The organism is Streptomyces sp. NPDC111516, assembly GCF_055635345.1.
On sequence record NZ_JBVKBV010000015.1, the window covers coordinates 111226 to 166663 of the forward strand.

The following is a 55438-nucleotide window of genomic DNA, read 5'->3' on the forward strand; positions in this document are numbered from 1 at the left end:
GTATCGCGACGTCGTAGACATACCGCCCTGCACCATGGCCCTCACCTGGTTCTCCAAGAACCACAACCGGCCTGACATCACCCTGATACGAAACATCACTAGGACCATCCTCCAGCGCCACGCATCCACAGATGCCGCGACCGTGCAGGATCCAAGGCCCGATCGTCACGACTCAGCCCTGATCCACCGGCTTGATTCCGAAGTGGTCGTTTCGGGGGTTTCGGATCGTTGAGGTCGGTGGACGAGGTGGATGGCGTGGGGTGTCCGCTGGTCTGCCCAGCTTTTCCACATGTCCACAGGTGTCGGGCCCTCGCGGGCGGTCGGATGGGGTGCCAGGCCGTCTGTGGCGGGGCGTCGAGCCATCAGCGATCATTCTGCCAACGGCCAAGACGGTTTCGAACGCGCCGGCGGCCACAGCCGTCATCCACAACGCGCATGCGCCACGAACCGGCGCGGGCGGCACCCGCACAGCCGCGGACGCGGCGCCCAAGTCAGAGGAAGGGCTGGCGGGCGGGTCCTGCTGCGCAGTGCGCCACATCGTGGTCTCGATTCGTAACTGGGAGGAGCGGTCGTTCTGCATTCCCGATACTCCAGGCACGGCACGGCTGCGGCCCGCCTGCTGGCCGGTGGATCCCTCCGGGGGTTGTCCCCACCACGCCGCTCAGCGGCCGCCCGCCGAACTTCTCCGGGCACCCGGACCCGGCCGTCACAAGATCAGCGCCAGAGCCCGTATTTCCCCGGGGCTGAGTTCACCTAATTCCCCAGCCCCGGGCGCCGATGGCGGCTACTTGACTGACGGCTTGGCGGGCTTGTCGGTGGGGTTCTTGGGGCGCTTGTTCGGACGGTAGCTGGGGCCGTTCATGATGACCTGGTGGCTGGTGTTGATGAGCCGGTCGAGGAGGGACTCGGCGACGACGGGGTTGGGGAAGAGGGGATACCAGTCGCTGGGCGCCCGGTTGCTCGTGATGATCAAGGACCGCCCCTGCCGCTCGCTGACCAGTTCGTAGAGGTCGTCGGCGTGGGCCGCGGAGAGCTGGCGCATGGCGAAGTCGTCGAGGATGAGCACGTCGGGGCCGTACCAGTTCGCGGATCCGTTTCTCCCAGGTGCGGTCCGCGTGGCCGCCGGCGAGTTCGGCGAGGATCCGGCTGGTCTTGGCGAAGCGGACGTGGGCGCCCTGCCGGACGGCGAGGTGTCCCAGCGCCTGGGCGATATGCGTCTTGCCCACCCCGACCGGGCCGAACAAAATTACGGACTCGCCCGCATGCAGCCAGCGCAGGGCGCCCAGGTCCCGGATCTGGGGTCCATCGGGCCACGTCGAGCGGCGGGCAGCCAGTGGCGACGAGGCGGTCGAGCAGGCCCCACCGGGCGAGCCGGGCGATGGAGGGCTGGTGCACGTAGTGGGTGGACATGGTGTCGCTGGGGAAGGTCGCCCGGTCGAGCAGGAGAACCCGGTGGCCGGCCCGCGCAAGCAGCATGGCCGAGGTCGCTCCGGCGACCCGGGCACCGACGACTATCGCGTCGTACATGGTGGTCTCTGCCTCCTCGGCATGGTGGCGGAGCAGGTCCGCCTTACGGTGGGTTGGGAGTCCCGCATCACCCGGCGTCGGTGCCGAGGACGGTGGCGACTGGCCGCCGGGGGCTCGTGCCCGCGGCACGCCCCGGACGACCGATGCGGAACGTGACGAGTGCCTGTCTGCCGGGGTCGCCGACCAGTTCCTCCAGCGCCTTGCCGAAGCGCGGCGGAAGGCCCAGTTCGCGTTCCCGGTCGGCGCGGACGGTCATCATGTTGAGGTGGCCGACGGCCAGCCCTCTGGCGGTGGCGAACAGGTGGACGCGCTGGAGCAGCCGCCCGCCACGCATCCGTTGCGCCCTGTCGTCCGCGTCGGCCACGGTGATGATTCCGAAGGCGGCGGCCGTGGCCACGTGCACGTTGCGTGTGTTGCGCAGCCAGAACCGGTCGGCCGTGCGCCGCGAGGGCGCGGGCAGCCGCTTGCCCCACGTGCTCATCAGGGGCGGCATGCCCTGGGTGTCCACGGTCATCCCGTCACGGCTGCGCTCGATCTCACGGTCGGTGCCCCGATACCAGCGGTGGCCGGCGAGCGACTGACCCTCGTCGGCGATGACGGCCTCGGTGGCCTCGACGAGGAGCCGCGCGACCCGGTCCCGTTCCCCCTCGTCGGCGAACCAGAGCAAGGCGGGGCCGCCGGGGTCGTGACCGGCGAGCGCGGCGATCTCGTCGAGCAGTGGCCGGGGCAGCGACTGACGCAGGAACGGGCCACGGTTGGTGCGACGGTGCGGTATGGCGTCGTACAGCTCGGACGGGACTCATTCGCCGGAGGTGAGCCGCATGACCGCCGCGTGCTCGGGCCGGGCCGGGTCGGGCATCAGGCACAGCTCGGGCTCGTGTCCGCGGACCCGGGCAGCGAGCACCATGTTCTCCAGGGCGCAGCCGAGTCCCACGTAGAGTTCGCGGTCGAACGGGTCGAGTGCGCCCTGCCGGCGGTTGAGGTCGGCGTACACGTCGATCCGGGTGGAGTGGTCGCCGACGGTGAACCGCCACGGCTGGACGTTGCGGGCGTTGGCCGCCAGGATGCCCGCCGCGATCACTCCGTCCGCGCCGTCCCGGCTCTCCCAGGCACGCCAGGCGTCGAAAGCTGCTCCCCGCGGCGGCGGTGCCGCGTACGCGGTCATCGCGGTCACGGGGTCGAGCGGTTCGGTTCCCATGGCTGGCTACCCTCGGGGCTGGGCGCGCGCGGGAGGGAGTGCCCTTTGGAGGGTGTATGCGAGGTGCCCGAACGACCACGGCGTCGGCGGCTGGTCGGACACCGGACGGTGGCCGGATCCTCGGCCCATGACGGAGACGACGACGGCTTCCACCACGCGGAGCCCGGAAGAGCATCTGATCACTTTCTTCGACCCGGCGAACCGCCCAGACCCGTACCCCGTGCTGCACCTGATGCGTGAGGCGTCGCCCTTCTACGCGATGGACGGCGCGCTGCTGGTGCTGGGCCGGCACAAGGACGTGGAAACCGTGCTGCGCTCCCCGTTGGCCAGCGCCGACCGCGGCAAGTCCAGGATTCTCAGTACGGATGCGGTCGAGTCGCGCAAGGATGTCATGACCTTTCTCGACCCTCCCGACCACACCCGGCTGCGGGGCCTGGTCACCCAGGCGTTCACGCCGCGCATGGTTCAGAGCCTGGAGGGCCGGATCAGGGAGATCGTCGACGACCTGGTGGACCAGGTGGCCAGGTCCGGCTCGCCCGTCGACATCCCGAGCGTGTTCTCCTATCCCGTCCCGGTGCGGGTGATCTGCGAGATGCTCGGGGTCCCGGCGGAGGACCACAAGATCTTCGGCACCTGGTCCACGGTGCTGGGGCGGGCGCTCGACCCGCTGATGGCGGCGAACCGGACGCCGGAGATCGACAAGGAGGACACCGAGACCCGGGCCGCCTTCTACCAGTATTTCCGCGACCTGATCGCGTCCGGCGGCGCCCGTGGCGAGGGTCTGCTGGCTCGTCTGGCACAGGCGGAGGAGGAGGGTGACCGGCTCTCCGAGAAGGAGCTGCTCGCCACGCTGGCGCTGCTGGTGATGGCCGGGCACGAGACCACCGCCAACCTGATCTCGCACGGCATTCTCACGCTGCTGCGCCATCCCGACCAGCTGGCTCTGCTGCGAGAGGAACCCTCCCTCGCGTTCCCGGCGGTGGAGGAGATCCTCCGGTTCGAGCCGTCGGTACAGATCCTGCACCGCATGGCGAAGGAACCCATCCAGCTGGACGACTTCGAGATTCCGGCGGGCATGGATGTGCTGCTGCTGGCGGCGGCCGCCAACCGCGACCCCGAGGTCTTCGACGACCCCGACCGCTTCGACATCACCCGCGCCTCCGGCCGACGGCTGGACCACCTGTCGTTCTCCAGCGGAGTGCACCGCTGCCTGGGCGCGAACCTGGGCAAGCTGGAGGCGGCCCTCGCGCTGCAGGCGTTCTTCTCCCGGGTGGAGAACCCGCAAGTGGTGACGGAGTCCCTGGAGTACCGCCCGCACGTGATTCTCCGGGGTCCGGAAAAGATGCGGGTGTCGTTCTCGGGGGTCCGGTAAGGCCTGACGTCCCGGTGTCTGTGGAAGCGGCCCGGGGCGCGGGGGCCGGGCAGGCGCTCGGTGAAACTCCGCGAGCAGAACCCCTCGCGTCAGCCGCCGCGGCGGCTGACGTCAGTGGACGTGCCCGCGCAGTTCCACCGAGTGTGCCTTGGCGGTCTGTGTTCCCTCGTTCAGCGACTCCACCAGTCGGCTGAAGCCGGGGCACTCCGTGAAGTCGTGCGCGCGGCAGCTCATCGCGTGCTCGATCAGCGTGCGCGACGCCTCGATCTCCCGGATGCGCCGCTCCAGGTCCTCGTAGTGGGCGCTCAGCAGGGCCTGACGGGCGTCTGCGTTCCCTGCGTCGAGGACGTCGCGAAGCTGTTCGAGGCTGAAGCCCGCGGCCTTGCCCCGAACGATCATCGCGACTCGGGCGATATGGCGCTTGGTGTAGCGGCGCCTGCCGTTCACCCGCTCGGCGGGGGACAGCAGCCCGCTGGACTCCCAGTGCCTCAGCACATGGGGGCGCAGATCGAACCGTTCGGCGAGTTCACCAATGGTCATTGTCGGCTCCGCACCACTTGACTTCATGTTGACATTAACTTGCAGAGTTGGGTCCAGGTCAAGCCGATCAGACACGTCACACGACACAACGGGAGCGGGCACAGGACATGGACATGGACATGGACATGAAGGACGTCATCATTATCGGCGGAGGCCCTGCCGGGATGTCGGCGGCATTGACCCTGGGCCGGACTCATCACAGGGTGCTGCTGGCCGACAGTGATGACGGACGCAACGCGCCGGCCGAGGCGATGCACAACTTCCTGACTCACGAGGGCACTTCGCCCGCTGCCCTGCGTGAACTCGGCCGGGAGAACCTGGCCGCCTACCCGCACGTGGAAGTGCGCTCCGTGGCGGTGGACGCCGTGCGCCGACTGACCGATGAGCACTTCGAGGCGACCTTGGCCGACGGCACCGTGGTGGAGTCGCGTCGGCTGCTGCTCGCCACCGGGCTGCGGGACGAGATGCCCCCCGTGCCCGGCGCCGCCGAGCTGTGGGGCAAATCGGCCTTTCACTGCCCGTACTGCCATGGATACGAGGTCACGGGCAAGAACATCGCGGTGCTCGGCACCGGCCCCGAGCGGGTCAGGCTCGCCCTCCAACTGAGCCGCTTCGCCGCCGACATAGTGCTGTGCACGGGCGGCGAGCCGCTGGAGCCGATGCTCCAGAACGTACTGGAGACCAATGACGTCACGGTCCGGCCGGAGCCGGTGACCGCGCTGGTCGGTGAGACGGGCCAACTGCGCCACATCGCCTTCGAGGGCGGTGGAACGCTAGGGCGGGACGCCGTCTTCATCAAGACCGTGCTGCACCAGCGTGCCCCCTTCGCCCAGCTCCTGGGCTGCGCCATGTTCCCCGACGCCAGCGTCGAGGTGAACGAGTTCGCGCAGACGAGCGTGCCCGGCGTCTACGCCGCCGGCGACATGGCGCGCCGCGCCACGGTGCCCGCGCCCATGGCCGCGGTGATAGCGGCAGCCGCCAGCGGCACGGTGGCCGGGGCGATCATCGACCAGGACCTGCTCAGCGCCGAGTTCAAGCTACCCAACCCGTTCGCGTCCGGGAGGGCGTGAGAGCACATGACCGAGAGCATTCCCGCTGAGCCCGAAGAGTCCACCCGCGACACCTCCGGCCAGGAACAGACCAACCGCAGCAACGTACCGCTCGCCTCGATCGCCCTGGTCCTCGGCATGCTGCTGAACGTGCTCGACCAGACCGTCGTGGTCATCGCGCTGCCGGAGATCACCGCTGACATCGGCGGTGCCGGGAGCTTCAGCTGGGTTGTCACCGCGTACGTGCTGGCGGCCACGGCGACCGGCGCCTTCTACGGACGGATCAGCGACCGCTACGGACGGCGTGCGGTGTTCATCGCCGCCGTCGTGCTGTTCACTGTCGCCTCGCTGCTGTGCGGCATGGCGCAGTCGATGCCGCAACTGATCGCCGCCCGCGTGGTTCAGGGAATCGGCGCCGGCGCGCTGTTCGTGATCCCCACCATCGCCCTGTCGGAGCTGTACCCGCAGCATCTGCGCGGTAAGGTCCAGGGGCTCACAGGCGCGGTGTTCGCGCTCGCCAGCGTCGGCGGGCCGCTGGTCGGCGGCGCCATCACCGACGGGCCCGGCTGGCGCTGGATCTTCTACATCAACGTACCCATCGGCGTGCTGTCCGTCGCGCTCTGCGCCATCGCGCTGCGGCTGCCGCGGGCCGGCGCCACAGACCGTGTCGACTACCCCGGAGCGGTCCTGGTGGTCGCCGCCGTGGTCAGTCTCCTGCTGGTCACCGAGTGGGGCGGTCGCGAGTACGACTGGGGCTCCGCTCAGATCATCGGGCTCGCTGTGGCATGCGTCGCGCTGTTCGCGGCGTTCGTCCAGTGGGAGAAGCGCGCCGCCGATCCGCTGCTGCCGATGCGGCTGTTCGCCAATCCCGCGCTGCGTCTGATCCTGCCCGCCACGGCCGTCCTGGGCACGCTGCTGTACGGGTCGGTGGTGTTCATGCCGACCTTCCTGCAGACCGCGTACGACTGGAGCGCCACCCGCGCCGGGCTCGCTCTGACCCCGTACTTCATCCCGTTCATCGTCGTATCGGCGATCGCGGGCGGCAAGGCCGGCAAGAGCGGGCGGTTCAAGCCGTACCTGCTGGCCGGCGCGGTGGTGCTGATCGGGGCGTTCGTACTGCTGGCCACCATCGACCCGAACCGGGACTACTTCTACGCAGCGGGGGCCATGGTGGTCCTCGGCGCCGGATTCGGGCTGCTGATGCAGAACCTCGTGGTGGTGTCGCAGAACGCGGCGGCACCGCGCGACCTCGCGGCGACCACGGCGGCCAACCTCTCCATGCGGGGACTCGGCATGGCCTTGGGTGTGGCGCTCTTCGGCAACCTGCTGGCACGCGAGGTCGGCGACGGCCCGGTCTCCCCGGCCGCCACCGCCGAAGCGATCCCGGACGTGTTCGTCTGGGGCGTGCCGCTGGCCATGCTGCTGCTCCTGCTGCTGGTCCTGGTGCCCCGCGTCAGGCCGGGCCCCGCCCAGGAGAAGACGGACACCGAGGCCAAGCCCTCCGCGGCCTGATCCCCTTTCGGAAAACCGACCGTTACCCACAGGTGAGGAGAGGCCGCACGACAGCCTCTCCTCACCGCCACCACGCACCGGAGACAATCGACATGCGCCGTCCGCTGAACACGGCACTCCGCGGCCTCATGCGCCTCGCTCCCGTTCACCGCCACGCCCACCGGGAACCCGGCGGGATGGGCATGAGCAGCGTCTGGTACGACCGGCTCTCCGGGCGGCTACTCGGCGGGCTGTACCGCCGGGCCGCCTCGGAAACCTCGTCCGTGCCCGCCGGCGGCGCCATCCTCGACATCGGCACCGGCCCGGGGCACCTCCTGCTCGCCGCCGCCCGCAGGCGCCCGGACCTGGCACTGCACGGGCTCGACATCGCTCCCTCGATAGTGCGCCGAGCCCGGCACCATGCGGCTGCCCAGGGGCTGGAAGACCGCGTCACCGTGCACCTCGGCGACGCGGCGCACCTGCCGCTGGAAGACGGCACGATGGACCTGGTCGTCACGACTCTCAGCCTGCACCACTGGGACGATGTCCCCGGCGCCATCAGTGAAGTGGCCCGGGTGCTGCGGCCCGGGGGCCGGTTCGTGGTCTACGACTTCCGCTCGGTGACGGCCACCCTGCCGACCGGAGCCGTGGCCACGGCCCCCCAGTTCGCCGGCGCCGCGGTGGAACACGATCTGGTCCGGGCCTTCGCCTGGATCCCCTTCCCACCGTTCGCCCGGCTCGCCGTCCGCCTGTCGGCGGACTGACCGCTCAACCCGCCCCCGACGGCCAGGCCGATGGAGCCTGGCCGCACTTCTCTCCTCGGAGGTTGACTCCCAGCATGACCACTCAGGAGAACTACGGCCCCACCAGCTACGGCGAGGAACTCGCCGACATCTACGACAACTGGATCGTCCGTCTCCAGGAGGACACCGAGCCCACCGTGCGTTTCCTCGCCGACCTCGCGGAGCACGTCGCGAAGGACACCGGGGAGCGGCGCGTACTCGAACTCGGCGTCGGCACCGGACGCGTGGCGCTGCCGCTGGCCGCCCGTGGCGTGGACGTCACCGGAATCGACGCCTCCGAGGAGATGCTGGCCGGACTTCGCGGCAAGCCCGGCAGCGACACGGTGTCGCTGGTGCACGGCGACTTCGTGACACCGGACGTGCAGGGCCCCTTCGGCTTGGTCTACGTCGTTTTCAACACCCTCTACAGCCTGGCCACCCAGGAGGAACAGACACGCTGCCTCGCCAGTGCGGCGGCGCTGCTCCCGGACGGCGGCGCTTTCGTCTTCCAGGGCTTCGTGCCCGACACCGCGCGCTTCGAGATGGCGCGGCAGAGCGGGCAGCAGATGGAGGTGGCGCGCAGCGGCGTCACGAGCCTCAACCTGGGCATCGCCCGCCACGACCCGGTCCGTCAGCACATGTACCCGCACTACAGCCTCAAGGACTCGGACACCGAGCGGGAGCACACCGTACGGTTCCGCTACGTGTGGCCGAGCGAGCTGGACCTGATGGCCCGGCTGGCCGGGCTCACCCTGGAGCACCGGTACGCGGACTGGGAGGGCGGCGCCTTCACCGCCGGGAGCCAGGCCCATGTGTCGGTGTACCGCAAGACGGGCCCCGTCCAGCCATGACGGAACGTCAGGGCCCGTCCGCGCGAGTGGCGGTGATCGGCGCCGGATTCGCCGGCCTGACCGCCGCTCGCGCTGGACACCTGGCAGCGCCGGGTGGACGACGGCTCCGCGGGCACCGTGTGGGCCGGCTTCTGCACCAGTTGGTTCAAGACCGGGGACGGGGTGCTCACCGACAACTGGCCCTACCGCAGAAAGCACCGGTGACCTGCACTACGTACCCGATCAGCTCGCCCGAACGGAACTAGGAGGAGGAAGGGCTCCGCCCTACCGTGCTACGCATGACAACATCCGAGACAGGCAATGGACTTGAAGCAGCCAAGGCGGTCGCCGCCGATGACGCCGCACATGTCTTCCGCGGCTGGGTGCAGCAGGGCACGCACATGGCTCTGCCGGTGGCCGGAGCGGAGGGATCGTGGTTCTGGGACTACGCCGGCAACCGCTATCTCGACTTCTCCTCCCAGCTCGTGTACGCCAACCTCGGGCATCAGCATCCGCGGCTGGTGTCCGCGATCAAGGCCCAGGCCGACCGGCTGTGCACCATCGCCCCGCACTTCACCGAGGAACGGCGCGCCACCGCCGCCCGCAAGATCGCGGAGCTGGCTCCCGAGGGCCTGAACCGGGTTCTGTTCACCAGCGGCGGCGCCGAGGCCGTGGAGCACGCCGTGCGGCTCGCGCGGCTGCACACGGGACGGTTCAAGATGCTGGCCGCCCACCACTCGTTCCACGGCGCCACCTCGACGGCCATCCAGCTCACTGGTGATCCCCGCCAGTGGCGCAACGACACCGGTACGGCGGGAGTGGTCCGGTTCTTCCCGCCGTACCTGTACCGCTCGGCGTTCTACTCCGAGAACGAGGCGCAGGAGTGCGCACGGGCGCTGGAGCACCTGGAGCAGGTGATCGTCCTGGAGGGCGCGCGGACCATCGCCGCCATCGTGCTGGAGCCGGTCGGCGGCACCAGCAGTGGCGTGCTCGTCCCGCCGGACGGCTACCTGGCCGGGGTGCGGGAGTTGTGCGACCGGTACGGGATCATGCTGATCCTGGACGAGATCATGGTCGGCTTCGGCCGCACCGGCGCCTGGTTCGCCTCCGACCACGAGGAGGACGCCCGGGAGGGTCTGGCCAGGATCGACGAGGCGCTGACTGTCGCGGACGCGCGCGTGGCGTGACGGCGGGGACACCACTTCCCAGGCCCGTTCCTCCGTCTCCCGTGCGGGCGGGAGACGGAGGAACGGGTCAGCGGCTCAGTAGAAGGGCGTGAGCGGCTCTCCGACGACGGCCGCCAGGCAGCAGTACAGGATCAGTGCCAGCAGGACCAGGACGCACAGCAGCAAGCGGCGCAGGTGACAGCAGCGCAGAAATCTGGCGAACCGCTTCGCGCCGTGTTCCAACTGCTCGACGCGGGCGGCCAGCGCGGTGTCACCGCCCATTCCTGCGCCGATGCCCGGTCGAGCGGAATCGGGCAGACACTTCACCAGGGCGCTCGCGACGACGCTGGGCGCGGCGAAGGCCAGGGCGGCCTGGTCCGCCGACAGTTCCTGACGCGTCTTCACATGGTGCGCGACGACGCGCGGGCCCGGCACGAACCACAGAGTCGAGGCGACCGTCTCCACGACGAGCCGCCCCAGCGGATGCCGGCGCCGGGCGTGGTGCAGCTCATGTCCGAGCACCGCGGCCAGTTCGTCGTCGGTCGTTCGCTGCGTCAGGCCGGTGCTGATGGCGACCACGGGCCGCAGCAGACCATGCGTGACGGCAATGGGTTTGTCCGCGTCGAGCTGGACAAGCCTGACATCGTTATCACCCACACCACCGACAGACTGGGCGATCGCCAACAGCCGTTCGCAGGGCGGAAGGGCATGCCCGTCGATCCACCGGGCGGCCCGCCAGGTGGCCAGGAGCCCACGCACCCCCACCGTTACGGCCACCGTCAGGGTCACCAGCGCGACCACGACTCCGGCGCCGAGGACGATGGCATTGAGCGTTTCCGCGACCCCCCGTCCCGGCCGACCTCCGGTTGCTGCCGCCAGAGCCGCAATAACATGTAGACCAGCACATCGAACGAGACCAGCCCGGTCAGGGCACACACGGCCATCACCGCCCGAGCGGTGAGGGTCCGTGGTATGCCGTTACGAAGCCGCACCAACTCGAAACACTCCCCATAACCGATACATCACGTCTGCTGTCAGTTCGGAAGCGCGTAGTACGACCACGCCTCCCTGCGCCCCTTCGACGCAACTCGCGGACATCATGAAACCCGGAGATGCACGCCGTACTCTGTCCACGCTCCGAGCACGCATCAACGGCACCACCGCTCTGCTCGAAGACGGCCGCCCCCTCGATCCGACACCGCTGGACCGGTACGAAGTCCTGGCCACCACCCGGAAACCCCAACGCCATCTCACCTGCATGGATGAAGTATTCGGCAAGGGCAGGGACTGGAGGGCGACCTCCTCGTCAAGGCCGCCGTGGACAGAACACCCAGGGCGTCTTCACGATGGTCATGGCCGCGCTCGTCGACTACAGCGACAGCTCCCCAGCAACCTCGCCCGAGGCGATCGGGCTGCAACAACGACCTGAGACGCTGGTCCCTTTGCCTCCGAATGGGAGACCGTGCTGGGGACGGTCGCGAGAGGTTCGGCGTAGGCCACGCAGTCGGTCATCATGCCGTCACTCGCAGACTCCGTCAACATCCTTCAATACTGCCGGCGCACCGTCGAACTAGCCGGCTGCCAAAGAGAAACACCTCAGTTCAAGACGCTGAACTTGACAGAGAAGATGACGGACTCAAGGGCCTGGCCCGTTGCCTGGCCGGGGCAGGACACCAGGAGAACGGCCGAGGCAATGTCAGCTGGTTCACGACCCCGCCCCGGCCTGCCTGGGCCACGCCCGCGGCCCGACGGCTGCTGCTCGACGCGGTCGCCGAGGCGATCGACACCACAGACCCGCTGCCAGGCCTGGACACGTCGGTGCACGTCCTCATCGACGAGATCCGCGAGGTCGCCCGCGCGGCTGCCGCCGACGCCGAACTCACCGCCGCCTGCGGCACGCAGGCTGGTAGGTCGAGGGCGATCTGGACGATCTCCAGCCGGGCCGGGGTCTGTGCGTGGGGGGAAGGTTTCGCAGACCGGTGTCGCGGACGCCTCGGATGCGGTCCTCGCAGCGGGCCCACTGGCGGTTACGCAGTTTCCAGGGCGGCGACCCGGCCGCCCTCCGGCCGGTTCCCGAGCGGTGGAGACCGGCCTCTTGACCTCGGTGGTCCCAAGCCACTAATTTGCGATCGGCGTCTATTCACAGCTACCGGAAGGAGGCGATCCTCAGATGTACACCAGCTCTGACCTCGGTCGCCTCGCCCAGTGCACAGTCTGGGTCCCCGGTCGGATCGCGCACGGCTGCTGATCGCGCCGTTCTGATGTGCCCGTTCGTGGCACATCACAGTCTTCCTGTCACCACCTGTCGGCGCGTCGCTGTTGCGTGCCCTGCTGCGCCCACTTCTCGCACCTGGCGCACCTGAACACGGAAAGCTGCCTGAAAATTGGCGAACTTGATGAACCGACCGATCACGCACCGAATTGAAGGCCTGTCATGGTAGCGGCGCAAATCACGATCAACGGGAAAGAGACACTGATTTCGCCGGCCACGCCGCACACTACGTCGCTGGACTTCCTGCGCGAGCGTGGCCTCACCGGAACCAAGGAGGGCTGCGCCGAGGGTGAGTGCGGCGCCTGTTCGGTCCTGGTGGCCCGCCCCGGGGTGGACAAGCCCACCGACTGGGTGGCGGTCAACGCCTGCCTGATCCCCGCCGTGGCGCTCGACGGCCAGGAGATCATCACCTCCGAGGGCCTCGCCACCGCTAACGAAGCCGGCACACCGGTCACCCTGCACCCGGTGCAGGAGGAGATGGCGGTCCGCGGCGGCTCTCAGTGTGGCTACTGCACCCCGGGATTCGTCTGCAGCATGGCCGCCGAGTACTACCGGCCCAACCGGTGCGCGCACGCGGAGCCGGACAGCGGTACGGACGCGGCCGACAGCGCCGACGCCGAGCATGGCCCCAACGGTTTCGACCTGCACGCACTGAGCGGAAACCTGTGCCGGTGCACCGGCTACCGCCCGATTCGCGATGCGGCGTTCGCCGTCGGCATGCCCACAGACGAGGACCTACTGGCGCAGCGTCGTGAGCAGTCCCCGCCCGCATCGGTCGCCACCGAGTACGTCCAGGGCGACAGCGCGTTCCTGCGGAAGAACACCCTGGCCGAGACACTGGAGTTGCTGCGCGAGCGGCCCGACGCGGTGTTGGTCGCCGGATCCACCGACTGGGGCGTCGAGGTGAACATCCGGTCCCGCCGGGCGAACTGCGTGGTAGGCATCGACCGGCTGCCTGAGCTGCGGGAGCTGCGGGTCGAGTCCGACCACATCGAGCTCGGTGCGGCGCTGACGCTCACCGAGATCGAGCGCCGTCTCGACGGCGGCATCCCGTTGCTGGCGGAGCTGATCCCGCAGTTCGCGTCCCGGCTCATCCGCAACGGCGCGACCCTCGGCGGCAACCTCGGTACCGGCTCCCCCATCGGTGACAGCCCACCGGTGCTGCTCGCACTGGATGCGTCGCTGATCCTCGCAGGCGGCGACGGCGAGCGCGAGGTCCCGCTGGCCGAGTACTTCACCGGCTACCGGCAGAGCGTGCGGCGTCCCGGCGAGCTGATCCGCTCGGTACGCATCCCGCTGCCGCTGTCGCCGGTCACGGCCTTCCACAAGATCGCCAAGCGCCGCTTCGACGACATCTCCAGCGTGGCGGTCGCCTTCGCGCTCGACATCGAGGGCGGGATCGTCCGCAAGGCACGGATCGGCCTGGGCGGCGTGGCCGCCACCCCGATCCGTTCCCTCGCCACCGAAGCGGCCCTGGAGGGCAAGCCGTGGTCGACGGAGACCGTCGAGGCCGCGGCCCGCGTGCTGCGGGGAGAGGGAACGCCGATGAGCGATCACCGCGCCAGCTCCCTGTACCGCTCCGCAATGCTGGGTCAGAGCCTGCTGAAGCTGTATACGCAAACCACTGAGGCGGTGTCGCCATGAGTCATTTGTCCCAACGCCCCGAGAGGCCCGTTGTCGGCGTCTCGATGCCGCACGAGAGTGCCACTCAGCACGTCACTGGCACCGCGCTCTACACCGATGACCTGGTCTACCGTGCCAAGAACCTGCTGCACGCCTATCCGGTCCAGGTCATGAAGGCCCACGGCAGGATCACCGCGCTGCGCACCGAGCCCGCGCTCGCCGTGCCCGGTGTGGTCCGTGTGCTGACCGGCGCCGACGTGCCCGGTGTCAACGACGCCGGCATGAAGCACGACGAGCCGGTCTTCCCCGACGAGGTCATGTTCTACGGCCATGCTGTCGCCTGGGTGCTCGGCGAGACCTTGGAGGCGGCCCGGCTGGGTGCGGAGGCCGTCGAGGTGAACCTCGACGAGCTGCCCTCCGTGGTCACGCTGCAGGACGCGATCGCGGTCGAGAGTTTCCACGGCGCCCGGCCCCTGATGGTGACCGGAGACGTCGACGCGGGCTTCGCCGACTCCGCGCACGTGTTCACCGGTGAGTTCCAGTTCTCCGACCAGGAGCACTTCTACCTGGAGACGCACGCGGCACTGGCCCACATCGACGAGGCCGAGCAGGTGTTCGTCCAGAGCAGCACCCAGCACCCTTCGGAGACCCAGGAAATCGTCGCGCATGTGCTCGGTCTGCACAGCCACGAGGTCACTGTGCAGTGTCTGCGGATGGGCGGTGGCTTCGGCGGCAAGGAGATGCAGCCGCACGGGTTCGCGGCCGTCGCCGCGCTCGGCGCCAAGCTGACCGGCCGACCGGTCCGGGTGCGGCTCAACCGGACGCAGGACATGACCATGTCGGGCAAGCGCCACGGGTTCCACGCCCAGTGGAAGATCGGCTTCGACGCCGACGGCCGGATCCGGGCACTGGACGCCACACTGACCGGGGACGGCGGCTGGAGCCTCGACCTCTCCGAGCCGGTGGTGGCCCGTGCGCTTTGCCACATCGACAACACCTACTGGCTGCCCAACGCCCGCATCGCCGGTCGCATCGCCAAGACCAATAAGGTCTCCAACACCGCCTTCCGCGGCTTCGGCGGACCGCAGGGCATGTTGGTCATCGAGGACATCATGGGCCGGTGCGCGCCGCTGCTCGGCCTGGATCCGATGGAGCTGCGGGAGCGCAACTTCTACCAGCAGGGCCAGGCGACCCCGTACGGGCAGCCGATCGTCCAGCACGAGCGGATCCCCGCCGTCTGGCGCAAGACCCTGGAGAACGGCGGTGTCGCCGATCGCAAGCGCGAGATCGCCTCCTTCAACGCCGCGCACCCGAACACCAAGCGGGCCCTTGCGGTCACCGGCGTCAAGTTCGGCATATCGTTCAACCTCACCGCCTTCAACCAGGGCGGCGCGCTGGTTCTGATCTACAAGGACGGCTCCGTCCTGATCAACCACGGCGGCACCGAGATGGGCCAGGGGCTGCACACCAAGATGCTGCAGGTGGCCGCGACCACCCTGGGCATCCCGCTGCACAAGGTCCGGCTGGCCCCGACGCGGACCGACAAGGTGCCCAACACCTCCGCCACCGCTGCCAGTGCCGGAGCGGACCTCAACGGCGCCGCGGTGAAGAACGCCTGCGAGCAGCTGCGCGAGCGGCTGCTGCAGGTGGCTGCCTCGCAGCTGGGGTCGAACGGCTCGGACGTACGCATCGTCGACGGAGTCGCACGCACCCTGGGCAGCGACAAGGAGCTGGCCTGGGACGACCTGGTGCGCACCGCGTACCTCCAGCGGGTCCAGCTATCAGCCGCCGGTTTCTACCGGACCGAGGGATTGCATTGGGACGCCAAGTCGTTCAAGGGCTCGCCGTTCAAGTACTTCTCCCACGGCGCCGCCGCGGCAGAGGTCGAGGTGGATGGCTTCACCGGGGCGTACCGCATCCGGCGGGTCGACATCGTGCAGGACGTCGGCGACAGCCTGTCCCCGATGATCGACATCGGCCAGGTCGAGGGCGGTTTCGTGCAGGGAGCGGGCTGGCTGACGCTCGAGGACATGCGCTGGGACGCCACCGACGGCCCGAACCGCGGCCGACTGCTGACTCAGGCCGCGAGCACCTACAAGCTGCCGAGCTTCTCGGAGATGCCCGAGGTGTTCAACGTCACCCTCCTGGAGAACGCCACCGAAGAGGGCGCGGTCTACGGCTCCAAGGCGGTGGGTGAGCCTCCGCTGATGCTGGCGTTCTCGGTGCGAGAGGCGCTGCGTCAGGCAGCCGCCGCGTTCGGGCCGGGTGGAGTCAGCGTCGAGCTGGCCTCGCCCGCGACACCAGAAGCGGTGTTCTGGGCGATAGAGCAGGCCCGCCGGGGCGCTGCCTCCCAGGACGACCCCGCCCGCGATGAGTTCGCCGCGACCGGCCACGCCGGAAACGGCCAGCCGCGCACCGACGCAGCAGTACTGAGCGGTGCCTGACATGACATGGGTCACCGCGGTCGCGCGGTTGCGGGCGCGCCGGGAGTCCGGCGTGCTGGTGACCGTCGCGATCGTGCGCGGCCACGCCCCGCGTGAAGCCGGTGCGAAGCTGGTGGTGGGGTACAGCGAGACCTGGGGTTCCATCGGCGGCGGCAACATCGAGGCCGTCACGATCGATCGCGCCCGGGAGATGATCGTCGCGACCAAGCCCGAGCCAGAGCTGATGGATTTCGCCCTGAACGACAAAGTGAGCAACCAACACGGCGTCCAGTGCTGTGGAGGCACGGTCTCGGTGCTCCTCGAGCCCCTGCCGGTGGTACGGGCGGTCGCGGTCTTCGGCATGGGACACGTCGGGCTGGAACTGGCGCGCATCCTGGCACGTCAGGACCTCGACCTCCATCTGGTCGACACCCGCGCCGAAATGCTCACCAAGGAGCGGCTCGACGTGCTGGCGGACTCGGTGGCGCAGGTGCATGTGCACCACACACCGCTGCTGCCCGAGGATGTGCTGGAAGAGCTGCCGCCCGGCACCCACGTCCTGATCATGACCCATGATCACGCCGAGGACGCCGCACTGTGCGACGCCGCCCTGCGCACCACCCACCTCGGCTCCATCGGGCTGATCGGGTCGGCGGCGAAGTGGGTACGGTTCCGCAAGCGCCTCCGGACCGAGGGCGGCCACGACGACGCCACCATCGATCGGATCAAGACCCCGATCGGACTGGCCGGCATCACTGGGAAGGCCCCCGCGACGATCGCCGTGAGCGTCGCCGCCGACCTGCTGCTCACCTTCGAGGCCGACGGGAACTGATTCCCCCGGATTGCCAGGGGTGTCCCGTACTCGTGCGAACGCACACATGCGGGGCACCCCTTCGGCATGACCGGGCTCGGTTCCCGGACGCCCCTCCGGCTCGGCCGGTCCCGGTCCCCTTCGGATCGCCGCGGTGGAGAGCCGGCGGTCCTGGACACCCGTGGGCCACCAAAAGCCCCAGGCCACGGAAAGTGGGTCCTGGGGCTTTACAGAGTGGGTCAGTGGTCTGTTTGGTTCGGTTCGGCCGGCGACCGGGTTGTCAGTAGTCGATGCGGTCGGGCTTGGCCAGCCACGCGTCGAAGGGCGCCCTACGCTTCGACATGTCCACCCGCTTGATCGCCATCGGCCACAGCTCCGCGGGCTGTTTCTCGAACAGGTCGTAGAACTTGCGATCGTCGAAACCGGCCACCGCGGCATCGTCCGGGTCTGCGGCGAAGATGATCTGGTCGACTCGCGCCCACAGCGCGGAGGAGAGACACATCGGGCACGGCTCGCACGAGGTGACCAGGACACAGCCCTCGAGGGAGAAGGTGCCTAGCTTCTGGCAGGCGGAACGGATCGCGCTCACCTCGCCGTGCGCGGTCGGGTCCAGGCGCGAAGTGACGTTGTTGCCGATCGCAATAATTTCCTCACCCCTGCCTCGGTGTTTCGCCGTGAATTCCAGGAGTGGTGACGGCGCGTCACAAATTGCAAAAGGTGCCCCTTGACCTGCGATGATCCGGCTTGTTGAAAGCTTGGATCATGAGCGGGTGGGGGCACCTTTCACGTGCAGGGTAGCGAGTGGACACGCGGCCTGGCGATGTCGGGGGACGGAAAGGGGCAGGTCGGTCATGTGGGAGGGGTGCACCTGCGGCTGCTCGCGGAGCGGACGGGGCTGACCGGGGCGCTGTCGGCGGCGCTCGCGCGGCCGGGGTTCGCACCGGTCCACGACCGGGGCCAGGTCATGGTCGACCTCGCGATGGCGATCACGCTGGGCGCCACCTGCATCCGCGACATCCACCTGCTGGAGCATCAGCGGCCGGTGTTCGGCCCCGTCGCCTCCCATTCCACGGCCTGGCGGACGCTGAGCGAGATCGGTGACCCGGGCCTGGCCCGGGTCGAAAAGGCCCGCGCGGAGGTGCGCCGCCATGTGTACGGGCTGCTGCGGGACCGTCCCGAGGGGTTTCCCGAGGTGACCGTCGAGGGGGTGCCGCTGTCCGGCTGGACGGTGATCGACAGCGACGGGACGCTGATCGCGGCGCCGTCGGATAAGGAAGGGACCCATGGCACCTACAAGGGTTCCTGGGGCACCACGTGTTCGTCGCGACTCTGGACAACACCGGCGAGGAACTCGCTACTACCTTGCATCCGGGCAACGTCAGCGCGAACGACGCGGACGTGAACATCGACATCCTGACCCGTGCGGTGGCCCAACCCCCCTGGTGGCGACGGCAGAAGATCCTCTTCCGGGTGGACAGGGCGGGGTTCTCGCACAAGCTGATCGAGTGGATCGCCTCCGCGGGCGGCCGGACCAGCCCGACCTTCCGCTGGGAGTACTCGGCGGGCTGGGCCTTCACCGCACGCGAGCAGGCGGCGATCGAGCTGGTCGATGAGCGGGGACTGTGGCAACCGGCCGGCGGCGGAGTGGACGGCGGCGTGCGCGAGGGCGCGTTCGTCGTCGACATCACCGCTCTGCTCGGTGAGCTGACCGGTTGGCCTCCGCACCGCCGGGTGATCGCCCGCAAGGAACTCCTGCATCCCCGCTACGTCAAGGACGCCAGCGCCTACGAGCTGAAGCACGAGGCGCGCTACCAGACCTTCGCGACCAACAGCCGGCGCGGCCAGATCGCCCACCTGGACGCCCGGCACCGCAAGCACGCAAGGGTCGAGCCCAGGATCCGCGACCAGAAAGCGTCCGGAATGGGCCTGTTGCCCTCCCGCGAAATGAGGGTGAACACCGCCTGGCTCATGGCGACGAACCTGGCCGCTGATCTCCGCGCCTGGTTCCAACTCCTCGCCCTGGACGGCGAGCTCGCCAAAGCCACCCCGAAGACCCTGCGCTACCGCATCCTCCACGTCCCCGCCCGCCTCGTGCGCGGCCAGCGCAAACGACGCCTCAAACTCCCCTCCACCTGGCCGTGGGCCACGGCGATCATTCACGCCTTCGAACGGATCCTCGCCCTGCCCTATCCCATCTGACCAGCTCGAACGACCCCACCAAACATCGAGAGGAGGCCACCGGCAGACCCCGGGACCGTGGAACCCGGCGCCCTCCGGCACGTCAGCCGACGCGCACCCCTGACCGGGACCGCCCACGGACAGGAACCAACGCGACATCACGGGCACACGATCAACCGGCCACCGTCATGAAACAACGAGGCCGGGGCGATCAGCGCGCCGAACGGACCGCCGCCGTTCTTCACGCTGGTGGTGGCAATGTTGATGGCTTCGTCCATCCAGGCACGTTCCAGGTCCTGGATGCTCTTCTGTTCGGCGTACGTGGTCATGATGACTCCTCTGACAAACGGTGGGGGCTCGGCGCGGCCGGGCGCCGGCCACCTCAAGCGTCCCCTCCGGGAGCAGCCGACTGCCGCCGATCCCGCCGGGGACCGGCTCATTGAGGTTCTGAGGGGCACGGGTGGGACAGGTCCGAGCGGTCATTGGCGGCCCCCACTGAGCCTCTTCCAACCTGACGGATGGTTCAACAGGGGCGAGGACGCGAAGCTCCTTGCCCCTCTTCGGTCGGTACCCCGCGAGGTGCGGAAGCCGGTCTTCCGATGACGGAGGCCGCCCCGACGTCGGCGGTGCCTGGCACCCAGGAGATTGTCAGGTTCTTTTCCAGCACAGCAGCCGGAGCCGGTGCCCGGACCCGCGTGCCACCATGCCTCCGGAGCGCTTCGCAACCGACACAGGGGAGGGAACGTGGGCAGCACCACGTCCGCTAAATGGTCCGGCTGGCGCAGCCGGACTGTCGAGATACCCGGCGCAGGGGACGGGAAGCCGGTCCTCTTGGAGTTCCGCGCGGGATTCACTACGAGCTTCAACCTGTCGACCGTGCGCAAGGGCCCCTATCACCAGCGGGCCCAGGACGCGTTCGTCACCATCGACCGGGCCGGGCCGTCGCACATCGTCCTGCCTGCCGACTGTGACGCCCTCGCCATCTGGCGAGTCATGGTGGGCAACGAGGCCGCCAGTGGCCTGGGCCGGTGGAAGCTGCGCATCGTGGACAGCGACGCGCTGCCTCGGCTCCCGACCAAAACAGCCCGGGGAAAGGGAACCGAGACCTTCGGCTATTTCAGCCCCAAGCCGTACTTCGAATACGCCCCGGTCGTGCACTACGACTTCATCGACTCCCCCGGCACCATCATCTACACGCCGGCCAACGGCGGGAAGCAGCTGATCCGCTTCACCTCCGCTGTCAACCAGAAGGGCACCCTGCGTCTCCCGCAGCACGGATACGTCACCCTGTCCGACCACGGCAAGTGGCAAATCTCGGTGACCTGACCCCGCAGATTTGAGCGCTCTCCATCTTGATCAGCTGGCGAGTTCGAGGGTCACAACGGCTCGGACGACGGCGGTGATCCGGTTGGTGCTGCAACGGAGCTTCCTCAGGACCCGCCAGCCGTTGCCGATCTTGGTCCGGCCCGCCTGGAAGCCGCCAGTGCCACTGCCCTTGTACAGGTAGAGCTCCCCCGCCGTAGTGCGGGCCAGCACATCCGCCTTCCCGTCACCGCTGAAGTCGTGACCGGAGGTGGACTGGCCGCAGTTGGTGCTCTTGAGCGGGGTACGGCTGGTGGTGTGCCTCCACGGCACGCCGTCGAAGTACGACTGGACGATCTTCGTGCCGTCGTACTGGTCATAGTGCAGGTGGTACGCCGGCGAGCCGACGTTGCCGACCTTGCCGACGATCGTTCCGGCGACAACCTTCGTGCCCCTGGGAATCAGGCTGCTCGTCTGCATGTGCAGGTAGCGTGTCTTCCACCCGCCACCGTGATCGATCTCGACAGCGGAGACGCCGTCGCCGTAGAGGCCGGACCTGATGACCGTACCGGCGGCACTCGCCCGTACCGCCTTGCCCTTGTCCTGGGAGCCGGCGCCCCAGTTGAAGTCGATCGAGTCAGGGTCCGAGTGGTGCGACCCGTTCTCACCCACCCAGGTCTCATTGCAACTGAACGGCGCTTTGAACACAGGTCGCGGGGTCGTCGCGGCCTGCACCGGGGCGGGAATCGCCGCGGCGAGGACGCCGGCCGCCGACAAGGCGGCGAGGCCCAGCGCGGAGAATCTGCGCACGGGCCTGCGAGTGCGCGCAGGGGGAAGGGTTCGGGACATGACGTCTCCAGTCCGGCGAGGAAGTGACGGGCGGCGACCCAGCCATCCGACGCCGGCCCCACAGAGGGGTAGCGGGAGTCCGGTTGCCAGAACCAGGTCGCGAGATTGACGTTACGAACCACCGGCCAGCCGATTCAACAATTTGTTGAGTCCTGTGGCGGACATGGCCACAGGCGGAAGAGGCGATCTTTCGGTGACGATCCGATCACTTGACGCAGTCGAGCCAGCCTCGCTCCGCGGCGCGCACCGCCAACTGGAAGCGGGACTCCACACCGAGTCGAGTGCTTATCTCGGCGATCATCCGACGGACCGTCCGGGTGGAGACACCGAAGCGTCGCGCGACCGTCTCGTCCTTCGCGCCTTCCGCCAGCAGGCGCAAAATCTCGCGCTGCTGAGCAGTCGGACCGTCGCCCGCATCGGCGCGTACGCCCTCCACCGGTCGGCCCTCGCGCCAGTGGCGGTCGAAGAGGTCACTGCCGATCGCCATCGCCCCCAGCTCCCTGAACCACTCCAGCCCCGCACGATGACCCCCCGGGTCCAGGGCCCCGAGGCCGTACGCCTGGTCGACGAGGAAGAGCCATGCTGGTGTCGCGGCGACCGTCCGGACCTCGACGCCCTGACTTGCCATCCAGCGCGTCCCGTCCCACAACTCGGTGTTCGCCCTGACCGATTCCAGGCACACGATCCGGATCCGCACCCCCCTCCGGGCGCCCGCTGCCGCAAGCTGCCACAACGGCTCGAAGCCGTCGGCACCGGAACCGTCCAGGCCCGGCGCCGGCCCGGCGCCGGCCAGGACGTCCACCTGGCATTGCGCCCGCGCGGCCATCTGGTCCAGGCAGTCCCAGGCCTCCTCCTCTCCCACCACGAACGCGGAATCCCCGCCGAAACAGGCCGACAACTCGGCCGCATGTGCCTTCAACACCTCCACAGCGTGCACGCGGGCAGCCGCCTCCGCCTCGGCCCGGGCCACGAGTGGCGCCAGACCCACCGCCGGACTCACCACCCTCAACCGGTCCTCATCCCCGCCGGACCGCCGCACCAGACCCAGCATGAGCAGCCGGGACAACGCCGTCCGCACGTCGTCACCGGACGCACCGGCGCACACCCCCAGCTGGTCCACCGTGGCCCGCGGCCGAGCCAGCAGCCCCCGGTAGACGGCTGAGGCCAGGTCGTCCATCCCCAGAGCTGACAACATCACATCTCCCCTCACACACCACTGCTCGCCCCGGCCCCACGAACGCCCGAACGGGCAGAGAAATCGTCGACACCGAGCCGAAGAAGCCCTCGGAGCCCAAGAGTCGTCGCCGGGACGAGCGGGGCGGTTCCTGCGGCACGCGCCATCCGACCCGACGTGCGCCCCGCACCGAACGCGGGACACGCCAACTGAAACCAAGGGTGCTCGGAACTGTCCACGCGGTGATCCCGGACGCTCGTCCGACGTCATCGCGCGCCACAGGTCACCGGGTACGCAGGACAGCCGCTACGCCTGCCGTGATCTCCGCCACAGCGCAGGCGCCGGAACCGGCCGACGCCGTGCCCGTGTCCATGTCCGTGTCGGAAGCCGCCATCGTCATCCCGACACCGCCCGCGGCCGGCCGTCCGTAGTATTCGATCAGCTCGTCGGTGACGAGCGCCTCCGCGGTGACGCCTTCGAACGTGGCGGCCTTGATGATGCGGTGACGCAAGGTCACCGACCCCAGTCGGGCCGGCGCCAAGATGTCGGGTGACGGTTGGTTGCGGGGAGCGGTGTGAGCGGTACTGGTCCGGGAAGCCTCCTGGGTTCGGCGGTGACGGGGCGCTCGGTGATCCGGACACGCATGGATGCGGTGGGTGCTGCACGCCGTCTGCGGGCTCTCTCGCGGCAAGGATCCGACGATCTGCAGGGATAGGTCATGACGTGACTCTCGCTGAACGGAAGAAGCAACGGCGTCACCCGTGCACGCAAGTGCACGCCGTGCGGGCCCGGTTGCTGTTGTTTCGGAGGAGGGTGGTTCACAGATGACGGTGCAGGACGTGGAGGTCGACCGGCCCGTGGTGGGGGTGGTCGTAGGCGCGGGGGATGGTCCCGGCGACGGCGAAGCCGAGGGAATGCCAGAGATCGAGGGCGGGGTTGGTGGCGACGACGGAGTTGAAGACCATGGCGCGGTAGTCGGCGTGGCGTGCCTGGTCGAGGACGTGTTCGGCCAGGCGGCGGCCGATGCCGCGGCCCGTGTGGGTGGGGGCGACCATGAAGCCGGCGTTGGCGACGTGGGCTGCTGGGCCGCCGTAGTTGGGGCGGAGGTAGGCGGAGGCGATGGGTGTGCCGTTGTCCCGGACGACGAAGACGTGGGAGCCGGGTGCCATCCATAGGGCTTTGGCGGACTGTTCGTCGGTGTTGCGGTCCCAGGTGAAGGTTTCGCCCGCTGCGACGATCTCTTGCCAGAACGGCCATATCAGCGGCCAGTCCTCGGCGGTGGCGTCGGTGATCTCCAGCTGGTCGATAGGGTTCATGAGAGGTCTGTTCCTCTTGTTGTCGTACAGCAGGGCGGTGGTGTCCTGCACGATCCAGCCGCCGACCGCCGTGAGGGCGACGGGCAGCTGGGGGACGTCGTGGAGGCCGGTGTGCAGCAGGTCACCGTCCTGGACGCACAGGTCAGATCGCGGACGAAAGCGCGGTGGGAGAAGAAGGACACAGGCATCTCCTTGAAGGCGGTGAGGGAGGACAGCGATGGTGAGGTGGCGCGGTCAGTTTCCCGAGGTGGCCTGCAAACCGATGATGGGGATGGCCATGAGGGCCAGGAACACCAGTCGGGAAAGGGTGGCGGGCTCACCCAGTACGACGATGCCGACCAGCGCTGTCCCGACCGTCCCGATTGCCCAGGTGCCGTAGGCGGTGCCGATCGGCAGCGACAGCAGCAGCACGCTGACTGCGATACCAGCCCGGCGAGCAGGCTGGGGACGAGCTTGGTGAAGCCCTCGGTGTACTTCAGCCCGATCGCCAGCCCACTTCCAGCAGGCCCGCGACGATCAGCAACACCCATAGCACGGCGCAACACCTCCACAACACCTACCGCCCGCGGCGGCGCGGACGGTGGCAGAGACAAGAACGCCCTCACTGAAACCGACCGGCTGGCACGCCGTCCACGCGGTACCTCCGGAAAGCCCCTCCGGGAAGTCCGGAAACCGCAGGTCAACAGCTGGACAGCGAGGCCACCAGGGCTTGTATGACGCTCGTCACAGTCCCGGGAGCCGTCACCGGGGCCTCGCCAGCTCCTCCATGTCCGGGATCCCGGACAGCCTCATCCGGCAGCGCGAAGTGCCGCACTCCAGGGGTCTCGGTCCGCCGCCAGACCAGCGCATGGCGCAGCCGCGGCGCACCGGCCAATGGCCGCCAGGCCAGCCCGGCACCATCGACCAGCGAGGTCCGAGGGCGCAAAGCGACCAACTGACTTCCATCGGAGCGGAGTTCGGCGGTGAACAGCGCGCGCCTCGGTGGCCGGGCACGCAGCTGCGGCCACCATCCGGCGGCACGGCAAGCGCTGAGCACGTCATCGTGATAGCCAGGTGCCAGTTCCCTGGGAAACCACAAGAGCTCCTGTCCCAGCAGCTCCTCCCACCGCACCGCCTCCTCCCCCGCGCGCGCCAGCGGGTGCTGGTCAGCCATCAACACCCCCAGCGGCGCATCGCTGACCAGCGCCAGCTCCAAGCCGTCCGCATCCACCGGCAGACACACCAGGCCCGCCTCCAACGCGCCCCCGCGCACCGCTTCCAACTGCTCCGCAGTCGAGGCATCCACTGGTTCGACGTCCACCTCCATCCGCCGCAGCCGGTCCCACAGCTCATCGACTACCGCGTGCGGGCTCCCCGGCGTCACTCCCACTCGCCAGCGTGCGGCCGCAGCCGCTACCCGGACCGCCTGCTCACCCGCCGAGACCGCGGCAAGAGCCGCCCGGGCATGTGGCAGCAGCACCTGTCCCGTACCGGTGAGCGCCATCCCCGAGGGCGTCCGCCGGAACAACGCCGTGCCCACCTCCCGCTCCAGCGAGATGATCTGCTCACTCAGCGACGACGTCCCCATACGGAGAAGCCGGGCAGCCCGGGTGAGCGTTCCTTCTTCCACGACAGCGGTGAAGTACCGCAGCTGTCTCAGCTCCATGACCGGCGATCCCTCGATGACGTTCCATGCGGCCGATACCGCCTCGTATCGCCGACTCTAAGCAGATCGCGGCATGCCCCATACGGGCGGAGCCAGTCCGTCGGCACGCGATCAACATGCTCAGCCGGCGGTTGTCCGGAGCGAGCCCTCCGCCGGCACTGGGTTGGCGGAGGGCTCGCCCCGTCTAGCGTGGCGTCAGCAACCAGGCGGCACCGAACACGCAGCGCTGAACCTTCGGCAGGGCGCCACGACGGGGTTGCCAGACGTGATCAGGCGTCACGGACGCCTGGGAACCGGATACCGACTTACTCGTCCAGCAGACGCCGACCGGTGACCGCGTCCACCACAGCGCGATCCGCCAGCGGGTGCTTCAGATGCACCTTCACCTTGTCCATGATCAACTGCTCGGAGCACTGCACCGAGGACTTCGGACTGCTCCAGCCGGAGATCACGACCACGCGCTCGGACTCCAGGGTGTGAGCACCGTAGCCGGTGTCGCAGGCTCCGTGGCCGACAGTGACCGTCAGCTCCCGGACCTCTCGATCCCTGGGACGGTCGGCACCGGGCAACGGCATCAGCTTCTCGTGATGCCCCTCCACAGGGGAAACCTTCGGCCAGTCCCGCACTATCTGTGCAGCCCGCTGATCGAACACCTCCTTGCCGTCGGCAGGCGGTGGTGTGGAGCTCGCCTTCCGCGTCTCCTTCCCGCAACCGGTGGCTGTGACAGCCATGACCACCCCCAGGCAGAGGGCCGACGCAATCAGACGCGTGCGGGAAACGGCACAGGCGCTCATTCTTGTGTGCTGCATGACATGCCTCCTCAGAGTTGGTTGAGACTTCGACGTGACTGCGGCGGCTCAGTGCCTCACGGCATTTCCAGGAGGCCCAGCGCATCCCGTCACTTCGGGCCGTGCTTCCGCAACGCCCGCAGAGAAGGCATCGCGGCTGATCAGAGGCCGGTCGGGCCGGGGGTGGGCCGGTCGGCTGCTGGAGCCACTGATCGCCTGTGCGCGTTCCGCGGGCAGCTGCGGCACGCCGTCAGTAGCGACGACGGATCAGCCGGTGCCGGACGATGACGCCGTGCAGCCGACCAGGACGGCGGTGGTCGCTCGCTTTATCGTCTGCACCGACACCTCGGCGTCCACCTGGTGCGTGCGCTGGTCGATGGTGATGTCCTTGCGCCCGACCTCCGAACCGTCGACAGCCTTGGACCTGAGCGTGCACACCCCCGTGACATCCGTGGGCTTGATGACCTCCAGGTGGACCTTGATCTCGTGGTCGGAGACCACCTCCCAGCTGATCAACCGGCCGCTGAGGTCCTGACCGGAGATGTAGGAGATGCCCAACCAAGCGATCAAGCCGAGCAGCGCCGAGCCGAACACCGCCCCGATGATCTTGAGCTTACGGTCGGCGCGCTGGTCGGCGGTGCGCCTGCGCCCCTCCTGGAACCTTCCGTGCACTGCGGCCATGATCCACCCTCCTGGCAGGGCAGGGAACCCCAGCGAACCCAGGGGTATGCCCCCGAGTGCGCCGTCCCCACGCCTTGTTCACATTTGAATTCGACTTCCACAGCCGTTCGCATCGCCTCCGGCCGAGGTGCTCCACAGCGGGACGCCGCTCTCACCCGGACAAGTCGCCAGGAAAGTGCGTGAAGACGCAGGAGCGCGAGGACTTCGAGGCGCAGCTCAAGGAGTCCAACGACGAGTGCCAGCACGTCTCCCTGCTCGTGCACACTCTCCCGGGGTCCCGCCCCCAAACTGGGGAACTCGACGGGCGCAGGCTGGAACGACAGCACATCCTGCACGACATCTGTGCTCTCTCACAATCCGCCCTGACGGCGTGCGGGACTGCCGCGCGAATGCCAACTTGACGCCACGCGCGAAGTGTTCACCATAGCCGGGGGTAGTGTGATGGCGAGGGTGGTGCGGTCGTGCCGGGATAACCCCGTACGGTGAGGTGCGTGTATCGATTCCTACTGACCCCGCAGTGGTGGGGAATCAATGTCTTCGTCATCCTGGCCATTCCCTTCTGCCTCCTGATGGGCAACTGGCAGCTGGCCCGCTTCGAGGACCGCGTTGTCTCGCACCAGCAGCAGGCGATCCGGGTCGCCGACGCCAAGGTCGCCACTCCCAAGCCGCTGGAAAGTCTGCTGCCGGTCGACAAGGTCACCTCCGGCCGCCGCGCCAGCGCCCGAGGCCACTACGATGCCGAACATCAACTCCTCGTCCCGAACCGCACGTTGAGGGGCAGGAGCGATTCCCGGCAGGGCTTCTACGTACTGACCCTGCTGCGCACGGACGGCGGCAAGGCGCTCCCGGTCGTCCGCGGCTGGCTCCCCGGTGACGCAAACAACAAGGCCGAGACGGCGAAGGTGCCTGTGCCGCCGGAGGGGGAGGTCACGGTGACCGGCGCCTTGCAGGCGTCGGAGAACCAGGGCACGGCCGAGGTGCATGCGGGCGGCGGACTGCCGAAGGGGCAGCTTGGCATGATCAGTGCGGCGTCGCTGGTCAACATGGTGCCGTACGGTGTCCACGACGCCTGGATCACGCTCACCGATCCACTGGCCCCGCTGCATGCCGTTCCGCCGGCCCCGGCGGCAGGCAGCGGCCTGGACAAAAGGGCGTTCGTGAATCTCGGCTACACCTGCCAGTGGTTCGCTTTCGTGGGCTTCGGCATCTTCATGTGGTTCCGCCTGGTCCGCCGCGAAGCCCAAGCGGCCAGGGACGCCGCCTTGGGAATCCTGCCGGAGGGCGTAAGCGCAAGGCCGACGCCCGGCGGCCGCAACGCGGATGACGCCGAATGACATGTGGGAGTTGCCAAAGTGAGTGGTCCCGCCGGTTCCGGAGCACCCGCACGCTGACGGTCGGCCTCGAAGAGGCGGCCGGAAGGTAGGAGCGGCGTCCAGCAGCGGGGTGAGCCGTGAGGCCACAAGGGCCGCCCGGGCCGCAGGCGAACGGCCGCACCGCATCGCACCGACCGTGGCTCGCCGGCTCCCGGCGAAGGAGGCTCTGCGCCTGGCTGGGCTGTCTGATACCACTCTCGCCGCTATCGAGGGCATCGCCTACGACAGTGACCTCGCACGCCTCAAGGCCGACGACCCGGTCATCGTGCCCTTGCTCGACGGCTTCCTGCCACACCTGTCACAGCATGAGCAGTTCACCGGACACGTCCGCCAGACATTCAGCGCTCTGCTCACCCAGACGCTGCTGTTCCTCAAGTCCCGTACCGATCTGGAACGCACGCACATCTTCGGCGCTGGAAGGAAAGACGACCCGCCCTACGACTACCGCCGCAAACCGGAAAGAGGCCAGCGGGACGCCAACGAAAGCGACCTACAACGCGACTTCCACCAATGGCTGCTCACCGGACCCTTGCACAACGTCGTACAGGTAGAGACGAACAATGTCGGCATGGGGCGCGCCGACGTCATGGTGCATTTCGGCCCCCTGCGCTACCTCACCGAGATGAAGCAAGACAGCGACAACAAGACCGTGCCCCCGCTGGTCGGCGGGGAGGCCTGGCTGCTGATGGGATGGCGTGCCCGCCGGGCGGTTGGGCGTGAGCACTTGATCCATTAGAGAGCGAGCCGTGCCTTCCGCGGGCTGCGCATCATGATGGGACGAGAGCGAAGGGGCGGGTGCTGGTGTTGTTCATCGGCGACGACTGGGCCGAAGACCACCACGACGTCGAGGTCCAGGACGAGACGGGCCGCAGACTGGGCACCGCGCGGCTGCCGGAGGGTTTGGAGGACATCGCGAAGCTGCACGCCCTCATCGCGCGCCACGGCGGCGAGAGCCTGGAGCCCGGGCAGGTGGCGGTCGAGATCGAGACCGACCGCGGCCCGTGGGTGCAGGCGCTGATCGCGGCCGGCTACCGCATCTACGCGGTCAACCCCCGCCAGGCGGCGCGGTTCAAGGAGCGGTACGGCACCTCGGGGGCCAAGAGTGACAAGGGCGACGCCCACGCGCTGGCCGACATGGTCCGCATCGACGGCGGCCAGCTGCGGCCGGTCGCCGGGGACAGCGACCAGGCCCAGGCGATCAAGGTCGTCGCCCGTGCCCACCAGACCCTGATCCGGGAACGCACCTGCGCCTTCCAGCGGCTTCGGAACACACTGCGCGAGTACTTCCCCGGCGCGTTGAACGCCTACGCGGGTCTGGAGCTGACCAGCACCGACGCGCTGGAACTGCTGGTCAAGGCCCCGACGCCCGAGACCGCGGCAAAGCTGACGAAGCCGCAGATCATCGCGGTGCTGGCCCAGCACCGCCGGCGCAACCGGGACCAGCGGGCCGCCACGATCCAGGCCGGCCTGCGCGAGCCCCAGCTCGGCGTCGCCGCCCCGGTCGCTGCCTATGCCGCGGCGGCGACCGCGCACGCCAATTGCTGATCGCGCTGAACGAGCAGATAGCCGCGTTGGAAGAGCAGGTGAGCGCGCATTTTCTCGCGCACCCGGACGCTGAGATCTACCTGTCGATGCCCGGCATCGGCGAGATCACCGGTGCCCGGGTGCTGGCCGAGTTCGGGGACGACCCCACCCGCTACACCTCAGCCAAGGCCCGCAAGAACTACGCCGGCACCAGTCCGATCACCCGCGCCTCCGGCAGGACCCACGCCGTCCATGCCCGCCACGCGCGCAACGACCGCCTCGTCGACGCTCTCCACAAGCAGGCGTTCTCCGCCATCAACACCTCGCCCGGCGCCCGCCGCTACTACGACAAACAGCGCGCACGCGACGCCGGCTACAACCCTGCCCTGCGCAGGTGGGACGGTCACGGCCCAGGACGGACAGCCGTCTCACTATCAGCGGCCGGACCCAGTGCCTTCGAAGGGATCGGTACGCACAGGGCGGTGATCTCGGAGCCGAGATCACCCCTGGGGTGCCAGCTGAGCGCCCGCTACAGTCACTCAGCGTGCCTGCGACAGCGCCAAGTTTCGTCTCCCGCCGTCCGTCACGGCGGCCCTCCCTGGGGAGAATCTGGGGAGGATCAGCGCTGATGGGGAGCGTCTGGGGAGAATCGACTACATTAGACGGCACGGCCCTGAAAGACCCTGAAAGATTCATCTCCGCTGGTCAGAGGCGACTGAAGCTGCATCGCTCCAGGTCAGCGCGACGTGGTAGACAACTTCATGACATAGGTGCCGAGGTCGTCGGCCTCGACGATTCCGGGCAGCGAGCCGCCCTCCCGCAGGGGCGTGACGTAGCGGGTCGCTGTGACTTCGGTGAGCATTTTCCCAGGCTATCCGGCGCCCGGACACCACGATCCACGGCTCGGGCCGGGAGGCCTGCTGCGCGGGCGCGGGTGCCTTCGCCGAGCCCGAGCCCGGCCTTCGCCGCGAGGGAGAGCGCGGCGAGCGCGGCGGTCACCGGCTTGGCCGGGCGGCCCCTTCAAGAACAGCGGGTGCGAATGAGAGCCGAAGGGTGTGCCGGTGCGGGTCGACAACGCAACGCTGCCAGCACTCGGCTGCGAAGAAGCTCGTACTCCGCACGGAGCCGCACGATCTCCGCAGGCCGTTCGATCACATCCCCGCCGACAACTGTCTCGTCGGGGCCGAACTGCTCGCGCGTGAGATCGACTTCGATCCCCATGCCCAGTCGGTTCCACCAGTGGTAGTCGACGCGCTCGCCGTCGACGTGGACCTCGCCGCGGATCAACTCACCGCCCAACAGGTCGTGCATCACCAGCGCGGTGACACCGCATTGGTCGCGTGCCGGATTGTCCGGGGTCCAGTGCGGACGGTGGGCCGGCGTCGTGGTGTCCGCGCCCCACCCGCCGCGAATGGCCTGCTCAAGGTCGTTGAAGTTCGTCAGCGTCATGCCGCTCAGCCTCGCAGACGCCTCTGACAATCACTCGCGACCGGTCACGCGTGACCCATCACACCCGACCGATCACACATGACCGGTCACGCCCGACGCCCGGTCTCTGGCCGCGCTTCACTCGACTGCCGCACAGTATTGCGGTGGACCTGACGCGCGTCGCCATGCGCGGCCGGTCACTCAGCGAATACCTCCGGCCGCCGCCGTGCTGCTCCGGCCGGCGGTCTTCCATGCGGCGGTCTTCCATGCGGCGGTCACCCGTGTGGCGCCGGCCGACCGGCGGCTCCACGACACCCATTGGGAGGAACGGTTCCTCGGCCACCCGGATGTACTTCCGGAGAATTACGCGCGCAATTCACCGCTCCCGCAGGCGCCGGGCTGACGCACCCGCTCATGCTGGTGCACCGTCTTGCCGATGACAATGTGGCCGTCGCCCGCATGCTGCGGTTCTCCGCCGTGCTGCCGGCCGCCGGCCGGTCGCACACGCTGCTGCCGTTGTCCGGGGCCGGCCGTCCGGTCACCGGAGATGGCGGGCAATCCGTTGCTGCTGGAGCGGGACTTCCTCAAGAAGTCCCTGCCGCGTCGAACACGGGGGTCCCACTGCGCGTACCCCTGGTCGAACACGGACGTTGTGAACACCGAGGTCGTAACCACAGAAGTCGCGGACATCGACAGTCGCGAACATCGCAGAAGGGAATACCGGAATGAGCGCATCGCAGGACCACGAGGTCCGTCCCGGACGTCGGGCCGTTGTCGCAGCGGTCGGGGCCGTCTCGGTAGCTGCCGTACTCACCGCGTGCGGAAACGAGAAGGACTCGGGGGGTCCGGATGCGGTCCGACCGGCCGCCGGCGGAAAGGAAAGCGGCGGCGAGACGGTGGCGAAGACCGCCGACATCCCGGAGGGCGGCGGAAAGGAAAGCGGCGGCGACACGTTGGCGAAGACCGCCGACATCCCGGAGGGCGGCGGAAAGGTATTCGCCGACCGGGGCGTCGTGGTGACACAGCCCGAGGCCGGTGACTTCAAGGCGTTCTCGTCGAAGTGCACCCATCAGGGATGCGCCGTGTCCAGCGTGTCGGACGGCACCATCAACTGCCCGTGCCACGGCAGCAAATTCGACCTGAGGACGGGCAGCGTGACGGCGGGCCCGGCGCGCCGGCCGCTGCCGGCCAAGGCCATCACGGTCAAGGGCGATTCGATCACCCTCACGTCCTAGTCGTATGGCCCCGTCCGGCCGCGGTCCGCCGGACGGGCCCCGGTCCGCCCTCGGCTCAGCCAGCAGCCGAGAACATCATCGGTGGTCGTGATGGTGGCGACGAGGGCCAGTGTGTTGCGGATCAACGCGGGGGTGTAGTCGGCCGGCACCCCCGCGATGGCGTCGGACGGCACCACCGCCGTATAGCCGAGATTCACCGCGTCGAACACGGCGTTGGGGACGGCGACATTGGCCGAGACCCCGGTGACGACGAGCGTCCGGCAGCCGAGGTTACGGAGCAACGCGTCCACGTCCGTACCGGCGACCGGCGAGAGGCCGTGCAGCCGGCGCACGACGAGGTCCTCGTCCGCCACCTCGATGGGCGCGGCGATCCGTACCGCCGTGGTGCCCGAGTGCTGTTGTACGGGCAACCGGCCGGCGGCCCGGAACAGGCGGGCGTTGTTGTTGGCTCCCCGCCCGTCGGGGCGGCGTTCGGCCACCGCGTGCAGTACCTGGACCCCGGCCTCGTGGGCGGCCGCCACCAGCCGGGCGACTCGGCGGAGGGCCCCGGAGGACCTCGCCTCCTCGGCCAGCTCCGGCAGGGCGCTGTCGGGGCCCACGACACCTTGCTGGCATTCGACCGTCAGCAGCACGGTGGTGGCCGGATCGAGCTGCTCGGCGAGCTGTTCCTTCGACGGCACGGCTGCCCCTTTCGGTGGCGGATCGGGCGCGCGAGGCTAGCCGCCATTGCGTGACGAGGGAAGAGGCCCCATGCTCTCTGACACATAGTCAGCTACCGGGAGGGGGCCGTCCATGGCCGCCATTCAGCGACGGGGCCGTCGGATCATGATGACGGACGCGGAACGCGACACCTATCTCGCCGAGCAGCGGACCTGCCGGGTCGCCACCGTGTCCGCCGACGGCCGCCCGCACATCGGCGCCCTCTGGTTCACCTGGGACGGAGCCTCTCTATGGCTGTACTCGATCACCCGCAGCCTGCGCTGGTCCCAGCTGCGCGACGACCCGAGGATCGCGGTGGTCGTGGACGACGGGGTGGAGTACGCGGATCTGTGCGGCGTCGAACTCTCCGGCGAGGCCGTCCCGGTCGGCGAGGCACCCCGTACCGGCGAGCCCTGGCCCGAACTCGACGTGCCGGAGCGGCTGTTCGCGGCGAAGTACTTCGGGATGGACACCATGCCGCACGACGGGCGGCACGCCTGGCTGCGGCTCACTCCGGACGCCATCACCTCCTGGGACTTCCGGAAGCTGGCAGGGCTGTCCTCGACGTGAGCGACCTCGACAGAAGGACGTGAGCGTCCTCGATGAGGAGAACATGAGCGACGTCGACGGGAGAAACCCTGCGCCCCGGCCTACGCCGCCGGCGCATCCATCTCCCGGCCGGCCGTCCGCAACGCCGTCACCGCCGCCCTGATCGACGGACGCCGGTCCGCGTCGGTGCGCCACACGGCGTGGACGTGCCGTCGCATCTCCTGCCGTACGGGCACGAGCCGCACTCCGTCCGGCACCGGCCCACGGCCCAGCCGAGGCGCCACACAGACCCCCATCCCAGCGGCGATCAGGGCGAGTTGGGTGTGATGCTCGCCTGCCAGATGCGCAATGCGTGGTTCGATGCCCTTCGAGCGCAGGGTGAACATCAGCCAGTCGTAGCAGAACTCACCCTCGGGCCAGGACACCCAGTCGTCGTCGGCGAACTCCTCCAGATCCACCTCCGCCCGGTCCGCGAGGGAATGGCCGGCCGGCATCGCGACGTCCGGTACGTCGTCCAGAAGTCCGGCCTTGGCCAGCCCACCGGGCACCGGCAGCCGCTTGTTGCTCCAGTCCAGCACGACCGCCAGGTCGATATCACCCCTGATGACCGCACGGATGCCTTCCTCGGGCTCCAATTCCCTTGTCCGTACGCGCAGTTCGGGGTGGTCGGCGCGCAGCGCCTGGAGCGCCGCAGGGAAGAGTCCACGCGCGGCGGTCGGAAAAGCGGAGAGCCGTATCTCGCCCACCACCTCCCCGCGCTGCGCCTCGATGTCGGACTGGGCCAACTCGACCTGGGACAGGATCCGGGCCGCATGGTCGGCGAGCAGCCGGCCGGCGTCGGTGAGCCGGACCCCGCGGCCGTTCTTGGCCAGGAGCTGCTGGCCCACCTCCCGCTCCAGCTTCGACATCTGCTGGGAGACCGCCGACGTGGTGACATGCAGCCCGTCGGCGGCACCGCTGACCGAACCGTGCCGGGCGAGTGCGTCCAAAGTGCGCAGGCGCTCCAGATTCAACATGTAAGCAATGCTACGCAGATTCCCGCACAAAATCTCACTTGTCCTACGTTATTATTTTCGTCATCGTTGACCCCATGAGCGCGCCGGTCACACCGAGAACCCCTCCTCCCCCCAAATCCTCCACCCCGTCCCGGCCGATCGGGACGGCCACCCCGGCACCCACTGCCCCGGCGCCCCTCGCGACGTCCGCTTCGGCCCCGCCCGCGCGGCCGGGGCTGGACTGGCGGATCCGCTTCGGAGCGCTCTCCCTCATCTGGGGCTTCAGCTTCCTTCTGATCAAGGTCGGAACCGAGGGGTACGCCCCGTTCCAGGTCACTCTCGGCCGCCTCCTGGCGGGCACGGCCGTGCTGGCCGTCGCGATGGCGGTACGGCGGGAGCGTCCGCCGCGCGGTGCCCGCACGTGGGGGCATCTGGTCGTCGCCGCGTTCTTCCTGAACGCGCTGCCGTTCTCGCTCTTCGCCTACGCCGAGCTGACCATCCCGTCGGCCCTGGCCGGAATCTGCAATGCGACCTCGCCCCTGTGGGGCATGGCGCTGTCGCTCGTCGCGCTCTCGGAGGATCGGCCCACCCGTCGCCGCGTCGCCGGACTCGGGCTCGGCTTCCTGGGTGTGCTGACCGTGCTGGGCGCCTGGCAGGGCTTCTCCGGGCTGGACTTCAGCGGTACGGCCATGGCTCTGCTCGCCTCCCTCAGCTATCCGATCGGCTGGATCTACGTCCGCAGAACGCTGGCGGGCAGCGGTTCGTCCACGCTCTCCCTGACCGGCAGCCAACTGTTTCTCGGTACGGTGCAGATCGCTCTGGTGACCCCGCTGTTCACCTCGGCCCCCGACGGATTCCCCCTGCTCCCCACCCTGGCCGTGGTCGCCCTGGGCGCGCTCGGTACGGGCCTCGCGGTGCTGATCCAGTACGGCTTGGTGGAGGAGGTCGGACCCACGACCGCGCAGATGGTCACCTACTTCATTCCGGTCATCGCCACCGCGGCCGGAGTCCTCGTGCTCGGCGAGCCGCTGAGCTGGAACACTCCGGTCGGCGCCCTCGTGGTCCTGGCGGGCGCCGCCCTGACCCAGAGCAGGGGGCGCGGCGGCAGGACAGGGACTCAGCCGTAGTTCAGCGGTTTCGGCCGTCCGGCCGCCACCGCCACCGCATCGGCCAGCGGCCCGATGTCGCCCTCGGTGAGCGGTGAGACGGTGAGCCGGACACCCTGGGGCGCGGTCATCCGGAACCTCGCTCCGGGCGCCACCGCCCAGCCCGCGTGCAGCAGCCGTGCCACGGCCCCGGTCTCGTCGCTCACCGGTACCCACACGTTCATGCCGCTGCGTCCGTGCGCCTCCACGCCCCGATCCTTCAGCGCCCGCACGAGTGCGTCCCGCCGCTTCGCGTACGCCCGCGCCACCTCGCCCGGGTCGACCGCGCCCGAGGCCCACAGATGCACCACGGCCCGTTGCAGCAGTCTGCTGACCCAGCCGGGGCCGAGCTGCTGCCGCCCCGACACCCGGTCGACGGTGACCGGGTCGCCGGTCAGTGCGGCAACGCGCAGATCCGGCCCGTACGCCTTGGCCACGGACCGCACGAACGCCCACCGGTCCGTGGCGCCCGCCAGCGGGTACAGCGGGAGATCGACGATGCCGTGCCCGTGGTCGTCCTCGATCAGGAGCACCCCGCGGTGTCTGGCGAGGACGCCCCGTAGCTCGAAGGCGCGCCCGCCGCTGATCGCGGCCCCGGTCGGATTCTGCGCCCGATCGGTGACCACGAGCGCGCGGGCACCGGCCTTCAGCACGCGATCCACGTCATCGGGCAGCGGTCCGTCGTCGTCGAGTGCGACGGGCACGGGGCGTAGTCCCAGCGCCGGAACGAGATCGAGCATGCTGCCCCACCCCGGGTCCTCGACGGCCACCGCGTCACCGGGTTTCAGATGCGCGACCAGTACCCGCTCGATCGCGTCCAGCGATCCGGAGGTCGCGACCACGGGTCCGCCCGGCACTCCGTCGGCATCCAGTGCGGCGCGCGCGAGTGCGGCGAACTCCGGGTCCAGCGGCGGCTGTCCGTACATACCGGGGTGTCGCGCATACTCGCCCGTGGCCGCCGCGAACGCCTCCCCCAGCGCGGGCAGCAGGGCCGGATCGGGGTTCCCCTCCCCCAGGTCCCGCACCCCGGGCGGCGCCTCGACCCGGAGCGAACCGCGCGCCGTACTCGCCGGGCGCGGCCGCACTCTGCTGCCCCGGCGCCCGGCCGTCTCGATCACCCCCCGCTCGCGCAGCGTGCGGTAGGCGGCTGCCACCGTATTGGGATTCACCCCCAGCAGCGCCGCCAACTCCCGCATCGGCGGCAGCACTTGCCCCGGCGCGAGGTCACCCGAGCCGACCCCGCGCTCCACACTGGCGGCAATTTCCGATGCGCGCCGCCCGATGATCCGATACTCTCCTAGCACAAACAAGATTATGCACTAGTGCAATGGAGTACGCAATGTCGGACACCGCAACGCCGCAGACCACGGGCCCGGACACCCCGGCCGGGTACCGGCCGACCGAGCGCACTGTCCCGACCCGTTCCCGCGATCGCGCGGCATACGACCGGGAACTGGTCCACTCGATACTCGACGAGGCGTACGTCTGCCACCTCGGATTCGTCCGGGACGGCGCACCGGTCGTCCTGCCGACGCTTTTCGGCCGAGTCGGTGAGCAGCTCTACGTGCACGGTTCCACCGGCTCACGGCCGCTGCGGGAGACCGGCCGGACCGACCCCGGCCTGCCCGTCTGTCTGACGGTGACGCATGTCGACGGGCTGGTGCTGGCCCGCTCCGCCTTCCATCACTCGATCAACTACCGCTCCGTGGTGGTCCACGGCATCGCACGCACGGTGACCGACCCGCAGGAGCGCCGGACCGCCCTCGACGCAATCGTCGACCAGGTGGTGCCGGGCCGGTCCGCGGACTCGCGGCCCGCCGACGAGAAGGAGCTGGCGGCGACGGCGGTGATCCGGCTGGACCTCCAGGAGGTCTCCGCCAAGATCCGCACCGGCGGCCCCAACGACGAACCCCGCGACCTCACGCTGCCCCACTGGGCGGGCGTCGTCCCGCTGGCACATGGCTATGCGGCACCGCTCCCCTCGGACGACCTCGACCCCGCGATCGGGGTGCCCGACTACATCACCGCACTCTGAACCGTCCCAGGGCCGGGCGGGCCCGCCACAGTGGCTACGGGCCCGCCCGCCCCAGCGGTCAGGCCGGTACGGCCGCCCGGCGGCGGGCGTGCGCGGCGCTGCGCGCTTCGGCGAACGCCAGCCCCGTCACGGCCGCGAGGAGCAGCAGCGTCCCGACGACGGTCGCCGCGGTGAGCTGCTCACGGAGCACCACGACGGCGATGACCGCCGCACTGACCGGCTCGAGCAGCATGATCACGGACACCGTCGCGGCACGCACCACCGCGGCGCCCGCGAAGTAGAGCGCGTAAGCGAGCGCGGTCGGTACCGCGGCCACATACACGAGCAGCGTCACAACCTGCGCCGGCTGAGCGGTGTGCGGTACGAGACCTTCGGCCGCAGCCATCGGCAGCAGCCCGACGGCTCCGATCCCGAAGGCCCAGGCGCTGGTGGCGAGCGAGTCGGTGGTGCCGCCGTCGCGGCCGAGCCACCGGGTCAGCAGGGTGATCGTCGCGTAGCCGGCGGCCGAGAGCAGCGCCAGGGCGACTCCGGCGGGCCGTACCGTGGCCCCGTCGCCCCCGAGCACCAGCACGGCGAGCCCGGCCAGCGCGCCCACCACCGCGGCCAGTCCGCCGCGCCCCAGCCGTTCTCCCATGGTCAGCCGCGCACCGACGGCGATGAGCACGGGGCCCGCCCCGAGGGTGACCACGGTCCCGACCGCGAGGCCGGTCGCCTCGACGGCAGCGAAGTACGCGCTCTGGAAAACGGTGAGGCCCACGCCGGTACCGAGGACGCGCAGCAGCCGACGGCTGCGCGGTTCGGCCGGGGCGGCCGCCCGCCGGGGCCGTAGCGCCAGCACGGCGAGCAGCAGCACGAGGCCGCCCGCGCAGCGCCAGAACGACAGGGCGAGCGGGCCCAGATCGCTGACCCCGAAGATCAGCGAGGCGGCGGCCCCGGCAGTACCCCAGGCAACTCCGGCGAGGATCAGATAGAAGAGGCTCCGCCCGATGGGCAGGCCGGAAGCAGGATTCGACACGTGGCTTCTCCCGATGGGGACAGGACGGCGGTCGCTCGGCTCCGCACACGGGCCGCGACGAACCGCTCGGGGACTGCCCGAGCCCGGTCTTCGTCAGGAGTGGCCGCCGCCCGTGTCAGGCGGCGGGCGGCGAAAGCACGGTCGAATACATGAGCGTCACATTACGTCGCGGCGCGGCTCGTGGACAATTGCCCCTCGGCGGCGGCGCGATCTGCGTCCGCTCCGGCGAGCTGTCCGCCGCCCGGCCCTGACGCGACGGGGCCGGAGGGCGTCCGCGGTGTCGCCGACTGGGCTATGAAGGCGCCGATCAGCACCAGGGAACCGCCGATGAGCTGCGGCGCCGACAGGTGCTCACCGAGCATCACCCAGGCGAGCACGGTCGCGATGACCGCCTCGAGACAGGCGACGACACCCGCCACCGCTGGCGAGAGCAGTCGTACCGAGATCACGCCGGTGACGTAGGCGAGCACCGTCGCCAACAGCACGATCCAGAGGAGCAGAAGCCATGCCGGTACATCCGTGCCGTCCATGTCCGCGCCGGCGCCCAGAACCGACCAGTCCATGTTCCACGGCCGCGCGACCACGGTGAGAACGACCGTGCCGATCAGCAGCCCGTACGCGATGACACCGACCGGATGGGGCGGTGCCGCGCCTTCCGCCCCGCCCGCGCTCCCCTGGTCCGACAGGACGAAGTAGCCGACCTGACAGCAGGCGGCACCGAGCGCGAGCACCAGCCCGACCACGTCGAAGCTCAGCCCCGACCAGACCTCGACCACGCAAGCGAGCCCCCCGACGGCGAGCACCACACCGACCGCGGCACCCCGGGTGACCGGCCGGCGCTGGACGAAGCGCACCCAGCCGAGGACGAGCGCGGGCGCCAGATACTCCACGAGGAGCGCGACACCGACGGGGATACGGGAGATCGCGGCGAAATAGCAGGCCTGCACACCCGCGACGGCGAGCAGCCCGAACCCGATCAGCAGCACCGGCCTGCTGCGCATGAGTTCCCGGTGCCGCCAGGCGACGGGCAGCATGACGAGGGCGGCGCCAGCCACCCGTAGCCACACCACATGGAGCGGATCGAGGCCTGCCTCGATGAGCGGTTTGGCCGCCACCCCTGAACCACCGAATGCGAACGCCGAAACCAGGGCAAGTCCCAGGCTGGCGCTTCTCTCCTGAGACGCGTGCATCGGCACATCATGACAGCTGAAGTCAGGAGCGTCACCTCGGTGACCCCTGACGTGCGCTCTCCGCCAGGTGCTCGGCTCCACCGCGGCCCCCGCCATCGATTCGCCCAGCCCGGCGACAGCCAGGCCGTCCATGTAGTCTCGAACCCGTGTGATCAGTCCTTCCTGGACGCGGAGGACCAGCACACCGGGCACGGTGAAGGTGCCAGTCCCGTCAGCCCCCGGCGCCCCGCCACCCCTGGCCGGACGCCCCCACGATCCGGACCGCGAGCTGCTTCGCGTCGACGCCGGCCCGCTCCAGCACCTCGACGGCCCGGCACTCGTGGTCCCTGGCCAGCGTCGCGAGCAGGTCGAGCCCGCCGGCCCTCATGTCGCCCCGCAGTTCCGCCCGATCGAGGGCTCCCGCCATCGCGGTGGCGGCCGAGGGCGACCAGCCTTCCACGCCCGCGTCGCGCACAGCGGAATCCGGGCCCCGGACGACCGGGACGGCGCCGGAGTCCTCCACTGCACCCTGCCAGCGGAGCCCGTAGCCGATACTGCGCTGTACGAGATACCCGAGCACCTTGGCCAGTTGGGGTCCGCCCTCGAAGGCCGCCCGCACCTCGGGGTCCGATTCGATGAGGGAGTGGAGCAGATGCGCCGTGTCGATCTGCCGATCGCCGTCGCGCAGTGCGCGCCTGCGGGCACCTGTCACCACCGCGGCCAGCTCCACGGTGAGTCTGGCGTCGAACTCAGCACGGTTCGGTGCGGGCTGCTGAGGGATCCGCGGCGTCCGGTTTTGCACACCTCTCACCCCATCAGTCCCGCAGCGCCGAAGCATCGCCGGAGGGGCCCATTTAGGCATCCCACGCAAGTTGGGCACACCCGAACAGTCCCTCCTCCTTACGGATGAGATCTCGCCATTCCGGGATCCGATCCGGAGGAACGGCGCGCGCCGCCTTGCACCGCGCTCCCGGAGCAACCAAGGGCCCCTCCCCGTACGTCCCACAGGCCACACCACCCCCACAGCAGCCGAAGGGAGTCTGCGGACGTGTCCTGGTTGGTCGCCTTACCGGCGCTCGACGGGCGGGAGTACGTGTACCGGGTCGCCGCACCGGCGGACGCGCTGCGCGCCGACCTCTTCTGGGCCGCGTTCCACTGCCATGACGACGGCCCGCACCCGCGTGCCTGCGACCGGCTCGATGCCGCGCTGATCTGGCGGGCAGGGGCGGGAGGGCCGGATCACCTAGATCTGACGATTCATCAGTATTGAATGTTGACGTCACTGCGGCTACGTTCCGCGACACCGTAACCCGCCGAGAAGGGGTGGTCCCATGGCCGAAGTCAGTGCAGAAGCACGCATCGAAGCGCCGGCCGAGAAGGTCTGGGCCCAGTTGACGGACTTCACCGCGTACGACCAGTGGAACGCCACCCACACCAGCTTCCCGAAGGGTGGCCCGGCGGCACTCGAAGTCGCGGCCACCTATGAGGAGAACATGAAGCTCATGGGCTTCCCCGCAGAGGTGACCTGGACGGTGGCGGAGCTGGAGACCGCGCGCCTGCTGACCACCAAGGGAAAGGGGCCGATGGGCGTGAACCTGGCCATGCGCTACTCACTCACTCCCGACGGCGACGCGACCACGGTACGAATCGACGGGGAGTTCACCGGCGCGGCGGTCTCCCTGATGGCGGGCAAACTCAAGGATTCGGCGACCGCCGCGCTCGTCGAATCACTGCGCAAACTGGGCGGCCTGGTCGCGGCCTGACAGCCACCGGACGGACGGGGGAAGGGGCCCCGCGCCTCGGCCGCGAGACCCCTGACACTTTGCGCCTTTCGCCTTGCGCCTCACCCCACGGACTCAGAGGGTGCTATGTGACCTGATGTCGCATGTGTCGTCGCTGGAACGTGTGGGACCGCAGCATCCACGCTGACCAGCGAACTCGGCCGTGCACCGCAGGCTGGTACGTGACTACGAGCATCGGCCCACCACGGCCGAGTCGAGGGTGTACTGGGCCATGAGCGACCGCATGTCGAGGATGCCGACCGAGACCTCCGCCTCCACCTGGCGCGGCGCATGACCGGCGGAGAGCTGACCTTGGGGGCGGTGCTGGCGCGCCTGGAGGAGCGGGAGCGGGAGATCGCCGCGCGGGCCGAGACGGCCCGGGAGAAGATCGCCGAGCTGACCGTGCTGCTGGACGGGCTCGGCAGGGTCACCGAGGAGATCCGGATCACCCGCAAGACGCTGCTCGAGCTGCTCGATCCGCGGCCGCCCGCGCCGCCGACCGCGAAGCTGCCGGAGCATCCGGCTTACCACCAGATCATGGCAGTGTTCGCCACAGACGACGCCCCGCTGCGGGCGCGAGCGGTGTGCGAGGCGATAGACGTGGAGATCGCGCCCAACAACATCAACAACGTCCGCCTGAAGCTCAAGCGGCTGGTCGAACGCGGAATCCTGGTCGGGACCGAGCCGGGCTTGTTCACCCAGCTGCGGCCATAGCCCCCCAGCGAACCCGCGGCCGGGCCGCTCGCCTCAAACGAATGGGCAACACGGGCACCAACTTCACATAGCACCCTCCGAGTTGCCGATCAGTCGATGCGGTCACTCAGGCCCAGCACCTTCGGATCGTCGCTGGGGAAGTTCCTGGGCATGCCCGGCACGTCGATGGTGCGCCCGTACACACCGGCCAGGAACTCGACAACGCCGACCGGGAACTCGATCCAGTCGGCGTTGTCCGTGCGGACGACCACCGGCCATGCGTCCGGGTCCGCAGGGCTCGTCCTCCAGTAGAAGGTGTCCCCCGAATCGGACGACGCCCAGGAGATCAGGCCTCCCGGCTGCGGGTAGGGAACGTAGTCCTCGGTGTCGCCCATCTCGTACAGATCCTGAAGGATCTCGTCGTCCCCGGACTCGGACGCCCATGGCGCCTCGTCGCCGGGCGTCGGAAGGGACACCATGAGGAAATCATCGATGACAAGCACCGGGTACGCCTCCGCCAGAGAGCGGAAGTCCGAGGGCAGCGCCGTCCCGAGGCCCGCCTCGAGGGCGGCCCAGTCCACGCTGCGTCCGCCTGGCACACGCCACCGTGTCATCGAAGGCAGCGCGGCCTCCAGCTCTTCGACCCTCACCATGTCGTCTGCCGATCGGGGGAGTTCTCGACCACGACGGTCTCGAACAATACTCCGTCCACGATGCGGGCGGACACGGCGACATAACTGCTCATAGAGTTACGAACCGCCCTCTCAGTGCTCGTCGGCGAGAATCAGGTAGAGCTTCTTACGGGCGTCATTGATGACCGAGAGCGCCTTCTGACGCTGATCGGCCGAGCCGGTCTTCCAGACCTGACCGAACGCCTCCATCAGACCGAAACCGGCCTGCCGGATCTCGTTGACACTCTCCCAGTCGACTCCGCGACCGGCCTCCTCCCAAGGCGCGTCGGGACCCGACTCCGCCTCGGCGCGACCGGCGTCGGTCAGAGTGAACAGCTTCTTGCCGCCCTCACTGGCGCTGACGATCAGGCCCTCGTCCTCCAGCAGCTGGAGGGTCGGGTAGACCGAGCCCGGACTGGGCCGCCAGGCCCCGCCACTGCGCTCGCCGATCTCCTGGATCATCTCGTACCCGTGCATCGGCCGGTCCTTCAGCAGCGCCAAGATCGACGCACGCACGTCACCGCGGCGCGCCCTCCCCCGGCCACCACCCCGGCCGCGACCGCCGCCGAAGGGTCCACCCCCGAAGGGACCGCCACCGAACGGCGGGCCGAACTGCCCGAAGGCCGCCCGCCGCCCCTCGAAGTCACCCCGGCCTTGATGGCCGGGCCCGCAGTGCCCATGTCCATGCCCGTGCTCATGCTCGTGTCCACGTGAACGCATCGCCACGCTCCTTCCACTGGCGATCTGTCGCGATGCGTCAACGATATATCGGAATCGGTCGCTTGACAATCACGTCTGCCGGGTCGCTGCTGTCCTGTCTCCAAGAATCTGGTCTGCGTCTCAGGTGATCTGGCCCTCTTCTCTCTGGTCTGGCGTCGGGAAGAGCCTCCGTACTCAGCTGACAGGCGGGCGGCGACCGGTCCAGGGGCGTGTGAGTTCGAGGGTGCGAGACACCTGGAGCAGGAGGTCCTCCCGCCATGGTGCGGCGACGATCTGGATGCCGACGGGCAGGCCGGTGGCCTCGTCGTGGTGGACGGGGAGGGAGATCGCCGGCTGGCCGGTCACGTTGAACACCGACGTGAAGACCCCCATCGGGTAGCTGTTCAGCAGTGCCCTCAAGGGATCGTCGTCGGTGCCTGCCCGCCAGGCACCGACGAGCGGCGGAAGGCAGGCCATCGTCGGCGTGACGAGGAGGTCGAAGCCGGCGAGGAAGCCTTCGACGATGCGCCGCGACAACTGCTGGGTCTTCCCTACCCCTTCCGCGTACGCCCACGAGTCGATCGCTCGTGTCGCCTCACGCAGGGCGCGATTGTGCGGCTCGACACGGTCCGGCTCCGCGAGCGCGATTCCGGCACCGCCGACGTTCCACAGGGTCGTGAACGCCGCGACCAACTCGTCGGTCGGCGGCAGCGGGAGGGGGGTGTCGACGATGTGCTGGCCGGCCGATTCCAGCGTTCGAAGAGCGATGTCGACGGCTGCGGTACACGCCGGGTGCACGTCTATCCCGTCGATCGGGGAGTCGGTGAGCACACCGATCCGCAGCCCGGTCGGCATGTCCGTCTTCATCGCGGCGGCGAAGGACGTGCGCGGCGTCGGAGGCGACCACCACGCGGCCGGATCGTGACGCGCCAGCACGTCGAGGGCCGCCGCGGTGTCCGCCACCGAGCGGGTGAGCACGCCGCTGGTGCCGAGACCCTCCACCTCCACGATGGCGTTGGTGACCAGGCCGCGGGTGGGTTTGAGGCCGACGAGGCCGTTGCACGATGCGGGGATCCGTATCGACCCGCCGCCGTCCTCTGCGTGGGCGATGGGCGCCATCCCGGCGGCGACGGCAGCGCCCGCTCCGCTCGACGACCCGCCGGGCGTGCGGTCCGGGTCCCACGGGTTGCGCGAGATGCCCAGGGCGTCGCTCTCGGTGAAGGGCAAGCTGCCGAACTCGGAGGTGGTGGTCTTGCCGAGCAGGACGAAGCCCGCGTCCACGAACCGTCGCACGACCGGGTCCGATGCCTCGGCCGGTTTCTCCCCGGCGCCGGCGGACCCATGGGTGGTGGGCCATCCGGCAACGTCGACAAGGTCCTTGACCGGCAGCGGGACGCCGTGAAACGGCGGGAGGTCTTCGGCCGACGTGGCTCGCGCCACTGCGTCGGCCGCGGTGGACGCGGCATTGCGGACATCGTCGTCGGCCCGGTGACAGAAGGCGTTCAGCTGGGGGTCGAACTGATGCATCCGCTCAAGAAAGCAGTCGGCCACCTCTACTGGGCTCACCTCCTTTCGGCGGATCGCAGCAGCGAGTTCGACGGCGGGCGTGAACGGGTCGATCGGCGAGCGCGTCACGGGCGGCCCTTTCTGGTGTGGGGCTTGCAGGAGCCGTCAATGTCGTCGCGTCCCGCACGTCGCGTCTTGGATGAATGTCGCGTAGCTTGGCGCCATGCGATCTGCCGAGCCGGCCCACGACGCCGCGTCGGTGTGGAACATCGCCACCCCGTCGCAGCGCGGCCGGCTGCCGGGGGTCAGCATGGCCGGATTCCGCGCCCGTACGACCGGCCTCGTCGACCTGGGTTTGGTCCCGTACCCGGCTGTCACGGTGGCCGTCGACCTCGGCGACGGGCCGCTCCTCGTCGATGACTTCAGCGGCCGGCAACAGAGCGGCAGCGTCGTCGTGGGGCTCGCGTCCGGCGGCGTTCGAGGGCGCGGCCGGGACATCGAGTGCCTGCAGGTGCGGCTGTCGCCGCCGGTCGCGCACGCGGTGCTGGGCGCCTGTGCGGGGTCGGGCGCCACTGTGGTCTCCCTCGACGACCTCTGGGGCCGCGACGCCGCGCGCACCCAAGAGCAACTGCGCGCTGCCGGGTCATGGGACGACCGGTTCGCGATAGCGGAGGCTGCGCTCGTTCGACGACACGAGACAGGCCGAGCGGTCGAGCCTGAAGTCGCCTTCGTGTGGGGGAAGATGGTCACGAACCTGGGAGGTGTGCGGATCGAGCGGCTGGCAACCGAGGTCGGCTGGAGCCGTAAGCGTCTGTGGTCCCGGTTCCGAGCCCAGATCGGTCTCAACCCCAAGCGCGCCGCTCAGCTTGTCCGTTTCGACCATGCGGCCCACCGTCTGGCCGCGGGTCACAGCGCCGCACGGGTGGCGGCGGAGATCGGCTACGTCGACCAGTCCCACCTCCATCGGGATGTCATGGCCTTCGCCGGAGTGACACCCACGGCCGTTGCGGTTGCGCCGTGGCTTGCGGTCGACGATGTCGCGTGGGCGGCCCCCGAATACCTGTCCAAGCCTTGACCCACGCTCTGCACCCGGCAGGCGCGAGGCCGGTGGCGCGGGTCACGGGGGAACATTTCTACAAGACGCCCGGCAATTGAGCTTGTGACACTGCGAGCATGTCCAAGAACCGGAATGACTCCCCATTGCCGCGCCTTCACTGGCCGCGGTACGGCGTTGACGCTCCAGCGTTCTCGGCGGTACTCGGCGCCGTCGGCACGGCCTGCTGCCTGGCTGCCGGCCGGTGGCGGCCGGGACGGAACGCGATGGTGACTGCGGGGACGGTACTGATTGCCCACACAGGCATTTACCTGCACACCACACTGCGCGGCAAACTGCGCATCTGGAGGCGGGAGCTGGAACGGGCCGACTTGAAGGGTAACGAGCAGTTGCTGGACCTGGGCTGCGGTAGAGGCGCGGTGCTGATCGAGGCGGCCAGGCGGCTGCCGATGGGACACGCCGTGGGCGTGGACCTGTGGTCCGGAAAGGACCAGAGCGGGAATCGGCCCGAAGTCACGCTCGCCAACGCCGCTGCGGCAGGGGTCGCCGACCGGGTGGAAGTACATACGGCCGACATGACCGCGTTGCCGTTTGCGGACGGCTCCTTCGACATCGTGACGAGCGCGCTGGCGATCCACAACATCCCGTCGCCCGAGGGGCGATACCGAGCGGTGGACGAGGCCATGCGGGTGCTGCGCCCGGGCGGGCAGTTGCTCGTCGCCGACTTCTGGCCCATGGCCAGGAAGTACGCCGCGCACATCGGCCAGGGCACACTGCGCGGACTCGGCCCCAGGTACTGGTACGGCGGCCCGTGGCTCGGCATCACACTGCTGCATGCCGTCAAGGAGCGCTAAGCATGTTGCACAGCTCCTGAGCTGGGCGTCTCCCCGGCATGGCCGGAGCGTTCAGGGCTGACCTCGTGCCGGGGAGAGAGGCGTTGTCCGGGCTGCAAGTGACGTGGTCTACACGCCTTTTGAAGCGTGCACGTCGCGTGGGGTCCGGGTTCGCCGGGGCCGCTGTCCGGCGAACGGGAAAGCTTCTCGGACATGGTGGTCGGCCTCGCCGGCGCCCGGTCCTGTCCCGGTTCGGCGCGGCCTGCGTCGCGGTCACGCTCGGTGTGCGCGGTGCGCCCGGGCCCTCGGAGCAGAGCGGCCTGCTGTCCCCGGCATCGGTCTCCCCGCTTCCGGCGCCGCGACCGCCTCGCCGAAGAACACCGCGCGTCGGGACCACCGGGCGGCCACTGGTCCCGCCGACGTCGAGTTCCACGGAACCAGCGCCCCCACCGAAGCGATCTCAGGCCCCAACGGACCTTCTGGACCTTGGCGTTGTTCAGCACCGCAAGGGGACTGAGGTCACCGTCAGACCAGGCAGAACTCGTTTCCTTCCGGGTCGGCCAGCACCACGTGATCGGGTCTGCCCTGCAGTTCGTCCTCACGGATCACGGTCGCACCCGCGGCGGTCAACCGCTCCACCGACTGGACCACACGGGGCCATCGCACCTCCCAGGGCGTATCACGACCGCCCCCGACCTGCACGTCCAGATGCAACCGGTTCTTCACCACCTTCGACTCCGGCACTTGAAGGAAGGACAGGTTGGGGCCCACCCCGTCCGGATCGGAGAGGTATGCGCCCTGATCCCACTCGTCCTTCGGGATTTCGTGATGAGCGAACCATTCCTCCCAGCTCCCGAAGCCTGCGGGCGCGGGCTTCGTCGTATACCCCAGTGCCAGCGCCCAGAACTCGGCCAGCTTCGCCGGGTGCGCGCAGTCGATCGTCAAGCTCCACCTGATCGCCATGGGGTCTCCTCCTCGGTCCGTTGTGCGAAACGTACCGCCCGCCTCTGACACCCCCGTTCCGCCGCATCGCGCCCGGCGCTCACGACTCACGGACGGAGCGGCCGCCGGAATCGGTGGCAGACGGTCGAAGTCCCTGCCCCTGGCCGGGCATTTCGGTCCAGCGACAGTGAATTGGCCTTGTTCTGCCGCGCTCCGCCGCACTTACGGTCGGCGGCATGAGGATCCGAATCGTCGACACGTTCACCGACCGCCCCTTCACCGGGAATCCGGCAGGAGTCCTGCTGTTGGACTCCGGCACATTTCCCGACGACGCGCGGCTCCAGTCGATCGCCACGGAGGTCAACCTCTCCGAGACCGCCTTCGCCCACCGGCTGCCGGCGGGCGGCGAGGCGGACTGGGCACTGCGCTGGTTCACTCCGACGACAGAGATGGACATGTGCGGGCACGCCACCCTCGCGACCGCTCACGTCCTGCACACCACCCGGGCGGCGAGCGGCACGGTGCGTTTCACGGCGCGATGCGGAATCCTCACCGCGACCAGCCACCCGGACGGCACGGTCACCCTCGACTTCCCCACAGCCCCACTGACGCCGGAGACCGTCCCGGCCGGGCTGGGCGCCGCCCTGGGCGCGGAACCGCTCTCCGTCCACGACACCGGCCCGCACATCGGCGACGTGGTCGTGGAACTGGCCGACGAGGCGACCGTACGAGGGCTGACCCCGGATCTCGCCATGGTGGCTCGCCTCTCCCGACGGGGCATCATCGCCACGGCCGCTGCCGAGGACCCCTCCCGCGGCTACGACTTCGTCTCCCGCGGCTTCTTCCCACGCGTCGGGATCGATGAGGACCCGGTGACCGGCAGCGCGCACACCGCGCTGGCCCCCTTCTGGTCGGCCCGCCTCGGCCGTGACGAGCTGACCGGACTACAGGCCTCCGCCCGTTCCGGCCTGGTCCGCACCTCACTGCGCGGCGAGCGCACCCTGCTGACCGGCAGCGCCGTGACGGTCATCGACGGCGAACTGCTCACGACACTCTGAACCTTCCGACGACATCACGACGGAGGGCGTACGGACCACTCCCGTACGCCCTCCGCACCGGACACCACCCACGGATGCCCTCCGCACACGCCGAACACCCCGACCGCCCCCACCCCGCTCACGGCGTAGGCAGCCACCCCACTTTCCCGGCCAGCAGGGCGTATCCGACGAACGCCCCTATGTCGAGCAGCGCATGCGCCGCCACCAGCGGACCGACCCGTCCCCAGCGCCGGTACAAAAGCACGAAGACCACGCCCATCACCATGTTGCCGATGAAGCCACCGATGCCCTGATACAGGTGGTACGAGCCGCGCAGCACCGAACTCGCCACCAGGGCGGCCATCGGCGTCCACCCCAACTGCCCGAGCCTGCACAACAGGTACCCGACGACGATCACTTCTTCCACTACGGAGTTCTGCAGTGCGGACAGGATCAGGACCGGGAATCTCCACCACACGTCGGGCAGTGACTCCGGGACCACCGTCAGATTGAACCCGGCTGCCCGCGCCACCAGGTAGAAGGCGAGCCCGGCGCTTCCGATGCCTGCCGCGACGAGCGTGCCGCGTCCCAGATCCGGCCATGGCCTGGACCGGTCGAAGCCGATGGCGCGCAGGCCGGTGCCCTCCCTGATCAACAGATGCGCAACGAGGGCGACGGGCACCAGGGCCGTCGCGATACCGAAGAGTTGCCAGGCGAGATCCAGCCATGGACGCCCCGGCGCGTAGGAGCTGTTGAGGGTCGCGGCCTGTTCCTTCAAACCGCCTGGTTTCGTCAGTGATCCGACAAAACTGATCAGGGCAGACACCCCGCTGGCCCCCAGGGACAGAGCCAGTACCAGCACCGTTTCGGACCGCAAGATCCGTTGCGAAACAGCCTCCTGAGGAAAAGAATCAGCCACGCGCCCCGCCTCCACCTGTACACCTGCCTTGAGTTGTGCATTCACGCCCCATGCCCCGCCGCGTGCCACTAGGGTCTCGAATGCAGGTACGAAGATCATGCGCGACAGGCCGGGGGACGACCACCATTGCCGATGGTGTGGTCCCCCTTTTTCCTTGTTCATGCTCAAGGAGGGGCACCACCGACATGGGACGTCACAGCTTGCCCGATGACTACGCGACCGGTGGAAGCGGGGACGGTCCGCCGCCGCGCCGTCGGCGCATCGTCGCGATCGCGACCATGCTCGTCCTCGCGGTGGCGGCGGGAACGGTAGTCGCGGCGCAGGGCGGCCTGCTGTCGTTCTCGAAGTCCTGCGAGGACTCCGCCGTACGTCTCACCATGGTGGCCTCACCGGACATCGCCCCTGCCGTGCGGGCCGTCGCCGACAAGGCGCGCGAGGACGGTCTGAGATCCGACGGCCGCTGTCTGTATGTGCGGGTCGTCGCGCGCGATTCCTACAAGGTCGCCGACGCCATCTCCTCCGGTACCCGTGCCCCGGACTACCAGATCTGGCTGCCCGACTCCGACCTCTGGCTCGACCGGGCCAAGGGCTCCGGCGACGGCATCCCGATCAACGGAGGCGATTCCATCGCCTCCTCGCCCGTCACCATGGCCATGGTGCCCTGGGCGGCCAAGAAGCTCGGCTGGCCGAAGAAGAAGTACTCGTGGGCCGAGCTGACGGCCGCGGCCCTGGACTCGGACAAGGTGCGCCTGGGCTCGGCGGACCCGGCACGCAGCGCCACCGGGCTGCTCGCCCTCTCCAGCATCGGCACGTCCTCCGAGAAGCAGGGCGGTGACAGCGACACCAGGGTCGCGGAGACCGCCAAGCTGCTCGCGCAGCGCATGTCGGACGGAGACCCCCAGGTACTGGAAACACTGGCGCAGAGCGATTCGGGCGCCGAGAAGGGCAATCCGGACCGCAACCAGGCGGTGCTCCTCTCCGAGCAGGCCGCGTTCGCCCACAACGCGGAGTCGACCGGCGGCGGAAGGCTCGATCTCTTCTACCCCAAGGACGGCACCCCGCTGCTCGACTATCCGTACACGCTGGTCGACGAGACCAGGATGACTACGTCCGAGGGCCGGGCGGCGCTGCGTTTCATGACGCTGCTGCACGAGCCGGGCGCGCAAGCCACGCTGAAGAAGCACGGCTTCAGGGACGTGGACGGGACGGCCGGGGAGTCCTTGGTCGCATCGGCGGGCGGCAGCAAGCCCCAGCCGTACGCCACCACGGCTACCGCGGCACCGTCCGCCGAGGACCTCCAGCAGACGCTCGGCATGTGGACGATCACGGTACAGAGCGCGCGGCTGACGACGGTTGTCGACGCCTCGGGTTCGATGGCCACGATCGTGCCGGGGCGCAACCAGTCCCGGATGGATGTCACCAAGGCGTCCCTGATCCAGGCCCTCAGCCAGTTCACCCCGAACGACGAGATCGGGCTCTGGGAGTTCGCCACCACGCTCGACGGCGACAAGGACTACCGCAGGCTGGTTCCGACCGGCAGGCTCGGCGATCCGGCGAAGGGCGGCGGTACGCACCGCGAGAGGCTCGCTGCGGCCTTCTCCGCGCTGCAGCCGGTACCGGGCGGCGCGACCGGCCTGTACGACACCGCTCTGGCCGCGTACAAGGACGCCCAGGCGACGTATGTGGAGGGCAAGTTCAACGCCGTGGTGATCCTCACCGACGGCTCGAACCAGGACGATCGCTCCATCTCCCGAAGCGCCCTGATCGCGGAACTGAAGCGAATCGCCGACCCGGAGCGTCCGGTGCCGCTCCTCGCCATCGCGGTCGGCCCGGAGGCCGACCGCGAGGAGCTGAACGAGATAGCGAAGGTGACCGGCGGCGGGGGCTACCAGGTCACCGACCCCGCGGATATCCAAGCCGTGATTCTGCAGGCCGTCATGACGGCGGGGCAGAGCAACCACGCCGCCCAGGAGTAGCACTCCGCGCGGACGGGAACCACGGCGGACGACGTCGGCCGGGAGTGGCGGCGGTCCGCCGACGCCCGCCACAACAGCCCGCCACGACGAGGTCACCGCGCCGGGACACCCGTCGGCCAGTTGTGCACGGGCTCGCCGCTGTGCATCAGTTCGGCGTACCGACGGGTGGTCGCGGCCAGCGCGACACGCCGTTCGTGCCCGGTCTCCCGAGCCCGGTGGTAGGCGTCCACCTGCCAGGACGCCCCGTTCACCCGTCGCCTGCAGCGCTCCTCGATGACCCCGAGATAGCGGTCCCGGTCCCCGGGCTCGATGTTCCAGGCATCGAGCCCCGCGGCAGCCAGCGGCAGCAGTTCATCCCGTACGAGCTTGACGGCCGGCACCCGGGTCAGCCCGCCCGACCGGCCCGGACGCGGCCAGATCAGTTCCGCGTCGATGCCGTGGCGGCAGGCAGCCTCGAAGTTCTCGGCCGCCGCGTCGAAGGGAAGCCTGGTCCACACCGGACGGGACTCCTCGGCAAGCGCCCGCACGAGCCCGTAGTAGAGCGCGGCATTGGCGATCACATCGGTGACGGTGGGGCCTGCGGGCAGGACCCGGTTCTCCACCCGCAGATGGGGTACACCGTCGACCAGGCCGTACACGGGCCGGTTCCAGCGGTAGACCGTACCGTTGTGGAGCACGAGTTCCTGCAACTGCGGCACCCCGCCCTCGCCGAGCACCCGCAGCGGTTCCTCCTCGTCGCAGATCGGCAGCAGCGGGGGGAAGTAGCGCAGGTTCTCCTCGAAGAGCTCGTACGCCGAACCGATCCACCGCTCGCCGAACCAGGTCCTGGGCCGCACCCCCTGGTTGCGGAGTTCGGCCGGTCTGGTGTCCGTGGCCTGCTGGAAGAGCGGCGGCCGCGACTCCCGCCACAGCTCCCTGCCGAACAGGAACGGGGAGTTCGCACCGAGGGCGATCTGGACCCCGGCGACGGCCTGCGCCGCGTTCCAGACAGCCGCGAAGCGCGCCGGGGTCACCTGCAGATGCAGCTGAACCGATGTGCAGGCGGCCTCGGGGGTGATCGAGGAGGAGGTGCAGACCAATCGTTCCACGCCGCTTATGTCGAGGGAGAAATCCTCGCCCCGCGCAGCCACCATTTGATCGTTCAGCAGTGTGTAGCGGGCCGCGTCCGAGAGGTTCGCCGCAACGAGGTCCGCATGCCCAAGGGTGGGCAGAATTCCGATCATCATGATCCCGGAATCGACCTCGCCCGCCTTCCGGTGGGCATATCCGAGGCCGGTCCTGAGCTCTTCGGCCAGCTGATCGAAAACGCGTCCTTCCAGGTGGTGCGGGACTATGTTCACTTCCAGATTGAACATCCCGAGTTCGGTCTGGAAATCACGGCTCGCGATGCGCGGGAGCACCTCCCCATTCATCATCTTCGGCATGCCGTCGGCGCCTGCCAGATTCAACTCGATCTCCATGCCCATGAGGTTGCGGGGGCGGTCGAACCTCCGCTCCGCCAGGAGCCTCTCCAGTCCCTCCAGGCACTGGTGGAGCTTCCTCCGGTACCGATACGGATCGGACAGATCAAAGGCGCCCGCCACGACCTTCTCCCCCATCGAAGCGTCCCTCCCTCGAGTGGGCGGCCCGCGGCTCAGGCCGCTCGCGTCACGGTCGATAATGCCCAGACCGGGTGATCCATAACGCCCCGCGATCGCCACGCACCCAGTAATCTGAGGGCGGTCGTCCGCGGCACATTCCGCCGGCATGGCGCAGTTCGCAGTTTTCGCCTCCGGGCGCACAGTGAAAACACCGACGCGTTTCGGCCGACCGCGTCGAGGGAAAAATCCCTGGCGGCGGCTGCGCCGCCGACGACGAATCAGCGTAATCTCCGCATAATAAAGTCTTGATACCGCCTTGTCGGCAATACCTGCGACGGCTAGTGGAATCACTGCGTGAACACGTGTCGTATAAACTTCGCGGACGAGGCAGAGAGTTGACGCACCGGCCCAGTCACCGGCCTCCTCTGGCCCCGCACGCCGACAGCGCCGTCTGCACCCGCCCACGCAACACCGTGTCTCCGAAGTGAGAGGCGACCCACTATGCCGCTGCTTGTTCCCCCGGCTCCCGCGCCCGCTCTCCGCAGCGTTCTCGCGGCACTCGGTTCACCCACCGCAGTCCGTGAGGCCCGCACACCGGCTCTCCGATCCGCCCAGGGGCCACTGAGCGCCGAACTCCCACTCCCCGTCCATGTACTGGAGCGGATCGGACCGAGCGGGCTCGCACCCGCCACGCGGCTCATCGCGTGGCGGTTCGTGATCCACAGCTCGGAGCAGGCGGTCGCCGCGGCGGACACCATGCTCACTCCGGACGGCTGGACCTTCTCGCACTTCTTCGAGGGCCCGTACATCGCCTCGACCGAACTCGCCCTGCGCCAGGCCGAGACGGTGACACCGCACTACCAGCCACGGCTGCTGTCCATTCCCGAGCTCTACATGCTGGCGCTGTGGCTGCACGGCGACACCGATGCCGATGCGGCCGGTGGCTCGCTCGCCCCCGCCGATCTCCTGGTACCGCTGGCTCCCGCCCCGCCCGGAATCGCGGCCCACCGCCCGCACCGGGTCGCCGATCTGCTCCGCGTGATGACGCTGCGCATCACCCCGCGCCCCGGCCCCCTGCTCGGATCGCCGGCCTGACAGCGGCCGCGCCTCACACCACAGCGCTGTGCCCCGCCATCGTCTCCGGTGGTGGGGCACAGCGCCGCGCAGCGCACATCCCGCCCATCCGGACTAGCCCGGTTTGGCCACCCCGAACCACCCGAAGTGACAGTGCAGTTGCGGTGAACCGTCCGGCCGGGTGATGCGTCCTCGGAGTAAGGAGAAGTGCTGCTGCGAAATCCCTGCGGATTGACGCCCGTGGGGCAACACTGGGACCGGACCGATCGATACGGGGGAGCGGCCATGGACACCTCGTCAAGCCGCAGGACATTCACTACAACGCAGCGAAAGAACCCAGCCATGTGCCAGCACCAGCCACCATGCCCGACCGCCGACTCAGCCGACCGGGAGGCCGCCCGTCTGACGGCACACCACCCCGAACAGGGCTGGAGCCTGCTGTGCAACGGCGTCCTGCTCTTCGAGGACACCGGTGAGCTGCTGCCGGAC

General features: G+C 69.2%; 54 protein-coding genes and 8 pseudogenes (2 of these 62 running past the window's edge). 31 read left to right on the top strand and 31 right to left on the bottom strand.

Going from position 1 to position 55438, the window contains the following annotated elements:
* Window positions 1-232: the end of a LysR family transcriptional regulator gene (locus ACZ7L9_RS25650; RefSeq protein ID WP_471418557.1), read on the top strand. It extends 791 nt beyond the left edge of the window; 232 of the gene's 1023 nt are visible here — the last part of the coding sequence; its start codon lies off the left edge, out of view; its stop codon occupies window positions 230-232.
* A 552-nt stretch (window positions 233-784) separates the two neighbouring features.
* Here ACZ7L9_RS25650 and ACZ7L9_RS25655 read toward each other — a convergent pair.
* The 4 genes and pseudogenes from ACZ7L9_RS25655 to ACZ7L9_RS25670 form a co-directional block, all read right to left on the bottom strand.
* Window positions 785-1298: pseudogene (locus ACZ7L9_RS25655) on the bottom strand (ATP-binding protein); the annotation flags it as partial.
* A gap of 16 nt (window positions 1299-1314) precedes the next feature.
* Window positions 1315-1527, bottom strand: a pseudogene (locus ACZ7L9_RS25660) (FAD-dependent oxidoreductase); the annotation flags it as partial.
* Window positions 1528-1594: 67 nt separating this feature from the next.
* A complete protein-coding gene (locus ACZ7L9_RS25665; RefSeq protein WP_471418560.1) occupies window positions 1595-2194 on the bottom strand; it encodes a hypothetical protein in 600 nt (199 codons plus the stop codon).
* Window positions 2195-2326: 132 nt separating this feature from the next.
* On the bottom strand, window positions 2327-2725 hold the full coding sequence (locus ACZ7L9_RS25670) for a hypothetical protein (protein ID WP_471418561.1): 399 nt from the start codon (window positions 2723-2725) through the stop codon (window positions 2327-2329).
* Window positions 2726-2852: 127 nt separating this feature from the next.
* On the opposite strand from ACZ7L9_RS25670, the gene ACZ7L9_RS25675 reads away from it, so the two are divergent.
* A complete protein-coding gene (locus ACZ7L9_RS25675; protein WP_471418563.1) occupies window positions 2853-4097 on the top strand; it encodes a cytochrome P450 in 1245 nt (414 codons plus the stop codon).
* Window positions 4098-4208: 111 nt separating this feature from the next.
* On the opposite strand, the gene ACZ7L9_RS25680 is transcribed toward ACZ7L9_RS25675, so the two are convergent.
* Complete coding sequence (locus tag ACZ7L9_RS25680) at window positions 4209-4637, bottom strand: helix-turn-helix domain-containing protein (protein ID WP_471418566.1); 429 nt, start codon at window positions 4635-4637, stop codon at window positions 4209-4211.
* 113 nt (window positions 4638-4750) lie between these two features.
* Here ACZ7L9_RS25680 and ACZ7L9_RS25685 point away from each other — a divergent pair, with 113 nt between their 5' ends.
* From ACZ7L9_RS25685 to ACZ7L9_RS25705, 5 genes and pseudogenes are all read left to right on the top strand, one after another.
* Window positions 4751-5707, top strand: a complete 957-nt coding sequence (locus ACZ7L9_RS25685) for an NAD(P)/FAD-dependent oxidoreductase (protein WP_471418568.1) — start codon at window positions 4751-4753, stop codon at window positions 5705-5707.
* Between the two features lie 6 nt (window positions 5708-5713).
* Window positions 5714-7198: an MDR family MFS transporter gene (locus tag ACZ7L9_RS25690; protein WP_471418570.1), complete on the top strand. Its 1485-nt coding sequence runs from the start codon at window positions 5714-5716 to the stop codon at window positions 7196-7198.
* Between the two features lie 92 nt (window positions 7199-7290).
* Entirely contained in the window at window positions 7291-7941 is a 651-nt protein-coding gene (locus tag ACZ7L9_RS25695) for a class I SAM-dependent methyltransferase (RefSeq protein ID WP_471418573.1), read from the top strand.
* Between the two features lie 74 nt (window positions 7942-8015).
* The gene (locus tag ACZ7L9_RS25700; protein WP_471418575.1) at window positions 8016-8810 is read left to right on the top strand and encodes a class I SAM-dependent DNA methyltransferase; all 795 of its coding nucleotides are present in this window, start codon (window positions 8016-8018) and stop codon (window positions 8808-8810) included.
* A gap of 278 nt (window positions 8811-9088) precedes the next feature.
* A pseudogene (locus tag ACZ7L9_RS25705) lies at window positions 9089-9904 on the top strand (aminotransferase class III-fold pyridoxal phosphate-dependent enzyme); the annotation flags it as partial.
* Window positions 9905-10051: 147 nt separating this feature from the next.
* Here ACZ7L9_RS25705 and ACZ7L9_RS25710 read toward each other — a convergent pair.
* Entirely contained in the window at window positions 10052-10756 is a 705-nt protein-coding gene (locus ACZ7L9_RS25710) for a M56 family metallopeptidase (protein WP_471418576.1), read from the bottom strand.
* A 1076-nt stretch (window positions 10757-11832) separates the two neighbouring features.
* A pseudogene (locus tag ACZ7L9_RS25715) lies at window positions 11833-11993 on the bottom strand (IS1380 family transposase); the annotation flags it as partial.
* A gap of 396 nt (window positions 11994-12389) precedes the next feature.
* On the opposite strand from ACZ7L9_RS25715, the gene ACZ7L9_RS25720 reads away from it, so the two are divergent.
* Genes ACZ7L9_RS25720 through xdhC form a run of 3 tightly spaced genes read left to right on the top strand, consistent with a single transcriptional unit; the run spans window position 12390 to window position 17105 of the window.
* Complete coding sequence (locus tag ACZ7L9_RS25720; RefSeq protein ID WP_471418578.1) at window positions 12390-13871, top strand: xanthine dehydrogenase small subunit; 1482 nt, start codon at window positions 12390-12392, stop codon at window positions 13869-13871.
* Window positions 13868-16294, top strand: a complete 2427-nt coding sequence (gene xdhB / locus ACZ7L9_RS25725; protein WP_471418580.1) for a xanthine dehydrogenase molybdopterin binding subunit — start codon at window positions 13868-13870, stop codon at window positions 16292-16294. Before ACZ7L9_RS25720 ends, xdhB begins: the two co-directional genes overlap by 4 nt.
* 1 nt (window position 16295) lies before the next feature.
* Window positions 16296-17105 (top strand): xanthine dehydrogenase accessory protein XdhC, encoded by an 810-nt coding sequence (gene xdhC, locus ACZ7L9_RS25730; protein WP_471418582.1) that lies wholly within the window; start codon window positions 16296-16298, stop codon window positions 17103-17105.
* A 259-nt stretch (window positions 17106-17364) separates the two neighbouring features.
* Here the strand turns inward: xdhC and ACZ7L9_RS25735 are convergent.
* Window positions 17365-17733: pseudogene (locus ACZ7L9_RS25735) on the bottom strand (nucleoside deaminase); the annotation flags it as partial.
* Window positions 17734-17937: 204 nt separating this feature from the next.
* Between ACZ7L9_RS25735 and ACZ7L9_RS25740 the strand changes: the two are divergent.
* Window positions 17938-18486 carry a hypothetical protein gene (locus ACZ7L9_RS25740; RefSeq protein WP_471418584.1) on the top strand — a complete coding sequence of 183 codons (549 nt, stop codon included), beginning with the start codon at window positions 17938-17940 and terminating at the stop codon, window positions 18484-18486.
* Window positions 18399-19283: a transposase gene (locus tag ACZ7L9_RS25745; protein ID WP_471418586.1), complete on the top strand. Its 885-nt coding sequence runs from the start codon at window positions 18399-18401 to the stop codon at window positions 19281-19283. The genes ACZ7L9_RS25740 and ACZ7L9_RS25745 overlap by 88 nt, the downstream gene beginning before the upstream one ends.
* 185 nt (window positions 19284-19468) lie before the next feature.
* Here ACZ7L9_RS25745 and ACZ7L9_RS25750 read toward each other — a convergent pair.
* Window positions 19469-19591: pseudogene (locus ACZ7L9_RS25750) on the bottom strand (nucleoside deaminase); the annotation flags it as partial.
* Window positions 19592-20006: 415 nt separating this feature from the next.
* Between ACZ7L9_RS25750 and ACZ7L9_RS25755 the strand changes: the two are divergent.
* A complete protein-coding gene (locus ACZ7L9_RS25755) occupies window positions 20007-20588 on the top strand; it encodes a hypothetical protein (protein WP_471418588.1) in 582 nt (193 codons plus the stop codon).
* 30 nt (window positions 20589-20618) lie between these two features.
* Here the strand turns inward: ACZ7L9_RS25755 and ACZ7L9_RS25760 are convergent, their stop codons facing one another.
* From ACZ7L9_RS25760 to ACZ7L9_RS25795, 8 genes and pseudogenes are all read right to left on the bottom strand, one after another.
* Window positions 20619-21236, bottom strand: a complete 618-nt coding sequence (locus ACZ7L9_RS25760; protein ID WP_471418590.1) for a M23 family metallopeptidase — start codon at window positions 21234-21236, stop codon at window positions 20619-20621.
* Between the two features lie 382 nt (window positions 21237-21618).
* Window positions 21619-22608: a helix-turn-helix transcriptional regulator gene (locus tag ACZ7L9_RS25765; protein WP_471418592.1), complete on the bottom strand. Its 990-nt coding sequence runs from the start codon at window positions 22606-22608 to the stop codon at window positions 21619-21621.
* Between the two features lie 262 nt (window positions 22609-22870).
* Window positions 22871-23104, bottom strand: coding sequence for a hypothetical protein (locus tag ACZ7L9_RS25770; RefSeq protein ID WP_471418594.1), 234 nt, complete (start codon window positions 23102-23104; stop codon window positions 22871-22873).
* 301 nt (window positions 23105-23405) lie between these two features.
* Window positions 23406-23903 carry a GNAT family N-acetyltransferase gene (locus ACZ7L9_RS25775; protein WP_471418596.1) on the bottom strand — a complete coding sequence of 166 codons (498 nt, stop codon included), beginning with the start codon at window positions 23901-23903 and terminating at the stop codon, window positions 23406-23408.
* 234 nt (window positions 23904-24137) lie between these two features.
* Window positions 24138-24438 (bottom strand): annotated as a pseudogene (locus tag ACZ7L9_RS25780) (DMT family transporter).
* A gap of 144 nt (window positions 24439-24582) precedes the next feature.
* Window positions 24583-25548, bottom strand: a complete 966-nt coding sequence (locus ACZ7L9_RS25785; RefSeq protein ID WP_471418598.1) for a LysR family transcriptional regulator — start codon at window positions 25546-25548, stop codon at window positions 24583-24585.
* 305 nt (window positions 25549-25853) lie between these two features.
* Window positions 25854-26279, bottom strand: coding sequence for a hypothetical protein (locus tag ACZ7L9_RS25790; protein ID WP_471418600.1), 426 nt, complete (start codon window positions 26277-26279; stop codon window positions 25854-25856).
* A 324-nt stretch (window positions 26280-26603) separates the two neighbouring features.
* Window positions 26604-27017: a DUF4307 domain-containing protein gene (locus ACZ7L9_RS25795; protein WP_471418603.1), complete on the bottom strand. Its 414-nt coding sequence runs from the start codon at window positions 27015-27017 to the stop codon at window positions 26604-26606.
* Window positions 27018-27196: 179 nt separating this feature from the next.
* Between ACZ7L9_RS25795 and ACZ7L9_RS25800 the strand changes: the two genes are divergently transcribed.
* The 5 genes from ACZ7L9_RS25800 to ACZ7L9_RS25820 all read left to right on the top strand — a co-directional run bounded on the left by ACZ7L9_RS25800 (window position 27197) and on the right by ACZ7L9_RS25820 (window position 30543).
* The gene (locus tag ACZ7L9_RS25800; protein WP_471418605.1) at window positions 27197-27418 is read left to right on the top strand and encodes a hypothetical protein; all 222 of its coding nucleotides are present in this window, start codon (window positions 27197-27199) and stop codon (window positions 27416-27418) included.
* A 90-nt stretch (window positions 27419-27508) separates the two neighbouring features.
* On the top strand, window positions 27509-28351 hold the full coding sequence (locus ACZ7L9_RS25805) for an SURF1 family protein (protein WP_471418607.1): 843 nt from the start codon (window positions 27509-27511) through the stop codon (window positions 28349-28351).
* 109 nt (window positions 28352-28460) lie between these two features.
* Window positions 28461-29126 carry a hypothetical protein gene (locus ACZ7L9_RS25810; RefSeq protein WP_471418609.1) on the top strand — a complete coding sequence of 222 codons (666 nt, stop codon included), beginning with the start codon at window positions 28461-28463 and terminating at the stop codon, window positions 29124-29126.
* A 65-nt stretch (window positions 29127-29191) separates the two neighbouring features.
* Window positions 29192-29935 carry an IS110 family transposase gene (locus ACZ7L9_RS25815; RefSeq protein ID WP_471418611.1) on the top strand — a complete coding sequence of 248 codons (744 nt, stop codon included), beginning with the start codon at window positions 29192-29194 and terminating at the stop codon, window positions 29933-29935.
* 38 nt (window positions 29936-29973) lie between these two features.
* Window positions 29974-30543: a transposase gene (locus tag ACZ7L9_RS25820; RefSeq protein WP_471418613.1), complete on the top strand. Its 570-nt coding sequence runs from the start codon at window positions 29974-29976 to the stop codon at window positions 30541-30543.
* Between the two features lie 122 nt (window positions 30544-30665).
* On the opposite strand, the pseudogene ACZ7L9_RS25825 reads toward ACZ7L9_RS25820, so the two are convergent.
* Window positions 30666-30776 (bottom strand): annotated as a pseudogene (locus ACZ7L9_RS25825) (HipA family kinase); the annotation flags it as partial.
* A 158-nt stretch (window positions 30777-30934) separates the two neighbouring features.
* Window positions 30935-31363, bottom strand: coding sequence for a YunG family protein (locus ACZ7L9_RS25830; protein ID WP_471418615.1), 429 nt, complete (start codon window positions 31361-31363; stop codon window positions 30935-30937).
* A 704-nt stretch (window positions 31364-32067) separates the two neighbouring features.
* On the opposite strand from ACZ7L9_RS25830, the gene ACZ7L9_RS25835 reads away from it, so the two are divergent.
* Window positions 32068-32577, top strand: a complete 510-nt coding sequence (locus ACZ7L9_RS25835; RefSeq protein WP_471418617.1) for a Rieske (2Fe-2S) protein — start codon at window positions 32068-32070, stop codon at window positions 32575-32577.
* On the opposite strand, the gene ACZ7L9_RS25840 is transcribed toward ACZ7L9_RS25835, so the two are convergent.
* The gene (locus tag ACZ7L9_RS25840; protein WP_471418620.1) at window positions 32574-33257 is read right to left on the bottom strand and encodes a cysteine hydrolase family protein; all 684 of its coding nucleotides are present in this window, start codon (window positions 33255-33257) and stop codon (window positions 32574-32576) included. The genes ACZ7L9_RS25835 and ACZ7L9_RS25840 overlap by 4 nt on opposite strands.
* Window positions 33258-33369: 112 nt before the next feature.
* Between ACZ7L9_RS25840 and ACZ7L9_RS25845 the strand changes: the two genes are divergently transcribed.
* A complete protein-coding gene (locus ACZ7L9_RS25845; RefSeq protein WP_471418622.1) occupies window positions 33370-33846 on the top strand; it encodes a pyridoxamine 5'-phosphate oxidase family protein in 477 nt (158 codons plus the stop codon).
* Window positions 33847-33926: 80 nt separating this feature from the next.
* Here the strand turns inward: ACZ7L9_RS25845 and ACZ7L9_RS25850 are convergent, their stop codons facing one another.
* Complete coding sequence (locus tag ACZ7L9_RS25850; protein WP_471418624.1) at window positions 33927-34841, bottom strand: LysR family transcriptional regulator; 915 nt, start codon at window positions 34839-34841, stop codon at window positions 33927-33929.
* A gap of 74 nt (window positions 34842-34915) precedes the next feature.
* On the opposite strand from ACZ7L9_RS25850, the gene ACZ7L9_RS25855 reads away from it, so the two are divergent.
* The gene (locus tag ACZ7L9_RS25855) at window positions 34916-35947 is read left to right on the top strand and encodes a DMT family transporter (RefSeq protein ID WP_471418626.1); all 1032 of its coding nucleotides are present in this window, start codon (window positions 34916-34918) and stop codon (window positions 35945-35947) included.
* Here ACZ7L9_RS25855 and ACZ7L9_RS25860 read toward each other — a convergent pair.
* Window positions 35938-37269 carry an aminotransferase class I/II-fold pyridoxal phosphate-dependent enzyme gene (locus ACZ7L9_RS25860; protein WP_471418629.1) on the bottom strand — a complete coding sequence of 444 codons (1332 nt, stop codon included), beginning with the start codon at window positions 37267-37269 and terminating at the stop codon, window positions 35938-35940. The two genes, ACZ7L9_RS25855 and ACZ7L9_RS25860, sit on opposite strands and share 10 nt — an antisense overlap.
* Before the next feature lie 35 nt (window positions 37270-37304).
* On the opposite strand from ACZ7L9_RS25860, the gene ACZ7L9_RS25865 reads away from it, so the two are divergent.
* Window positions 37305-38000 (top strand): pyridoxamine 5'-phosphate oxidase family protein, encoded by a 696-nt coding sequence (locus ACZ7L9_RS25865; RefSeq protein WP_471418631.1) that lies wholly within the window; start codon window positions 37305-37307, stop codon window positions 37998-38000.
* A gap of 58 nt (window positions 38001-38058) precedes the next feature.
* Here ACZ7L9_RS25865 and ACZ7L9_RS25870 read toward each other — a convergent pair whose 3' ends face one another.
* The 3 genes from ACZ7L9_RS25870 to ACZ7L9_RS25880 form a co-directional block, all read right to left on the bottom strand.
* Window positions 38059-39015, bottom strand: coding sequence for a DMT family transporter (locus ACZ7L9_RS25870; RefSeq protein WP_471418633.1), 957 nt, complete (start codon window positions 39013-39015; stop codon window positions 38059-38061).
* 161 nt (window positions 39016-39176) lie between these two features.
* The gene (locus tag ACZ7L9_RS25875) at window positions 39177-40205 is read right to left on the bottom strand and encodes an EamA family transporter (protein ID WP_471418635.1); all 1029 of its coding nucleotides are present in this window, start codon (window positions 40203-40205) and stop codon (window positions 39177-39179) included.
* 211 nt (window positions 40206-40416) lie between these two features.
* The gene (locus ACZ7L9_RS25880; protein ID WP_471418637.1) at window positions 40417-40986 is read right to left on the bottom strand and encodes a peptidase; all 570 of its coding nucleotides are present in this window, start codon (window positions 40984-40986) and stop codon (window positions 40417-40419) included.
* A gap of 246 nt (window positions 40987-41232) precedes the next feature.
* On the opposite strand from ACZ7L9_RS25880, the gene ACZ7L9_RS25885 reads away from it, so the two are divergent.
* The 3 genes from ACZ7L9_RS25885 to ACZ7L9_RS25895 all read left to right on the top strand — a co-directional run bounded on the left by ACZ7L9_RS25885 (window position 41233) and on the right by ACZ7L9_RS25895 (window position 42679).
* Window positions 41233-41454 carry a hypothetical protein gene (locus ACZ7L9_RS25885; protein ID WP_471418639.1) on the top strand — a complete coding sequence of 74 codons (222 nt, stop codon included), beginning with the start codon at window positions 41233-41235 and terminating at the stop codon, window positions 41452-41454.
* A gap of 61 nt (window positions 41455-41515) precedes the next feature.
* Complete coding sequence (locus ACZ7L9_RS25890; RefSeq protein ID WP_471418640.1) at window positions 41516-41947, top strand: type II toxin-antitoxin system Rv0910 family toxin; 432 nt, start codon at window positions 41516-41518, stop codon at window positions 41945-41947.
* Between the two features lie 309 nt (window positions 41948-42256).
* A complete protein-coding gene (locus tag ACZ7L9_RS25895; protein WP_471418642.1) occupies window positions 42257-42679 on the top strand; it encodes a hypothetical protein in 423 nt (140 codons plus the stop codon).
* 89 nt (window positions 42680-42768) lie between these two features.
* Here the strand turns inward: ACZ7L9_RS25895 and ACZ7L9_RS25900 are convergent, their stop codons facing one another.
* From ACZ7L9_RS25900 to ACZ7L9_RS25910, 3 genes are all read right to left on the bottom strand, one after another.
* Window positions 42769-43239: a hypothetical protein gene (locus ACZ7L9_RS25900; RefSeq protein WP_471418644.1), complete on the bottom strand. Its 471-nt coding sequence runs from the start codon at window positions 43237-43239 to the stop codon at window positions 42769-42771.
* A gap of 183 nt (window positions 43240-43422) precedes the next feature.
* A complete protein-coding gene (locus ACZ7L9_RS25905) occupies window positions 43423-44049 on the bottom strand; it encodes a PadR family transcriptional regulator (RefSeq protein ID WP_471418646.1) in 627 nt (208 codons plus the stop codon).
* Between the two features lie 174 nt (window positions 44050-44223).
* Window positions 44224-45663 (bottom strand): amidase, encoded by a 1440-nt coding sequence (locus ACZ7L9_RS25910; RefSeq protein ID WP_471418648.1) that lies wholly within the window; start codon window positions 45661-45663, stop codon window positions 44224-44226.
* Window positions 45664-45757: 94 nt separating this feature from the next.
* Between ACZ7L9_RS25910 and ACZ7L9_RS25915 the strand changes: the two genes are divergently transcribed.
* On the top strand, window positions 45758-46609 hold the full coding sequence (locus ACZ7L9_RS25915; protein ID WP_471418650.1) for a helix-turn-helix domain-containing protein: 852 nt from the start codon (window positions 45758-45760) through the stop codon (window positions 46607-46609).
* A 245-nt stretch (window positions 46610-46854) separates the two neighbouring features.
* Window positions 46855-47442 (top strand): class I SAM-dependent methyltransferase, encoded by a 588-nt coding sequence (locus tag ACZ7L9_RS25920; RefSeq protein WP_471418652.1) that lies wholly within the window; start codon window positions 46855-46857, stop codon window positions 47440-47442.
* A 504-nt stretch (window positions 47443-47946) separates the two neighbouring features.
* Here the strand turns inward: ACZ7L9_RS25920 and ACZ7L9_RS25925 are convergent.
* Window positions 47947-48384 (bottom strand): VOC family protein, encoded by a 438-nt coding sequence (locus ACZ7L9_RS25925; RefSeq protein WP_471418654.1) that lies wholly within the window; start codon window positions 48382-48384, stop codon window positions 47947-47949.
* Window positions 48385-48599: 215 nt separating this feature from the next.
* On the opposite strand from ACZ7L9_RS25925, the gene ACZ7L9_RS25930 reads away from it, so the two are divergent.
* A complete protein-coding gene (locus ACZ7L9_RS25930) occupies window positions 48600-49421 on the top strand; it encodes a PhzF family phenazine biosynthesis protein (RefSeq protein WP_471418656.1) in 822 nt (273 codons plus the stop codon).
* Between the two features lie 118 nt (window positions 49422-49539).
* Here the strand turns inward: ACZ7L9_RS25930 and ACZ7L9_RS25935 are convergent, their stop codons facing one another.
* Window positions 49540-50319 carry a CPBP family intramembrane glutamic endopeptidase gene (locus tag ACZ7L9_RS25935; RefSeq protein ID WP_471418695.1) on the bottom strand — a complete coding sequence of 260 codons (780 nt, stop codon included), beginning with the start codon at window positions 50317-50319 and terminating at the stop codon, window positions 49540-49542.
* Window positions 50320-50504: 185 nt separating this feature from the next.
* On the opposite strand from ACZ7L9_RS25935, the gene ACZ7L9_RS25940 reads away from it, so the two are divergent.
* Window positions 50505-52295, top strand: a complete 1791-nt coding sequence (locus ACZ7L9_RS25940) for a substrate-binding and VWA domain-containing protein (RefSeq protein ID WP_471418658.1) — start codon at window positions 50505-50507, stop codon at window positions 52293-52295.
* A 92-nt stretch (window positions 52296-52387) separates the two neighbouring features.
* Here the strand turns inward: ACZ7L9_RS25940 and ACZ7L9_RS25945 are convergent, their stop codons facing one another.
* A complete protein-coding gene (locus tag ACZ7L9_RS25945) occupies window positions 52388-53893 on the bottom strand; it encodes a glutamate-cysteine ligase family protein (RefSeq protein WP_471418660.1) in 1506 nt (501 codons plus the stop codon).
* Between the two features lie 483 nt (window positions 53894-54376).
* Here ACZ7L9_RS25945 and ACZ7L9_RS25950 point away from each other — a divergent pair, with 483 nt between their 5' ends.
* The gene (locus tag ACZ7L9_RS25950) at window positions 54377-54970 is read left to right on the top strand and encodes a hypothetical protein (protein ID WP_471418662.1); all 594 of its coding nucleotides are present in this window, start codon (window positions 54377-54379) and stop codon (window positions 54968-54970) included.
* Between the two features lie 321 nt (window positions 54971-55291).
* Window positions 55292-55438, top strand: partial view of a DUF5999 family protein gene (locus ACZ7L9_RS25955; protein WP_093897298.1) — the 5' portion only. It continues 60 nt past the right edge of the window; 147 of the gene's 207 nt are visible here — the first part of the coding sequence; it begins with the start codon at window positions 55292-55294; its stop codon lies beyond the right edge, outside the window.

What these genes read in the sequence shown, in the direction of transcription:
- ACZ7L9_RS25670 (WP_471418561.1), bottom strand. Translation starts at nt 2,725, where the DNA reads ATGGGAACCGAACCGCTCGACCCCGTGACCGCGATGACCGCGTACGCG.
- ACZ7L9_RS25675 (WP_471418563.1), top strand. Translation starts at nt 2,853, where the DNA reads ATGACGGAGACGACGACGGCTTCCACCACGCGGAGCCCGGAAGAGCAT.
- ACZ7L9_RS25680 (WP_471418566.1), bottom strand. Translation starts at nt 4,637, where the DNA reads ATGACCATTGGTGAACTCGCCGAACGGTTCGATCTGCGCCCCCATGTG.
- ACZ7L9_RS25685 (WP_471418568.1), top strand. Translation starts at nt 4,751, where the DNA reads ATGGACATGGACATGAAGGACGTCATCATTATCGGCGGAGGCCCTGCC.
- ACZ7L9_RS25690 (WP_471418570.1), top strand. Translation starts at nt 5,714, where the DNA reads ATGACCGAGAGCATTCCCGCTGAGCCCGAAGAGTCCACCCGCGACACC.
- ACZ7L9_RS25695 (WP_471418573.1), top strand. Translation starts at nt 7,291, where the DNA reads ATGCGCCGTCCGCTGAACACGGCACTCCGCGGCCTCATGCGCCTCGCT.
- ACZ7L9_RS25700 (WP_471418575.1), top strand. Translation starts at nt 8,016, where the DNA reads ATGACCACTCAGGAGAACTACGGCCCCACCAGCTACGGCGAGGAACTC.
- ACZ7L9_RS25720 (WP_471418578.1), top strand. Translation starts at nt 12,390, where the DNA reads ATGGTAGCGGCGCAAATCACGATCAACGGGAAAGAGACACTGATTTCG.
- xdhB (WP_471418580.1), top strand. Translation starts at nt 13,868, where the DNA reads ATGAGTCATTTGTCCCAACGCCCCGAGAGGCCCGTTGTCGGCGTCTCG.
- xdhC (WP_471418582.1), top strand. Translation starts at nt 16,296, where the DNA reads ATGACATGGGTCACCGCGGTCGCGCGGTTGCGGGCGCGCCGGGAGTCC.
- ACZ7L9_RS25765 (WP_471418592.1), bottom strand. Translation starts at nt 22,608, where the DNA reads ATGTTGTCAGCTCTGGGGATGGACGACCTGGCCTCAGCCGTCTACCGG.
- ACZ7L9_RS25775 (WP_471418596.1), bottom strand. Translation starts at nt 23,903, where the DNA reads ATGAACCCTATCGACCAGCTGGAGATCACCGACGCCACCGCCGAGGAC.
- ACZ7L9_RS25785 (WP_471418598.1), bottom strand. Translation starts at nt 25,548, where the DNA reads ATGGAGCTGAGACAGCTGCGGTACTTCACCGCTGTCGTGGAAGAAGGA.
- ACZ7L9_RS25790 (WP_471418600.1), bottom strand. Translation starts at nt 26,279, where the DNA reads ATGGCTGTCACAGCCACCGGTTGCGGGAAGGAGACGCGGAAGGCGAGC.
- ACZ7L9_RS25795 (WP_471418603.1), bottom strand. Translation starts at nt 27,017, where the DNA reads ATGGCCGCAGTGCACGGAAGGTTCCAGGAGGGGCGCAGGCGCACCGCC.
- ACZ7L9_RS25830 (WP_471418615.1), bottom strand. Translation starts at nt 31,363, where the DNA reads ATGACGCTGACGAACTTCAACGACCTTGAGCAGGCCATTCGCGGCGGG.
- ACZ7L9_RS25835 (WP_471418617.1), top strand. Translation starts at nt 32,068, where the DNA reads ATGAGCGCATCGCAGGACCACGAGGTCCGTCCCGGACGTCGGGCCGTT.
- ACZ7L9_RS25845 (WP_471418622.1), top strand. Translation starts at nt 33,370, where the DNA reads ATGGCCGCCATTCAGCGACGGGGCCGTCGGATCATGATGACGGACGCG.
- ACZ7L9_RS25850 (WP_471418624.1), bottom strand. Translation starts at nt 34,841, where the DNA reads ATGTTGAATCTGGAGCGCCTGCGCACTTTGGACGCACTCGCCCGGCAC.
- ACZ7L9_RS25855 (WP_471418626.1), top strand. Translation starts at nt 34,916, where the DNA reads ATGAGCGCGCCGGTCACACCGAGAACCCCTCCTCCCCCCAAATCCTCC.
- ACZ7L9_RS25865 (WP_471418631.1), top strand. Translation starts at nt 37,305, where the DNA reads ATGTCGGACACCGCAACGCCGCAGACCACGGGCCCGGACACCCCGGCC.
- ACZ7L9_RS25875 (WP_471418635.1), bottom strand. Translation starts at nt 40,205, where the DNA reads ATGCACGCGTCTCAGGAGAGAAGCGCCAGCCTGGGACTTGCCCTGGTT.
- ACZ7L9_RS25890 (WP_471418640.1), top strand. Translation starts at nt 41,516, where the DNA reads ATGGCCGAAGTCAGTGCAGAAGCACGCATCGAAGCGCCGGCCGAGAAG.
- ACZ7L9_RS25895 (WP_471418642.1), top strand. Translation starts at nt 42,257, where the DNA reads ATGACCGGCGGAGAGCTGACCTTGGGGGCGGTGCTGGCGCGCCTGGAG.
- ACZ7L9_RS25905 (WP_471418646.1), bottom strand. Translation starts at nt 44,049, where the DNA reads ATGCGTTCACGTGGACACGAGCATGAGCACGGGCATGGACATGGGCAC.
- ACZ7L9_RS25915 (WP_471418650.1), top strand. Translation starts at nt 45,758, where the DNA reads ATGCGATCTGCCGAGCCGGCCCACGACGCCGCGTCGGTGTGGAACATC.
- ACZ7L9_RS25920 (WP_471418652.1), top strand. Translation starts at nt 46,855, where the DNA reads ATGGTGACTGCGGGGACGGTACTGATTGCCCACACAGGCATTTACCTG.
- ACZ7L9_RS25925 (WP_471418654.1), bottom strand. Translation starts at nt 48,384, where the DNA reads ATGGCGATCAGGTGGAGCTTGACGATCGACTGCGCGCACCCGGCGAAG.
- ACZ7L9_RS25930 (WP_471418656.1), top strand. Translation starts at nt 48,600, where the DNA reads ATGAGGATCCGAATCGTCGACACGTTCACCGACCGCCCCTTCACCGGG.
- ACZ7L9_RS25940 (WP_471418658.1), top strand. Translation starts at nt 50,505, where the DNA reads ATGGGACGTCACAGCTTGCCCGATGACTACGCGACCGGTGGAAGCGGG.
- ACZ7L9_RS25945 (WP_471418660.1), bottom strand. Translation starts at nt 53,893, where the DNA reads ATGGGGGAGAAGGTCGTGGCGGGCGCCTTTGATCTGTCCGATCCGTAT.
- ACZ7L9_RS25950 (WP_471418662.1), top strand. Translation starts at nt 54,377, where the DNA reads ATGCCGCTGCTTGTTCCCCCGGCTCCCGCGCCCGCTCTCCGCAGCGTT.